Here is a 57,671-nt window from a genome sequence, read left to right on the forward strand (position 1 = left end):
TATCATCTGTTAAAAGGGTACGTGCCATTGAAATATATAGAAATATAAGGAATTTGAAAGATTATATTAAGTCTTTAAAATCTATTTTTCAAATGAGGATACGCCCTAGCCTTTTTATATGCATCTCTACCAGTTTGAAAACTTAGGTGAGGGTAAGCAAGCCCAAACAAGAGAAGCGTTTAGGTGATTCTTTCATTTGACCAATCCAAACTATAGTTTTAGTCCTTATCTTTGATAGGAGTAATAATGAATATCTTAACGTCATAAAAGCCATATAGGCGTGGATATACTTAATCTTCGAGACGATTTTGACTGTAGTCGTGAGTAGAACTGTGAATGCCTTTATCCTCAGATAGTCCCGTAATCACGGTGTCAGTTGCATTATCAAGTTTTCATAAAATTATCCTGCCTTTTATCTCTTTTAAGTAACGTGATGTGAAAAAATTCTAGTAGTAAAAACGAGCTTAAAGATGAAAAAAATCACAAAAAATTCATGTCTTTATTTCTATACTCGTAACCGAATCAAAATAGATCCAAGTTGTACACGTGAGTTGATTGAGTTTGTTGATGCTGTAAGTGTTAAAAAAATCAGCTTTTTACTATTATTTGATTAAAAATGAGGATGGCGTGAATAAATTTGCTGAACAGGATTTATCAAGAATTATCGAAATGGCTTGGGAAGATCGAACCCCATTTGAAGCTATTCATCGTGAATTTGGTTTGAATGAGACTGCAGTGATTCGCTTAATGCGTGAAAATATGAAACCTTCGAGTTTTAAAATGTGGCGTAAAAGGGTAACGGGTCGAAAAACAAAGCATGTGCAGTTGCGTTCACCTGATGTAATTCGGGCTTATTGTTCAAGGCAGTACAAGCGTTTCTAAGTACTTTACTTTGGGCGCTTTTTGGACTCACGTCGGCATCGTTCAGAACAGTATCTGACTTCTTCCCAGCAACGTTGCCATTTCTTACGCCAGTTAAAAGGGCGTAAGCAGTGAATACAGATTTTTTCAGGAAGATGCTGCTTTTTCATGGTTTATAACTCATCAATCCGACTGAGGAGTTGCTGCGCATGAGTGATAATCTGCTGCCGATCTTTAAGTTTATCGAGTTGCCGATAGATCATGCCCATACGTGGATGAGTACGAAATATCGCTTCATGTCGGATCATAAAATACCAGTATAGACTGTTAAATGGACAGCTATCTGGCTCAGTACGAGTTTTGACATTGTAGGTACAGTGCTTGCAGTAATCTGACATTTTATGAATGTAATTGCCCGAAGCGGCGTAGGGTTTGCTGGCCATTAAGCCGCCATCGGCGTGCATCACCATGCCCAGCGTGTTTGGCAGTTCCACCCATTCATAGGCATCGGCATAGACCGCCAGATACCATTCACTGATCTGCTGCGGGTCTACACCACTTAACAGGGCAAAGTTGCCAGTAATCATCAAACGCTGGATATGATGTGCATAGGCATTTTGGAAAGTATTGCGAAAACATTCCGCCATACAGTTCATCTGGGTATGACCAGTCCAGTAAAATTGCGGCAGCGGTGATGAGTGCTGTAGTGCATTGCGATTGGCATATTCCGGCATGTACAGCCAGTAAATGCCTCGTACATATTCGCGCCAACCCAGAATCTGCCGGATAAAACCTTCAACCGCATTTAGTGGCGCATGACCTGTATGGTAGGCAGCTTCTGCTGCATCACAGACTTCTTTGGGCAACAGTAGACCACAGTTCAAATAAGGTGAGAGCAGGCTGTGAAATAGCGTATCCGTCCCTTGCGCCATGGCATCCTGATAATCACCAAAATAAGGCAAATTATGGGCAATAAAATGTTCCAGAACACGCTTGGCATTACTACGCGTGGTGGCCCAACGAAAATTGGCAAGACTTCCTGAATGCTGGCAAAACTCACGTTCAACCAGTGCAAGCACATCTACATCAATCTGATCCCGTTCAAAATTAAGTTGCGGGGGCAAGGGCGGACTGCCCGACCAAGCTTTGCGATTGGCGCTGTCATAGTTCCACTGTTGTCCAATGGGCTGCTGTCCCTGCATCAAATAACCAGTCTGCTTGCGCATTTCTCGGTAAAAATATTCCATACGCAGTGTTTGGTAGCGACTGGCAAAGTGGCGGAACTGCTCCGGACTACAAAAAAAGCGGTCATCATTCAGGCACTGTGCGGGCAGTTGTAGCCGTTGGCTCCAGTGCTGTTCAATCTGCTGTTGTAGGCGGTATTCTCCGCTGTGGGTAACTACCAGTTCTGTTACGGGGAACAGTTGTTGTTGTGACTGCACAAAATCTAGCAGGCTGCGAATAGGACTACCAGATTCAAAAGCATGATAACGTACACGCCAACCATCGGCTTTAAGTGCCTTGGCAAAATGACGCATGGCACTAAAAATCAGCGCAATTTTTTGAGGATGATGGGTGACATAAGTGGCTTCCTCAACCACTTCTGCCATCAGGATTACATCTTGGGTGCGATCCAGTACTTTGAGCGTAGCGAGCTGATGATGAAGCTGGTCTCCCAGAATTAAACCGAAACGCATACCAATCTCAAAGTCTATAAAACATACAACAGTGTAAATGTAGACAACTCAATTTTTTGTGAAAATACAGATCACCCAACAGCGACCGTGTCAGATGCGGATCAGCTATTGCACAGAAATCATCATCACTTGAGCAAAGCTGTATTTATCTATAAAAATTTTAAGCCACTTTACAATATTCGAATTCAATCATTGTCTAATGCATAGTGGGTGTGAAAATTATGTGATTTTAATCAAATAGATACAAATTATTATTGTTGCGATTCAGGCAGCTTACGCCTAGTATTTGAATTGAAGTTACTCCATGTATGCTTCCTTGGTTTTGTCCCATACGCACCTTTGTATGGGATTTTTTTTAATTAGAGGATTGTCATGAGCATGCATTCAACAGCGTATATTTTTAAACAGCAGCAATTACTTGTGGATAATCATTTCCAGTTGCCGCAGGTAGCAAGACTTCAACATGATCTGAACCTATCGGAAAATGGCAAGATCATTGCACGGGATTTGAAAGAGGATGAACCTGTGCCAGAAGGTTATCAGTTGGTTCCGATCAGACAACTGGTACAAGTTTGGAGCAGGCAGCAGTTTGAACAAGCCAGCCGTGCGGTACAGTTACTAGAATGGCGCCGTAATCACCGCTTTTGTAGTAAATGTGGTCATGCCACCCAGCAGCATACCAGTCAGTATGCTATGGTCTGTCCATCGTGTGGTTATAACCAATATCCGCGCGTGAATCCTTGTGTGATTACCATTATTACCCGAGGTACAGATGAAGTTCTGCTGGCGAAAAATGCCCGTAACAAAACCCAAATGTACAGTTTGATTGCTGGATTTGTCGAAGTAGGGGAAACCTTGGAAGAAGCTGTACGCCGTGAGACGCTAGAAGAGGTCGGGCTTCAGATTAAAAATATTCAATATCTGGCCAGTCAGCCGTGGCCATTTCCCAGCAATCTGATGATGGCCTTCAAGGCGGAATATCACGCAGGGGATATTCGGATTCAGGAAAATGAACTCAGTGATGCGCAGTTTTTTAAGTTTGATCAATTGCCCGAAATTCCGTTCAAGGGCAGTATCGCCTATGCCATGATTAACCATGTGATGCATGGAACACCTGTGGCAGATGATACCCAAGCGTGGCTTTGAAATTTTAAAAGAGAAATGTTTGAATGATGATTTCTTGCTGAAATAAGAGCGGAAATCTAGGTCATCTAGAAAAGTAACTCTCTCAGCACTTGCCACGGACTCTGCCCGTCTTCACCCTATATGCTGAAATAAAGAGCTTGGCAATGATGGTGCTGCATGGTTTTTTAGTGCGGTGTCATCGGCTCGATCATTTGACTGTGGTGTATTTTAAAGACCACTATAAACAGATGCCGTCCTGAATAGCCTGGGAATAATTTAGATAATCTTGAAAATTTTTCCACTTGAAGTACTTTGGAAAAACATATCAAAGCTAGGTCGAATATCTTCACCATCCACGGTTATATATTTGACATGGGAGCAAGACTGGCTAGCACCAAAATGGTGATCAACTGTGGCTTGAATAGAATATTTGATACCGAATTGATCTTTTATATTTAGATTTTGTTTAAGCATTTATATATACCTTGAATAATAGCGCGAAAGAGAAACGATTACATGGCTTAATCATTCAGAAGTTTTTTATTTAAATCACTTTATGATTTAACTTAAATAATTGATTCATGGAAATATAAAATGTACGGCCATCTAAATTTAAATCTACTTCAACGCCAGATTCTAGAAGCACTTTTTTACCAACTTCAATCGCTTTAAACCCTTCACGTGTATTTTGCATTTTATTTAAGGGGATTAACGAGACAATAATTTCAGTACCATTTGTAGATTTTGCCACTAATTCATTAATTTTTAACAATGTGTATCCTGTTTTTATGATTTTTTCGAAGAATATGATCAACAACTTTTGAATTAAAAAAGTACAGCGTCGTACTTTTTTAATTCATATAATTACTTAGATCGCAGTAATATTAACTGCGTTTGGGCCTTTTTGACCTTGAGCGATGCTGAATTGAACTTGTTGACCTTCAAATAAGGTTTTAAAACCTGAACTTGCAATTTCACTGAAGTGGGCAAAAACGTCTGGGCCTGATTCTTGTTGAATAAAACCAAAACCTTTAGTTTCATTGAACCACTTAACCGTACCTTTAACAATATTTGAGTTTGACATAATAAATCCTACTGATTTTTTAATAATTTTAGTCATTTTATTGACTGCTTATAACTTGGAAAATAATAAAGAATGAGACTTAAAATCTAAAAAAACGAAGGATTATGAATAAAACGACGATACTTAACAGAGATTCAATGAAACAAGACTTTTTTTCTAGTTAAGTTCACTATACATTAAAAATAAAATTAATCAAGTTTTTTTATATGTATATTTAATTATCTTATAAAAGGCATCAGAATCGGGAAGGAGTCTGTTGATCTGGTTGACTTTTTTTTAACAAGTTCATCCATAGCACTGATACATTTAAACAGAAAAAAACAATTTACTGCTTTAAAATCGGATCTAAGAAAAAATGATTTTACCCATCTTCTCTGGCTATAGAATTAAAATTGCGCTAGTACTTATTCTGTATTTAATCTTCACACTTTGTTCACATCTACTTGGGTTATCTTAAGCGTGCATTAAAACAAGGCTTAAAAATGAAAACGCTATTCAAGTCACTTTTTGCCGCTATAGCGCTGGTCACCATCAGCTTAAGTGTAACCACTCGAGCAGAAACTGTTACGCCTCAGGCGGTAAATCAGGTGGATATTCAGAAGTATGCCGGTAAATGGTATGAAATTGCACATTTACCGATGTATTTTCAGCGTAAATGCGTATCGAATATCACGGCACAATATAGCGTCAATGCCGATCAAACGATCGGGGTATTGAATAGCTGCCGAATTGCCAATGGTGAGATGATTAGCTCTGAAGGTGTTGTCTATTCGCAAAATCAGGGCAACAGCAAACTGAAGGTCAGCTTTTTGCCTACAGGTTTAAGATGGATTCCGTTGACCAAAGGTGATTACTGGGTATTACGAGTAGACCCAGAATATAAAGTGGCATTGGTTGGAGGACCGAGTAACAAATATCTGTGGATTTTATCGCGTGAACCACAATTGGATGAAGCGACTTATCAGTCCTATTTAGATACAGCGAAACACTATGGTTATGACGTTACAAAACTAATTAAATTGCCGCATTAATCTGCTACCCCTTTGCCGAACTGATAAATCTCTCTACAGTTCGGCTTTTTTTCTTTACTTCACATAAAATTCATATCTAACTGATTAGACTCATCAAATAGAATAAAGACAGTCGCTTAAAATTAGGATAAGTCCATGTTGAAAAGTCTGATACGATGGATAGATAGCTGGTCTACAACTGCACAGCCTGAAATATTGAATGCTGAAAATAGCAAGATTCAGTGGTTGAGAATTTTGCCGTTTATTCTATTGCATCTGGCTTGTCTGGCCGTGTTTTGGGTAGGTGTGTCATGGTTTGCACTTGGCTTTATGCTGATGTTCTACCTGATTCGCATGTTCTCTATTACGGCTTTTTTTCATCGTTATCTGTCGCATAAAACTTTTCAAACCTCGCGCCCAGTGCAGTTCCTGTTTGTATTACTGGGCACCATGAGTGCACAGCGTGGCCCCTTGTGGTGGGCAGCCCATCATCGTTATCACCACCGCTATACAGATTCTTCACAAGACCCACATTCATCTACCTACGGTTTTTGGTATAGCCATGTGGGCTGGTTTCTGAATGAATATAACTTTGCCACACGTAAAGAAGTCATCAAGGACTGGTTGAAATATCCGGAATTAATCTGGCTCGACCGGTTTAGTCTAATGGTGGTGCTGCTGACCGCGGGTGGAATTTATGTGCTAGGAGAGTGGCTGGCCATCACTTGGCCACAACTCGGCACTTCTGGCTTGCAATTACTGGTCTGGGGATTTGTGGTCTCTACCGTGCTACTGATCCATGCGACCTTATGTATCAATTCACTGGCACATCACTACGGCAGCCGTGATTTTGACACGGATGATCAAAGCCGTAACAATTTATTCTTGTCTATCATTACCTTGGGCGAAGGCTGGCACAATAATCACCATTATTATGCAGGCAGTACCCGACAGGGCTTTTACTGGTGGCAGATTGATGTGACCTATTACCTCCTAAAAATTATGTCTTGGCTCGGGATAGTCTGGGACTTAAAGCCAATTCCAGCGCGGGTCTATGACGTCAGTAAAATTGCACAAGCTCGAAAACAGAGAAAAGCAGCCAAAACAGGCGCTCCTACTATTCATTCGAAGGAATCACCATGAAAATTGCGATTATTGGTTCAGGTATTTCCGGTTTGTATGCGGCTTGGAAATTAAGTAAAGTGCATGACGTTACCGTATTTGAAAAGAATAACTACTTTGGCGGTCATACCGATACCCATCAGTTGAATATAGATGGCGAACAGGTCGCGGTGGACAGTGGCTTTATTGTATTTAATGAGCATAACTATCCACTGTTCTGTGCAATGCTCAAAGAACTCGGGATTCAATCGCAAAGCAGTGACATGGGCTTTTCGGTGAACAATCAGGTCACAGGTTTACAGTACAATCCTTCAAAAAAATTCTCGCTCTTGTTTAGACCGCAAAACTTCTTTAATGCCGATTTTCGTGTGATGTTGTCGGATCTGTTCCGTTTCTATGCTGCGAATAAAGAGATTGAGGTTGAACAGATTGATGCACAGCTCAGTATTGATGAGTATCTGAATCAGCATGACTATTCCGAAGCCTTTCGTCAGGAACATCTCTATCCGATGTGCGGGGCACTGTGGTCTTGTCCAGTAGAGCAAGCCGGACAGATTCCGTATAAATTTGTAGTAAGCTTTTTTCAGCACCATCGCATGTTACAGCTCAAAGACCGGCCTTCGTGGCTTACGGTCAAGGGTGGATCAGCGCGTTATGTTCGTGCCATTCAGGCCCAATCGAATATGACTTTCCGTAAGACGGGTGTTCTCCATGTCTCCCGGAGTGCTAATGATGTAGTGATTGAAACTGTACAGGGCAGTGAACGTTTTGACTGGGTAATCTTTGCCAGCCATGCTGATGACAGCTTGAATTTACTCAAAGACCCGTCAGCGCAAGAGTTGGACGTACTGGGCAAGTTTCGTTATCAAGATAACCGTATGGTGGTGCATTCCGATACCCATATCATGCCCAAATCCAGACGCCAGTGGGCCAGTTGGCATGTACATGTGACCCCCAGTCGTGCAGCCGAATTAACGCCATTCCAGCATAGTGGCATGCATTACGGTTTCAGTTACTGGATGAACCAGTTGCAAAATCTGAACTGTAAAACCCAAATCTTTGCCACACTCAATCCTAACTTTAACCTCAATCCAGAAAAAATATGGGTGGAACGGTATTACCGTCATCCAGTATTTGATGCTGCTGCGATTGAAGCACAACAACGTTGGGCCGAAGTCAATGGTCAGAACCGGACATCATATTGTGGTGCCTACTGGGGCTGGGGTTTTCATGAAGATGGCGCGCGTAGTGCTTCATGGGTCGTAAATCAGTTGCTGCAACAGACTGAGCAGGCGGCTTAGGAGTACAGAATGCAAATGTATCCACTGGCTATCGCCTCTGCCGAAATTCGCCATCGCCGCTATTTGCCCAAATCGCATGCTTTTGAGGCAGAGCTTAGCTATTTATGGTTTGATCCAGATCAACTGGCAACTTTTACCCAAAAATCTTGGTTTTGGTCCTCTAGCCGCTGGAATTTCCTGACCTTGGATGAGCGTGATTTTCTGAACATGGAATGTGGCTCGATTCGGCAGAAGGTTGCACGTTTGCTGATCAAGCATGAAAACTATCTGTTATCGCATGCCGCATCTATCCGTGTACTGGCTTTGCCGCGCACACTGGGTTTTCGTTTTAATTCTGTGGTGTTTTATCTGATCTTTGATGCGACCGATCAACTGATTTTTGTGCTGAGTGAAATCACCAATACGCCGTGGAATGAACGTCAGGTGTACATTCACGATTGTCGGCACAATGCCACTGAACATGCGCCTTACCAGAGCCACCAGTTTGACTTTAAAAAGGCCTTTCATGTGTCGCCATTTATGCCGATGTCACTGGATTACCGTTGGCGTTTTAGCTTTTCAGAACAGCAAAATGTGATTCATATGCAGTTGTTTGAACAAGAAATATTGCAATTTGATGCCACTATGAAATTTAAGCTGCAAGCCATCACACTTCCTTCACAGCAACATCGATATGCTGTATTAAAAGTTCTTGAGCCCTTTAGGATGGTGAGCGGGATTTATCTACATGCTTTGCGCTTATGGAAAAAGAAAATTCCGTTTTATCGGCATCCTAAAAAAGAAAAAGGAAAGACATGACTATGAAAACACTGTTAATGGGAGAGCATACCGAACTGCCGATAGTCCTACGCCATATGCTGAAATTGCGTCATGGTCAGTTGATATTTAAAGGTATCTGGAACGGTCTGGTCGGGGAAAACTACAGCGACTTGCATGCAGTAATTCAAGTTCACGACCAACGCCTTATCGATTTGCTGTTCCGTAATGGTGTACTGGGGGCAGCAGAAGGCTTTATTCGTGGTTACTGGAGCAGTGAAGATCTGGTCAATGTAATTCGTATTCTAGCGCGTAATCGTGATGTGCTTGATCGGATGAATCAAAATGTAGTGGCAAAAGCCAGCCAGTTGGTACTCAAGGCTTGGTATAAATCTCGCAAGAATTCGATTGATGGTAGTCGTCAGAATATTGCTGAGCATTATGACTTGAGCAATGATTTTTTTAAATTGTTCTTAGATTCCAGCATGATGTATTCCAGTGCGGTGTTTAAAGAACCCTGTATGAGCTTGGAACAAGCTTCAGATTATAAAAAAGAACTGATCTGCCAGAAACTTCAATTGCAACCGATGGACCATTTGGTCGAAATTGGCAGCGGCTGGGGAGGCTTTGCCATTTATGCGGCTCAGCATTATGGCTGTAAGGTGACCACCATTACCATTTCCAAAGCTCAGTACGATGAAGCAATCGCCCGAGTTGCTGAAGCAGGGCTGTCTCATCGAGTGTCTGTACAGCTTCAGGACTACCGTTTACTCGAGGGTAAATACGACAAATTGGTGTCCATTGAAATGATTGAAGCAGTCGGTGAGCAATATTTACCGACTTATTTCCGAAAATGCCGCGAGCTCCTCAAGCCGAATGGTCTCGCCTTGATACAGGCGATTACGATTGAAGATGCACGCTATGTTAAAGCTTTAAATACGGTGGATTACATTAAGCGTTATATTTTCCCTGGTAGTTTTATTCCATGTATCAGTGTGATGACGCAAACGGCTTCGGAGCAAAAACTTCGTCTCAAACATCTGGAAGATATTGGTCAAAGCTACGCACAAACCCTGAAGTGTTGGCGCCAGCGTTTTCTGGAGCAGCGTGATCAAGTGCTGCAACTTGATTTTGATGAGCGGTTTATCCGCATGTGGGATTTTTATCTGTGTTATTGCGAAGGCGGCTTCCGCGAAGGAGTGATCAGTGATGTTCATTTGCTGTTTGAAGCCAGTGCTTACTAAGCAGAAATAAAACCGGAGGGCGAGATGCTGCTAGATTTATTTTTGCTCAATGTCTTCATCATGCTCTGTAGCTGGGTGTTGGTGACCTATAACCGCAGAGCAGGGTTGGTCGATGTCGCTTGGAGTTTCAGTATTGCCCTCAATGTGATTATTGCCGCTTGGGCGATTGACAGTGCGCCGCTGTTGGTTCGGTTATTTCTGGGACTGGCGAGTGGAATCTGGTTCTCACGGCTGACTTGGCATCTGTTACGGCGCTATGCCAATGAAACCCAAGAAGACACGCGTTATGCCAACATGCGCCGAGCGATGGGGGATTATCAGCATCTTGGTTTTCTGGTGTTTTTTATATTTCAGGCAGGTTTGGCGCTACTGTTTTCTTACCCAATGCTGAAGCTGTTGAGTCTTCAGACCCAGCAGTGGAATGACTGGACTTTGGTCACTGTGATTGTGGCAGGTATGATCATGCTATCGGCTTTGATAGGTGAAAGCACTGCCGATCAGCAACTTTACCATTTTAAGCTAGATCCACAGAATCAAGGTAAAACCATGGATCAGGGTTTGTGGAAATACTCGCGCCATCCGAATTATTTTTTTGAATGGTTGCATTGGTTTGCCTATCCAGTGCTCGGTCTGGCAGCAGGATGCTATGAATTATGGATTTATCCGCTGCTGATGTGGCTATTCCTGTACTACCTTACGGGTATTCCATTTAGTGAAAAACAGGCGCTCGCCCACCGTGGTGACAACTATAAAGACTATCAACGACGAACTTCAATGTTTATTCCGTGGCCACCCAAAGAGTAGGTAAATACATGGACTTTATGATTCAAAAATCCTTAGAACTGATCGAAAATGGCAAGGTGCCAGACCCCGTGATTCGTGCTGGTATTAAAATCTTGAGCAAAAAACGTTTGGCACAAGAAGGTCGGTTTGACCCCGCATTGGCAGCGCAGCGCTATATGGATGTGCTGACCATGCTGAAAAACAGCGAAATTGCCATTGAGACAGACAAAGCCAATGAGCAGCACTATGAACTGCCGACCGAATTTTTTCAGGCAGTACTCGGTAAGCGGCTGAAATATAGCGCGAGTCTCTTTGAACATGCCGATACGACGCTAGATCAAGCTGAAGAAGCTGCTCTTGCCTGCTATTGCCAGCGAGCACAACTGAAAGACGGGCAGGATATTTTGGAAATTGGCTGTGGCTGGGGTTCTTTAAGTCTGTATATGGCCGAGCATTATCCAACGGCCCGTATTACGGTCGTGTCAAATTCTTCAACGCAGCGTCAATATATTCAGGAACAAGCCCGTTTAAAAAAACTAGATAACCTTAATGTGATCACTTGTGATGTCAATGTGTTGCAACTTGAACCTGAATCTTTCGACCGTGTGGTTTCGGTGGAGATGTTTGAGCATGTACGCAACTATCAAAAACTGTTTGAAAATATCAGTATTTGGCTCAAACCAGATGGCTTATTGTGGTGTCATATTTTCTGCCATCGTTTCTTGCATTATCCGTTTGAAGTCAAAAATGAGTTTGACTGGATGTCGCAATATTTCTTCAGTGGTGGTTTGATGCCGGCAGCCTCAACTTTCCTACATTTTCAGCAGCATTTGCAGCTAGAACAGCACTGGCAATGGGCGGGTACGCAGTATGAACGTACCGCAAATGCTTGGCTAGAAAATATGGATGGTAAACAGGCCGAGCTAAAGCCCTTGTTTGAACAAACCTATGGCGCGGATGCCGCAATCTGGTGGCAACGCTGGCGGATTTTCTTTATGGCCTGTGCCGAGCTGTTTGGTTATGATCATGGACGCGAGTGGGTCATTGGCCACTTTCTGTTGAAGAAGAAAGCCGTATAATTGAACAGTGGGATGGACCAGCGGGGAATGCATCAATGTTAAAGCTGTTTAGGGACAAACGTGATCATCCTCTGGGTGAGGTGTTTAACCGCTACTACTGGCTGCAAATCGGATTCATTGCCCTGTCTGTGGTGATTGGGATTGGCTTCAGTGCCTGGGTGATTAAAGGTTCTTTGCTCAGAACGGCGCTAGAACAAGAAATGTCACACTACTGGCAGCGACTGGAACGTAATCCTGCCGCAGAATTGCCCGATACCAAAAACCTGTATGGTTACCGCTGGAACACTGTGCCACCCTCCCAATTTAAGAATATTTCGCTTGAGCAAGGGGTGAATCGGCATTTTGTCGATGGTAAGGAACGCATGACCGTGTATGGTGAAAAAGATGGGCAGCATGTCCTGTTGGTCTTTGGCGAAAGTAATGTCAATAAACTGGTCTGGCTGTTTGGTCTGGCACCACTGATGGTCAGCTTGTTTGTGCTTTATAGTGTGCTGTGGTGGTGGAATCGCCGTGCTCGGCGCTATTTTTCTCCAATTACCCGTCTAGCCAATGCACTGGAGCATATTGATTGGGAACATCAAAAAAATCAGGCTTCACCGTTTCATGACATTCGGACTGACTCAAATCTGGAAGCGGAATATCTGAAGCAGGCGCTAGAAAAATATCATCAGGTATTAAGCGATTTTATTCAACGTGAACGTGAGTTTACCAGTGATGTCAGCCATGAGCTGCGTACCCCGCTGACCATTTTAAAAGGCAATGTACAGCTATGTCAGGCACGTTATGGCGATAACAAGTCGTTTACTCGGTTGCATAACACCATTGAAGATATGCAACTGCTGGTTGATACCTTGTTAGCAATCGCACGCAACGCCACCGATACTTTAACCGCTGAACCGACGATGCTTTCAGAATGTCTGGAAAATCTGCTTCAGGATCTGGACAACGTTAGCCATAACAAAGGCATGCAGATTGATTTGCAAAAAGACCTCGATGAACAGCCACGTAAACTTTACCCATCGATGACCAAAATGGTGTTTGGCAATATTTTGCGGAATGCACTGAATTATTCACAAGGCACAGAAATTGATGTCATTCTGCAAAAAAATACAGTATTGATTGCAGATAATGGTGTCGGCATTCCTTTACCGAATAACTCCAAGGTGCAAGAACTGTCGGGGCAGCAATTGCAATTAGAGATCAAAGGTCATGGCATTGGACTGCAATTGGTACAGAAGTTGTGCAAGCAGCTTGGCTGGCGGGTGGAGTTGTTTGATCGGCAGTATTATCTCAATACCCATCAGGATGTTGATCTGGCGATGACGACTGGACTGATTGTCGTCGTGTATTTAAATTAAGGCTGGGTTTCGAAAGCTTAAGCTTCTAAAGTGATCTTTAACCCTACACCAGATATGGTATGAATGAGCTTTTGCTCAAAAGGCTTATCGACCATTTTACGCAAATTATAAATATGACTACGCAGGGCATCGCTTTCAGGCTCTTCATCCCCCCACAGCTCTATCATAATTTCCTGTTTAGTCAGAACTTTAGGCGAATGACGCATCAGTAGCTTGAGCAGTTTGAATTGAATGGGGGGCAGTTCAATGGTTTGTCCTGCACGAGTTAGTTGCTGTGTTGCAGGATCCAGAATCAGATCATGAATTTGCAGACGGCCAGAGGAGACTTCACCCAGTGAACGCTTGATTAAAGCTTTGACTCGAACCACCAGTTCATTAAAGTCAAATGGCTTGACTAGATAATCATCCGTGCCTGAATTGAAACCTTTGAGTTTGTCATTCAGCGTATCGCGTGCGGTGAGCATCAGCACAGGGAGGTCCATACCTTCTTTATTTCGTAGCCATTCACATAGTTCATAACCCGAACCATCAGGCAAGTTAATGTCTAAAAGTAAAATATGATAGCGTTGCTGCTTGAGCAATTGGCGCGCAGCATTTAGGTTTCGAGCATGATCGATCACAAAACCATGCTCTTCTAGAAACTCGCATAAGGTAGATGCCAGTTCATAATGATCTTCAACCATCAAAATAAAATGTTTAGACATAACTGTAGAGACTACTTTATTAATTGCTGTTTTAATTTAGCACTAAATGGCTGAGGACCTAGCCATATATTAAAATATTGCTGGGCCTGCGGGTTTTGGAGTTGTCCCTGCATTTTCTGGTTTAAGTATAGGCTTAATGTGTGTGTGGCATGGATATACTTCAGTTGGTATAGATCTCCTGACTTCACTGGACGATACAAATCGGTGAGTGGAGTGAAAACAGCATGAATTTTTTGATCTTTGATATTACGTTTAAGTAGATGTGTGGCCGCACGTTTGAATGCCCATTCTGGAATATTCTGCGTATAGGTAAAATCCATCTGTATGTTTTGACCTTGCCAAGGCTGATTACAGTTTTGCGCAAAGTAACTGGCCACACCGACCTGTTTTTGTCCCACCATGAGTGGGCCATTACCACATTTATTTAAGCTCTGTGCATGCGCCCACGAACCGAAACTCCCGAACATCAGTACAGTGGTTATGGCTACTTTTTGAAAGGCAGTACCCATGAATAGGTTCCTCCTACATAAGGCAAAGAACGATACAGACCGTTGGCTGGATCCCAGAAATCTTGTTGGAAAATAATCTGATGGTTTGGGTTGACCTTTATTTCACTGATTCCAAATGAATCCATTGTTCGTGTCTTGCCGAACATTTTAAAATCATAAATCATATGCCAATGCACATAGGCAGAGTCTTGATGATATGAAGTATTTAATAAACTGACAGTGACATTACTCACCCGCTGGTTCATACCTTGAAAATGTTCAAGCAGTTTTTTACGCGATGAAAATTGCGACAGAGTGTCGTTAATAAAAAGCTGATCTGCATACAGTGCTCCAGCATTTTCAACGAATTTAGGTGTGCCCAAGGTATTAAATGCCGAAGTGAAGCGGGTGCCGATTTCTAGTGCTTTTGCATTATCTAAGGGTATTCCCTGAATACTCGCTCTGGCATTTGCATAATCAGAGGAATAACGAGGAACACTTTTACATCCTGACAGGAAAAGCACTGGTAAGGATAAGGCAATTGCCATTAACGTTTTGACTTGATTCATGTTCACTGTCCATCTTCACAGTTTATCCTCCCACTTTAGAGAGGCTAAAGTGAACAGAATGTGAAGATAGATGCTAAAGACAGTACATTGAATAGAATTTTGGTGATCAAGGATTAAATTTCACTTTCTCTTTTTTCTTCAGTTATTAGCCAATGAATGATATTCATGACATCAGGATTCTCATTATTTTTTCTGACCATTGCATAAAAATTATAGTCACAATAGATAAAACCAAAAGGGGCAATGACCCTTCCATTTAATATTTCTTTTTCTACTAAAATTTGAGGCGCTATCGCAATTCCTAAGCCTGAAACAGCCGCCTCTATCATTAAATTGAGACGATCAAAATAACGATCATTCGCTTTTGGGGAAAAGTTAATTTTGGACTGATCAAACCATGTATGCCATGCACTTTTATTTGAGTGGGTATGAAGTAATGGATAATTTAAAAGATCATTTTCTGTATGAAGCGGATTTATTTCCCGATTACAAATAGGCCCCATGTTATCGGGAAATAAAAGATATTTATTCAAAAAGTTGGGAAGTATATGATTCTCACTGATGCTATTGATAAATATGTCAACTTTCTCTTTTTCTAACAATTTTAAGTCATTACATGTCATTAATTTGATATGGATATTGGGATAAATGATTTCGAGCTTTTCTAATCGCGGAATCAGCCAATTTGCCATAAAACTATGAGAAGCGCCTATTACAACTTCTACCTCTGACGTTTTATTTGTTAACTCAAAGACGCATTGTTCTAAACGATTAAAAAGATGCGTACAAATTAGAGATAATTCTTCTGCGTCCGTTGTCAGCGAGATGGTAGAGGAATGCCGAATAAACAATTTTTTATCTAACCATTCTTCTAACTGCTTTATTTGATGGCTAATCGCACTATGGGTGACACACAATTCTTCCGCAGCTAAGCTGAAACTTTTATTTCTGGCGACGGCCTCGAATGCTTTTAAAGCATTAAGGGGAGGGAGTGTTCTACGTTTCATGTTGTAAAATTTTCTAACACCATAAACTCAAAATATATCAATTATCAGAAAAATGAAAATATTTTAAGATCAAACAAGTTTTGATACTGCAAGAGATATGAGATGACAAGCCCTTATACAGGTAATGGTCCTGATGCCTTGGGATTTTTTGGTAAATTTGGCGGATGTTACATGCCAGAGAGCTTAATGCCAGCACTTCAAGAATTAGAGCAAGCCTTTAATACTGTTCGGCACAAACCTGAATTTTGGGCTGAATATCAGCAGATTTTAACGGACTTTGTTGGTCGTCCTAGTCCTCTTTTTTATGCAAAAAACCTAACAGCTTATGCAGGCGGCGCTCGAATATATCTCAAGCGAGAAGATTTGAACCATACGGGTGCGCATAAGATCAATAATTGTGTTGGGCAAATCTTATTAGCCAAATTTATGGGCAAAACCAGAATCATTGCAGAAACGGGTGCTGGACAACATGGTGTTGCAACAGCAACGGTTTGCGCACTGTTTAAGATGAAATGTACCATTTTTATGGGAGAAACAGATATTCAGCGCCAACAAATGAATGTTGAACGCATGAAATTACTCGGTGCTGAAGTTAGAAGTGTTCAAAAAGGTCGTGGGACTTTAAAAGATGCCATGAATGAAGCATTACGTGACTGGATTCGTCATGTGGATACAACCTATTACCTGTTGGGTACAGGTGCAGGCCCTCATCCATATCCCACCATGGTCAGAGAATTTCAGAAAATTATTGGTCTAGAAGCCAGAAACCAAATACTCCTCAAAGAAAATAAACTGCCTGATGCCTTAGTTGCTTGTGTCGGTGGGGGATCAAACGCATTAGGGTTGATGCATCCTTTTCTAGAGGACCTGAATGTCAAAATGTTTGGCGTTGAGGCAGGGGGAAAAGGAACACATACTGGTGAACATGCCGCCTCTATTTGCAAAGGTCAAGTTGGTGTGCTGCATGGCAATTTAACCTATTTATTACAAGATTCAGATGGGCAGATTTTAGAAGGGCATTCTATATCAGCCGGATTAGATTATCCTGGTATTGGCCCTGAGCATGGCATTCTGTTTGAAACAGGACGTGTGACATATACGGCTATAACCGATCAAGAAGCTGTAAATGCATTTCAGCTTTTAAGCCAACAGGAGGGCATTATTCCTGCGCTTGAGAGTTCTCATGCCATTGCGTATGCGATTCAACTTGCTCAAGAAATGCAGCCAGAACAGATCATTATTGTTAATTTAAGTGGCAGAGGCGACAAAGACTTAAACACGGTCAAAAAATATCTTGCAGGAGCTACAGCATGAACCGTCTAGATCAAAAATTAGAGCAATTGAAACTGGAAAATCGAAGCGGTCTGGTCTGTTATTTTACTGCTGGAGATCCTAATTTCGCAGAAAGTTGTCATCTGTTGAGCCAATTAGGTCAAGCTGGAGCTGACATTATTGAAGTTGGCATTCCATTTTCAGATCCAGTGGCAGATGGAGAGATCATTCAGGCAGCGCATCTTAGGGCTTTAGGTGCAGGTCAAACGGTAAAACAGACCATTGAGTTGGTAAAAGCAATCAGGCTGCATGATGACAAGACACCAATAATTTTCATGACTTATTTAAATCCGATTATGCAATATGGTTTTGAAAAACTTGTCGCCGAAACAGAAAATCTTATAGATGGAATATTGATTTTAGATGCTCCATATGGATATCGAGAAAACTTTGAAGTGCAGTTAAATGAAAAAAATATGCATTTAATTGCAATGACAGCGCCGACTACCCCAGTTGAAAGGTTAGAGCAAATTTCAGCGCGTGCGACAGGTTTTTTATATCATGTTGCAGAAAATGGTTTAACAGGGGGGGATTTCAATCTGCCTAATCTTGAGAAAAAGATTGCTGAAATTAAGCCTATTTTTAATATTCCTGTTGCAATTGGCTTTGGGATCAAAAATGAAAGCCACGTTAAAGCACTAGCCAATAAAGTAGATCTTATTGTTATCGGTTCAGCGCTTGTCGATACTTTTTTTAATAAGGGGGTGAATGCGACTTTAGAAAAAGTCACAGTTTTTTCACAGATACTGAGACAAAATAAAGAATAGTCAGGCACCTTTCATAAATCTTCTTTAAAACCATAATTGAATATAAAACAATATTTTATCTTGGCCTTCTCCCGTAAGGGAGATGGAACTTTTTATGTGGATTTTTTCTGAAAGTGATCACTTTTTAGAAATCACTCTTATCATACAGATGTGACATGCGTTTTTGCTTTGTTTCTAGATAATTCTTATTAAAGCTATTTAAGCCAACTTTTAAAGGAATACGTTCAACAACATTAATTCCCAAATCAGTTAAAGATTTAATTTTAAGCGGATTATTTGTAATGAGTTTTACATTCTTTATTTTTAAATAATCGAGCATAATGGTACACATATCATACTTGCGAGCATCCGCTGGCAGGTTTAATAATAAATTAGCATCAAGGGTATCATGTCCTTGGTCTTGAAGTGCGTAGGCTCGAATTTTATTGGTTAGTCCTATGCCACGGCCTTCTTGGCGTAAGTATAAAATGACACCTTGACCTGCATCATGAATCATTTTCATGGTTGAGTGTAATTGTGGACCACAATCACATTTGAGTGATCCAAAAGCATCTCCTGTTAAGCATTCTGAATGTATTCTGACCAGTACAGGTTGATGTGGAGCAGCATTCATCCCTTTAGCAAGAGCGATATGTTCTTCACCAGTACTTTGGTCTTGAAATGCTATAATTTCAAAATCGCCAAATGCAGTAGGTAACTTTGATTTGGAAACAAATTCTATAGCCACTGGACTATCCACCTATATCTTGATAATAGATAAAATACGCTGAATTAAACTTTCAATTTAATAATATTCATTAGACAGTGAATTTTATGTGAAACAGCTTTGTGGAATGCACCTATTCTTTTCGTATTGCGCTAATCATAATTCTCATATACATAAGCCTAAACAGTGAACATGCGTACACCGATGAGTCTACTTAAATTCAAGCATTTATCCATTTTGCTATATTAAATTGCTTTGATATCAATTTCCGCATTAAGAAAAAGAAACTGAAGTGCTGAATTTGATTCAGAATTTTGTCAAAGACATTTAAATCACGCAGGGATTGATTGTGCTTAATTTAGGTTGAACGGAATGTGGAAACACGCCTTCGGCATATGTGCAGGAGGCGTGTTTCTAGACTTTTGGCGTTAATTTTCAGAAAAAACTTAATTCGCTATGGTTGCTTTGGCTAAATAATTGGCCATCTCTTCTTGGGGTACCATGCCACCACCCGTGCCCCAAACAATATGATGGGCATTCTGTAATTGTTGCGCCGTGAAATGATGCATTGCCGCATATTCAGAATGTTTGCAAATGAGTACAGGTCCCAACATGCCTGCCAAAGCTGAAGGTTCGAGTTGCAGTGCTTCGGTTTGATTGAGCATCCCGAGCAATTGATACAGGGTTTGATCGTCCAAGGTATAAAGACCGTCCAATAAATGTTGCATGGCGCGACCGACAAAACCAGAAGCACGACCAACAGCGAGTCCATCTGCATCGGTGATGTTGTCGATCCCAATTTCTTGTACCGAAATTTGATCATGCAAGCCCGTGGCAATGCCCAATAACATGCAGGGAGAATGTGTTGGTTCGGCAAAAAAGCAATGAACATGATCACCAAATGCCATTTTTAAACCAAAAGCTACACCACCAGGACCACCACCGACACCACAAGGTAAGTAGACAAATAAAGGGTGTTCTTGATCGACTTGAATATCACGTTGTTGTAATTGCTGCTTTAAGCGTTCCCCTGCAACGGCATAACCTAAAAACAGGTTTTTAGAGTTCTCATCATCTATAAAATAGCAGTTTGGATTTATCCGTGCTGCTTTGCGTCCTGCTTCGACCGCAACCCCATAATCTTCTGCGTATTCAATTACCGTGACGCCATGTGCACGCAATTTATCTTTTTTCCATTGCCGAGCATCTGCCGACATATGCACAGTCACATTAAAACCCAATTGTGCACTGATGATGCCAATCGATAGCCCTAAATTTCCTGTTGACCCGACCGCAATACTGTACTGACTGAAAAACTTTTTAAATTCAGAGGCGTTTAATTTGGCATAGTCATCTTGAAGGGTGAGTAAGCCTGCATCCAGTGCTAACTTTTCAGCAAAATAGAGCACTTCATAAATACCTCCACGAGCTTTAATAGAACCAGAAATGGGTAAATGGCTGTCTTTTTTAAGCCACAGCGTTCCCTCAATTTTTTGTCTGTATTGTGCTTCTAATTGTTGTTGCATCTTTGGAATTGATACCAGTTCAGATTCAATAATGCCATGACTTAGCGCCGTTTCTGGAAATGCCGTCATTAGATAGGGCGCAAAGCGAGCTAAACGGTCACGTGCATCATGAATATCTGCCTGATTAAGTCCAACATAAGGCAATCCTTCTTCTAGTGTTGTGAAATCAGGATTAAACCAAATGGTTTCTTTCAGTTCGATCAATGTTTTAACGATGGGGTATTGTTGAGTGAGTTGCTGGATCTGTTGAGGATTCATGTGATGGCTCATATAGGTTTTGCAGGCTAAAAACAGAAATATTTAGTGGCAAGACAACGACTGTGAGCTTATTTCAATGCATTTACGATACTGGGTCAAATGATGATATTTGATTTATGCGTGAAAATAATTCATCTGTAATGCGCCTTAGTGCTGAATAAAACATGTTTAGATGAATTGATTTTAAGTCAAAGCGTATGCTTAATTTCAATATCAAGATGAGAGCCATGAATAGAGATCAAACAAATGAGTATGTCCTATAACAACCTAACAGGCTTTCAGTTATCCAAACTTTATACTTTTGAAGTTGCTGCAAGACACGAATCATTTGCTATGGCAGCCGCTGAGTTATGTTTGACACCGAGTGCTGTCAGCCATCAAATCAATCTGCTTGAAAAAGAACTCAATATTCAATTATTTGAACGCTTACATCGTAAGGTGGTCTTGAGTCATGCAGGGCACAGATTACTGGCGGCTTTACAATTATCTTTTGATCATTTAAGTACTGAAATAAAAGCAATTCAAAATCAGGCTTTGGTGGGTTCTCTTACCATTTATGCACGGCCTTCTATTACCCAATGTTGGCTGATTCCTAAATTGCAGGATTTTATTCAGCAATATCCATTAATTGAACTGTCAATTTTAACAGGCAATGAGATGGTGAATTTTCAACGCACAGGCATTGATGTAGCCCTGTATTTTGGCCATCAACCATCCCAACATTTGCATTATGATTACTTGATGGATGAACAAATTGTTCCTGTATGTAGCCCGCAATATGCTGAAAAGATGAATTTAATTGGGAAATTACAACAGTTACAGCATTGTACGTTATTGCATGATAGCCAAGCATGGAACAATGAGACTGGTATGGATGAATGGCAGAGCTGGGCGACTCATTTTTCTGTGGAATTGGGTTTATCGAAGGGGATGCTGTTTGACCGTTCGGATTTGGCATTACTTGCCGCAAAACAACATTTGGGCATTTGTCTGGGGCGAAAAAGATTAGTGCAACAAGACCTTGAAAGTAGGGCATTGATCATGCCATTTTCTGAAATGTTTTTAGCTTGTGAGCAGCATTACTACACCATTTCTGGAAAAAATCCACGATTACCGAAAGTTGATGCTTTTATTCGATGGTTAAAAGTTCAAACCTAATTTTTGAATAACTGAATGTGGTTGAAGTGGAATAATGATATAAACATAAAAAGCCTGAATTAGATTGAATATTCTGTTCATCAGTAGGTTGTAAAATATCTTAGGGATTGGAGAGGTTTAAGAAAAAAGTTAAATATATATTTTTGATTTTTATTTATATTCAATATTTTTTCAGTTAAATGTTTAGCACATTTTCATTCACGAAATCATGCACCTATAGCGTAAATAATGCTGCATAATTTTCTTTCCATATTGTCAATTTATGTCATAAAGTGCCATAAAATTCAGCTTAGCGCTGGTCAAAAATGCTAAATTTTTATACTATACGGCAAACTTTATAATTACGACATTCACTTTATATTTATTAAAACATTATGTTGAATCATATTTATGCTGCTTTAGAACAGCTGGGATTCACTACACAAAAACGTGTATTGCATATCCAGTTTGCCAATGTGTTGCTGAATCAGCAGGTCTATTTACAGCGAATAGACGGGACGCATGGCTTAAATCAAGGCTTAACCGCCAGTTTAATTTGCTTGTCGACACATGCATTTATTCCGCTAAAACAGTTTATTGGCTGTCAGGTTGCTATCGACCAAGTGACTGACTCAGGACAACTGAGCCGTATCACAGGCATCATCACCCAAGCTCAAGCTGGAGCAAGCGATGGTGCACTGACCTTGTATCGCCTCACACTTGAAGACCCGACCACATTATGGAAACAACGCCGTAACAGTCGTGTGTTTATGAATAAAAGTGTGGTAGATGTGGTCAACATACTGTTCCAAGAGTGGCAACAAAAAAGTCCGCTATTTGCGGCAAGCCTGAGCCTTGATTTAGCAGGGCTGAGTCGAGAGTACGATGTTCGACCTTTCATCATGCAAAGCAATGAAAGTGATTATGATTTTTTAACGCGTCTACTCAGAAGTGAAGGGATTAATTGGCTGATTGATGAAGCACAAACACTACTTGCCCAAATTCACCAACCTATTCAAGCACAAAAGCTACGCTTAATTGATGATAACCAGCACTACCAAGCCCTGCCACGACGTCTTATCCGCTTTCATCAGAGCAGTGCTGTTCAAGCTGTAGATAGCATTACCCATTGGCAGGCACAACGCCAGTTACAGCCCACAGCAGTGCATGTTCAGCGCTGGCAAGCTGATGCACTGACACAGGATGATGGTGCAGGCAGCGTGCAAAGCAAACATCAGCAGAGTGAGCAATATGATGTTGCGAGTTTAGGGCTAGAGCAAGCATGGCATTTTTCACCCGCATGGATGCAAGACCTGAATGGGGAGGATGGTGCAACAGCATCGGGCAATCCGCAACTGGAACAATTTAACCAACAGCTATCGGACTATTACAATGCACAAGCCAAGCATTTCTGTGCACAGTCTACGGTGCGAGATGCTCATGTGGGTTACTGGTTTGAACTGCAAGATCATCCTGAAATTAATCAACACAGCGGTGCAGACAAAGAATTTCTCATTACCGAAAAAACCTTTTATAGCCAAAATAACCTACCTAAAGATTTAAACCAACAACTAGAGCAACTTCTCCAACACAGTCATTGGCAATTCACGTCTACACTGAGCAGCATTGCAAGTGAACAACGCCAAGGCAATCTGCTGAGCTTACAACGTCGACATATTAAAACTGTACCCGCTTATCATCCCGAGCAGCATCGCCCACCTGCACACCCGCAACGTGCTCAGGTGGTTGGAGCGAATGGTGAGGAAATCCATGTCGATGAATGGGGACGCATCAAAGTCCGCTTCTTATTCACAAGAAATGAAGATCATACACATGATGGCGGTGCGGGCAGCAATGATAACGATACGGACTCTGCTTGGGTGGATGTATTGACCCCATGGGCAGGTGAAGGCTACGGGGCACGTTTCTTGCCGCGTATAGGGGAAATTGTAGTCATTGACTTCTTTCAAGGAGACATAGATCGTCCTTTTGTGGTGGGACGTCTTCATGAAGCACAGCGTTCTCCTACAAAATTCGATAATGCAGGACAACTGCCTGATACCAAAAAACTGGCAGGCATTAAATCTAAAGAATATCAGGGAGAGGGCTTTAACCAATTACGCTTTGACGATACGACTGGACAAATTAGTGCACAGTTACAAAGTAGCCATGCGGCCAGTCAACTCAACTTAGGTAAACTGAGTCATCCCAAAGCCACCGAAGAAAGTGAAGACCGTGGAGAAGGCTTTGAACTCCGTACTGACCAATGGGGAGCAGTACGTGCAGGAGAAGGATTACTTCTTTCCACATATAAACAAGATCAGGCTCAGGGCGAACATCTGGATGCACAAGTTGCCAAACAACAATTTGAAAGCAACCAGAATAATGCCAAAGCCCTTAGTGAAGTTGCCAAAAACCAGCAAACTGATGAAATAGAATCGATTGAACAACTCAAAGAATTTGCAGATCAAATCCAAGAACAGATTGCAAAATTTGAAAAGGCGCTATTACTTTTAAACTCGCCAGATGGGATTGGTTTAAGCACCAATGCAGACATTCATGTTTCGGCTGATGGGCAAATTAACCAATTTGCAGGCGACAGCATCAATTTCACTACTCAAAAAAATCTGATTACACATGTCAGTGGTAAAGCCAGTTTATTTGCAGCACAGGGCGGCATTAAGCAAGTCGCTGCCAAAGGTAAGTTTGAAATGCAGGCTCAAAGCGATGCCTTGAGTATTTTAGCCAAACAAAACATTCAGATTGTTTCTACAGAAGACCGCATTGAAATTACCAGTCCTAAAGAGATTGTGATTACCGCAGGCGGTTCGCAACTTAAAATAGATGGTTCGGGTATTTTTCCAACCACCAGTGGCAAGTTTGAGGTGAAGGCGGGACAGCATGTGTTTACATCAGGGGCAAATGTTAATAGCAATGCACCACAGTTGCCAAAGTCGAAATCGCTTAAAGGTGCTTTAGAGTTATTGAGAACTTATGGTGGTGACAATTTCTTTAAACAGAATAGCTATAAGGTCATTGATTCACTTGGTAAGCAGCTTATAGGTAAGCTCGATGCAAATGGTTTTGCTAAAGTAACAGGAATTGCCCCAGGTGCAGCTAAAGTTATTTTTGAGAAAGATGAGACTAGTGCATGGGCACCAAGTAGTGATTTTAAACGTGATTATACTTGGGCAGAACCTGTAGAAAAAGTTGCAGCGTCGTTAAGTAGTGCATTAGGACAGAACATGAAACAACAACTGACCAGCAGTTTACTTTCGATGGATAAAAATAGTCTTAAAAACATAGGAAAAAATACCTTAAATGATTTAGCTGAGCAGACAGTTGGACAAATCAAGGATCAAGTCAGCAATACCGCTTTAAATGCCGTTTCAAAGCAACTGAACGTTAATATTTCTCCAGATCAAATGAAAAGTTTGGTACAGATTGCCATGAATCCGAACCAGTCAGTTGACATGATCAAAGCACAGAGTGTGGGCTTTGTAAAAGATCAAGCGACTACAAAATTGTCGAAGGCTACCAAAATGGATTCGATTCTTCAGCAAGGTATCGTTGATCGTTTTCATAGTAAGAACGATGGTTAGGACAGATTTGAATTAACGCGCAGCAATTTAAAAAATAGATGTATTGAAAAAATAAATTAAGGGTTTGAGATAGATGGCTACGGAAAAAACACAACAGGCAACAGATAAAAAAGCATCGAAGGTTGAACTTGCTATTTTTAATTTAGATAGCGTAAACACGGTGACTGACCTGCAAGTGATTGCCAAGCAAATCCAGCTTTATTTACAGGTATGTGGTAATACCAGTTTAGAACAATTACAAGGTAGCGCGAATACTGCAACGGTAGCCAATATTTTTGCTTTAACAGGTAGTGTACTGGATTTAATTTTATACGCGACAGATAGTAAAACGGAGGAAGCTGCGGTACAACAGGGGGCATTGCTTGCTGCAAATTTAATAGGTCTATTTGCAGAACCAAGCAATGAAGCACATGCGCGGATGGCATTACGTCCGATGTTTGGTCTAATGTCGCAATGTTTATATCCTGAAAATGGAAAAATTAAAGACGCGGATATTAAACGTTTGGGGCTGCATCTGAATGCGATGGTCGCAGGTGATTTAGAGAAATTCTTGCAAGAAACACAAGCCAAATTAACGGCTTTATTATCGCAAGCAACAGTTTTAGGAAGTAGTATTCTTAAAAGCTTGTCAGTACCTACTACACCAATAAGCACAAGTATGACTGCAATCTCAGCAGGTGCGACAGCAGAGAAAAGAGATCCGACATTAAAATTCAGTAATTGGGCTGCGCCTCTTATTGATTTAATTGCTCAGCCAAGTCAGGCGGACTTAACACCTAAGCTTCAGCCAAATATTCAAACACGCTTACAGCAAAAAGCAACACAAGCAATTGCCACATTAAGCCAGACATTGCAGCAACAAGCCAATCCAGGGCAGAAATACAGCTTGGCCTGGTTATTACAACAAACTTTAACTGCGATTCAGGCAAGCGAAAATAAAGGCAATGCCAGTGTGCCGATTAGCCAGACGGGAGAATATGAGCGCCATACCAAAGGTGATACCTTGGAGTTTGTTAGTTTACAGGCCGATGCGTTAAATGCACCGCCTTGTGAGGGTAATGGTTCAGACACTGGCAAGAGTATCAGTTATTCAATTGGCGCAGAGCGGGTTCAGCATGCCGATTTCTATTTACCGAAAATCGGTTTTGTATTTAGTCGTCAATATAACTCGCAAATGGATGAGTTTGATCGAGGGATAATTGGTGCTCGTTGGATGATGCCATTTTCCAATGTGATTCTGCCAAAGCAACAAGGTTATATCTTTATTGATGCGAAAGGGCGTAAACATACATTACCGTCTACGATTTTGCAGCAGGCGTATACTGTTCCTTATGAAGGAATGACGGTGCATCCAATTGAAAATGGTGATTTGCTATTAGATTTTGGTGGTGAATGGAGTTTCCATTTTCATCAATTTAGTCTTGGTCAGCCCTATCATTTAATTCAACAATTCAATGAAATCACCAACGAAAAAATTAGCCTAAGTTATCTTTTGGCAGATGGAGTTGCTTATCTTCAAGCCATGGATTTCCAATTTAAACAGGCACAGCATCAACTAAAATTTGCCTTTAATGAGCAAGTTAAGATTATTGCTGTATTTGTGGATGATCAAATTGAGCCTTGGGCACGCTATCACTATGATGTACAAGGCAACTTGACTACAGCTTTCGATCAAAATGGGCATGTACGTCAATACGAATATAATCAGGTGCATCAGTTAACGCGCTATACTGATCGTACTGGCCGTGGGCAAAATGTTCGTTATGAATCGATTTTGCCAAATGCCAAAGCTATCGAAGAATGGGCGGATGATGGCAGTTTTCATACCAAACTAAAATGGCATCCGCGTTTACGCCAAGTCGCAGTTTACGATGCTTATGATAATCCGACCTATTATTATTTTGATCTGGATGGTTTTACCTATCGTACCCGTTTAGGTGATGGACGAGAGTCTTGGTATTCTCGTGACGGTGAAAAACGCATTACCCGACAAATTGATTTTGAAGGTCGAGAAACTCAACAAGAATATAATGATCAGGGACAACTGGCGAAAATTGTACAGCCGAATGGTGGAGTGATTCGGTTTGCTTATGATAAACAAGGCAATTTAACCGAGACCAAAGATCCAGAAGGCAATATCTGGAAACGTGAATATGATGCACAGGGCAACGTCAGTAAAGAGATTAATCCTTTAGGTCATGTTACCCAATATAAATACAATAACAATAATCAAGTTGTGGAAGTAATTGATGCCAAAGGAGGCATCAAAAAAATCCAGTACAATGATCAAGGACAAATGCTGTCTTATACCGATTGCTCAGGTAAAAGCAGTACATGGGAATATGATGAAGAGAGTGATCTGAGTGCCCAGCAAGCGGCGAATGAGCAGAAAGTTCAATATCTTTATAGCACACGAGGCAAAGACAAAGGTCAGCTTCAAGCTATTGTTTATCCAGATGGATTAAAAGAGCTATTTGAGCATGATCAAGAAGGACGTCTGCTTAAACACACGGACACCAACGGCTTAACCACTCAATATCAATACAATACTGTCGGCTTACTAGAACAGCGGATTGATGCCAATCAGCACCGTGTGGGTTATCAATGGGATAAACAAGGCCGTCTTCAAAAGCTCATCAATCAGAATCAGGCTGAATACCAGTTTGGTTATAACAAATTTGGCCAATTAGTTCGAGAACAAGCATTTGATGGTGAAGAAAAGCACTATAGCTATAGTGAAAATGGTCTATTGTTCCAGATTCGCCAACCCAATATTCTGACTGAATTTAGCTATTATGACGATGGGCAGATTGCTTCTAAAACATATACGCATCTACATACTCATCAAAGCCAGACAGAGTACTTTGAATATAACTTAAATCAACAATTAAGCTCAGCCAGTAATGCAGAAAGTCAGGTTCAATTATATCGTAATCAGCTTGGACAATTGGTGCGTGAACATCAGCATTATAAGATGTTGAATCTAACTGCTGTACTGCGTTATGAATATGATGAATTAGGTAATCTGGTCAAAACTGTTCGTCCAGATGGGCAGGAACAGACGAATCTAAGCTATGGTTCAGGGCACATCTACGGGATTGCTTTTAACCGACAGGATGTTGTTTCTTTCCAGCGTGATGATTTGCATCGTGAAACGGTACGTTTTCTGGCAAATGGTTTGGTGCAAACCAAGCATTATAATGATGTCGGATTACTGATTTCTCAACAGATTGAGCATGAGCAAGAAACCTCAGATTATTTACGTTATCAAGCACATAGACATTATCAATATGATAAAAACTATTTGCTCACCCAAGTTGAAGACAGTCGTTTAGGACAACTCAATTATCAATATGATCCGATTGGACGTTTGATTTCAACCCAGAGTCAGCATAAAAACGAAAGTTTTAAGTTTGATCCAGCCGGAAATCTGGTTGATCCAATGAATCAGACAACACATGTCAAAAATAATTTAATCAAACAGTATCAAGGCAAGCATTATCAATATGATGTACAAGGTAATGTGATTGAAACCACGCAAAATGGCAAAACCTTAAAGCTGACTTGGGATAATCATAATCGTTTGATCCAAAGTAACTTAAATGGGCATGTAACTTACTATGGCTATGATGTCTTTGGACGTCGTTTATATAAGAAATCATCAAACCAAGACTTAACCTTATTTGGTTGGGATGGTGATTTGATGATTTGGGAATCAAGCCAAAATTCGAACAATCCTGAGAAGAGCTATACCAAACATTACGTTTATGAGCCTGATAGCTTTGTGCCGTTAATGCAGGCAGGTTATCAAGGTTTTATTGAACTAATTGAAACCCCCGATTATAGCAAATACCTCAACAAGCCTTATTCTATTTATAAAGACCCGATCTGGAGCACAGATACACGTAAAAACCGTGTGGCTTTAGAGCAAACTGTTTTTTATCATTGTGATCAGGTGGGAACACCACAAACATTGAGTAATACAGCAGGTGAATGTGTTTGGGAAATTACTCAGGATACGTGGGGGACTGCACTCGAGATTCAAATGCTAAATAAAGACAATCCATTTGAACAGAGTAATCTCAGATTCCAAGGCCAGTATTACGATAATGAAACTGGATTGCATTATAACCGTTATCGTTATTATGAGCCGTATAGTGTAAGGTATATAAGTAAAGATCCGATAGGATTAGAGGGTGGAATAAATACATCTGCTTATGTAAATAATCCGAATCAATGGATTGATCCAAACGGATTAAATGGAATGAATTTTGGTGAGATGTTTGGTGTTCCTGCAAGCGCTCAATCAGGTTTGGCGTATCAAGGAAGAAAAAATTTTGATTGTTATGCTGAAACAGGAGAATTATGCAAGTTAAAAACAGCGCCACTTTTTGATTATATAGCATGTAGTGGAGGAGGATTAGGAATAGGAGTTGGATTTGTAAAAAATCAATGGACTGGAGAATATTATATTAGTGGTTCTAAGGATTCACTTTTAATTCCTGTAGCTAAATCTGTTGCTCAAAATAAGCAGTTTAGTGCTAAAGATTTGGCGGGAGCTAGTTGTGTAGGCGGTAATATTCATAATATTCCAAGTTATTCGAAATCAAAGATGACTATGGGTGAAATTACAAATGAATTTGTAAGTGGGGCTTCAGTTTCTGTTGGTGGCGGAGCTTATGGGGCTGTAGCTAATTTAGTCGCTCCATTAGTAAGTAAAAATAGTCCTGTTAGAGGAGCTTGGGCTTCCGAATTAGGTGTTGGCACGCCAGGCTTTAATATTGGTGTAAGTGGCACGGTTAGTGTTGATACAATTTTAGATGCTGTTAAACCTAGTAGTAAAACTAAATAGAGTAGAGTAATTGTAATGGCTATTATAGTGAGAAGTTCCATTTTAAAATTTATATTTTATATTTTAATGATTTTCGGATGTGTTGCCTGTGATTTGGGAAATAAAAATGAAGTTAAAAAAATTAGAAATGATAAGATAATAATAAAGAGATTTGAACGTGATGCTATTTTTGTTTTTGGTGATCGTATCATAGATAAGCATTCATTTTCTTCATATAATGCAGATCGATTAATTTTTCAAATTAAGGGAGGTGATAGTGATATTGATTTTTTAAATAATATTAATAGTAGTCTTAGTGAAAAAGGTTGGTTTTATAAAGAAAAATACAAAGAATCATATATTTATTGTGATAAGGAAATGAATCAATTAGAACTTGTACCACCTGTGAATTTGGATTCATATGGTAGTATTGGTGAAGGGCAGTCCTTAAATCAATTGGTTGGATATTGGAATATAGGTTTTATTCATTCAAGACATAAACGTTATGTTTGTAATATTTCTAGTTAAAATAATTTTATTTTCACTAAAGTAGGGGGCTGGTATTATATAATATTTTTTGCACAAATATTTAAAAATTAAGATTTCCCCTATCTACTCAAGTTGAAGTTTTAACTCTGGTACGAGGTCTGCCTAAATCCGTAAATTTAATAAATACTGCCACAAGGGCATGAATCTTTTCGTTGAGTTTTGGGATCAAACCAAATGGCAATATTTTCACGATTAATGAGAACTCAGTTGATGAAGACCAATTTAGAGTACGGCAAATTTCAGGTGTAGGCTTGTTCATTTGAAAGTTATATTGTGGAATAAGCCTTTAGAGATAGGTTTGTGCAACAAAACCGTTTTGTAATATAAGGTATCCATGATATTGACTTTGTCTTATTGTGGTTAAAAAATAGACTTGATAAGAATGATAATCTTGAGTTTCATTCCATTTTTAAAAGCTATGGCAGGTGTAGTGTAGAACGGAAGTTTTTATTACACACCTAACCTCAAAATCGGAGGATATGCCATGAATTTCCTCAAGTTTTTAATAACTGCTGGATGTATTTCTTTATTGTCGCCCATGACTTTCGCTATGGATGATTACAACGGTTCTAGTATGGACATGGCAACGCATAGCTCGCATTCCGTCGATGATAAAAAAGCGATGATGAGTGCTATGAGTGCAGCACCAATGAATGTCAGTGCAGAAGCGACATTCATGGCAATGGATGCCAATGGAAAAATGCGTGTTTTGCGTAAAGGAAAAAATAACTTTACCTGCATGCCTGATAACCCTGCAACCCCTGGCCCAGATCCCATGTGTATGGACCCCGCTGCATTAGCATGGGCAGAAGCTTGGATTGGTCATAAAAAACCAGTAGAAGGTAAAATTGGTTTTATGTACATGCTTATGGGAGGGACTGACGCGAGCAATGTCGACCCTTATGCCACCAAACCAACCGCAAACAATCATTGGCTGCAAACAGGTCCGCATGTCATGATTGTAGGTGCATCGCAAAGTTTTTATGATATGTATCCGAAAAGCGCACAGCCTGATACCACAGTTCCTTATGTTATGTGGTCAGGAACCCCTTATCAACATCTCATGATTCCTGTGAAATAAGCGGATATAGCACTTATTTTTATCTCTTAAAATTGAAAAAGCCATGCCATTATCATGGCTTTTTCATGCTGAACACATAAGTACTATTCATTCAGTTACATTTTCTGGATTAAATGTCCAACATTTAGCTGTCTAAGTGGGGCTTAAGTTTGAGGATGTTTTAAATTAAGCCGCGCAACTCATTTGCCGTATGTCTCAACAACGGTAAAACTTGCTGAATTAAATACTCTTCACTGGTACGGTTGCTTTGCGACATACAATTAATGGCAGCAATGGTCTGACCTTGTGCATTTAACACGGGTACAGCAAGTGCAATAATCCCCAACTCATGTTCTTCTTTAGACAGGCAATAATCCGATAAAGCCACTTTCTCGAGTTCGGCATAGAATTGATTTTTATCGGTAATGGTGAGGGGGGTTAAACGTTTTAGTCCATATTTATTTACCCAAGCGTGTTGTGCTTCTGTAGATAAAGCCGCCAATAAAACTTTACCTGTCGAAGTCGCATGTGCAGGCAGGCGATTGCCTAAATGCATACCATAAGGATTGACGCGAAACTGGTCTTGTTGTGGTAGATAGCTTCGGGCAATAGGCACGACTTCATGTTCATCTAGAACCACCATGGAAAAGGTCAAGGACGTTTGCGCGCAGAGTAAATTCAGTAAAGATTGTGCTACTTTAGGCAGATGAGCCGAGCTTAAATACGCACTGGAAAAACGTAAGACTCGTGGGGTTAACCAAAAATAATGTTCATCACTCTCTAGATAACCTAAAAATTTTAAAGTTTTTAAATGGCGTCGTGTAGCAGTCCGGCTGATGCCAGTGCGCTCAGCCACTTGGGTCACGTTCAGGCGCTGCCGATCGACCCCGAACGCTTCTAAAATATGTAAGCCTTTGGCCAATCCTGCAATGTAGTCCGCCTGCGGAATGACTTCTTGGGACAGCGGATGCAACATATGATCTTGTTCAGTTTTCATGCTGCTTTTTCCAAATATTGATATGGTTTTGTCCGATAGACGGACAACTCTAATGATATACGGTCAATTTCAATATGGCGATATAGCTCAAAAAAACATCCCAGCGTAATCTGAAACAAGGAAAGAACAAGGATGAACAGCATGGAAATTGTAAAAACCAAAGTGGCAATTATTGGTTCAGGTCCCGCAGGGTTACTACTCGGGCAGTTGCTCTATAAAGCAGGAATTGATCACATTATTATTGAACAGCGTAGCGCTGACTATGTGTCATCGCGTATCCGTGCAGGAATTTTGGAACAGGTTTCGGTGGACTTGTTGACAGAAGCAGGTGTCGATCAAAATCTTAAAGCGCATGGTTTGCCACACTCAGGTATTGAAATTCTGACTCAAGGACAAAAGCATCGATTGGATTTAGCTGCACTGACAGGCGGTAAGCAAGTGACCGTGTATGGTCAGACCGAAGTCACTAAAGACTTAATGCATGCTCGTGAGCAAGCAGGTTTGAGCTCATATTATGAAGCACACAATGTGCAGATTGATGATTTTTATACGCAGCCGAAAGTGACTTTTGAATATCAAAACCAGTCGTATCAAATTGAGTGTGATTTTATTGCAGGTTGTGATGGTTTTCATGGCGTGTGCCGTGCCAGTGTGCCTGAAGATAAAATTAAAACCTTTGAAAAAGTCTATCCTTTTGGCTGGTTAGGCGTATTGGCAGATGTACCCCCAGTCGCAGATGAACTGATTTATGTGCAGTCAGAGCGTGGTTTTGCTTTGTGCAGTATGCGTTCAGAAACCCGTAGCCGTTACTATTTACAGGTTCCATTGACCGATCATGTTGATAATTGGTCAGATGAACAGTTTTGGGATGAATTGAAAAATCGTCTAGACCCTGAAAGTCGAGAAAAATTAATCACAGGTCCATCGATTGAGAAAAGCATTGCACCACTGCGTAGCTTCGTAACTGAACCGATGCGTTTTGGCAAACTGTTTTTGGCAGGCGATGCCGCACATATTGTGCCTCCGACAGGCGCGAAAGGTTTGAATTTGGCGGCTTCAGACATTGCCTATTTATCTAGTGCCTTGATTGAGTATTATCAAAATGGCTCAGAGCAAGGTATTGATGAATATTCGGAAAAATGTTTGCAGCGTGTATGGAAAGCGGAACGCTTTTCTTGGTGGATGACCCATTTATTGCATCGTTTTGAAACCGAAAGCGAGTTTGATCATAAGATTAAACAGGCTGAATTAAGCTATATCCTCGGTTCATTGGCTGGGCAAACCACACTGGCCGAAAACTATGTCGGTTTACCCTATGAAATTAAGTATTTAAGTGAATTTCAGCAAGCCAGTTAAACCGTTTTTCTATTCTTAGATTCTAAAAAGAGAGCACAATGCTCTCTTTTTTATTTTTACACAATGGCATTGAGTTTAACCATCCTGAGGGTGTAGTGGGGTTGTAAGCGTTAGTTGGTAAAATGCGGCATCTAACCAACGCCCAAATTTAAACCCTGCCTGTTGAATCGTACCTGAATGGGTAAAACCGAGCTTTTGGTGTAATCGAATGCTGGCAGCATTCTCGGCATCGATACAGCCCACCATGACGTGCAATTGTTGCTGTTGTGCTTTTTCAATGAGTGTCTGCATCAGGATTTTACTCAGCCCACAACCACGATGCTCATGGTGAATGTACACACTGTGCTCAACCGTATATTTATAGGCAGGAAAGGCTCTAAAGCTTCCCCATGTCGCAAAGCCGAGTAATTTCCCAGTTGGGTTGATAATGCCGAATACAGGAAAATGCTGCTCTCGTTTGCTAGCAAACCAGATTTGCATACTTTGCAGTGTGCGTGGCTGATAGTCATATAGGGCAGTGGAATTTAGTATCGCCTCATTCAGAATCTCTAAAATAGCAACTGCATGCTCGGTTTCATTACATTCAATCAGTTTAAACTCGGTTAAAGAGGCTTCACTTTGTGACATCACAGGTTCCAAGCAGGTGTAAGGCGCATATTGTATGGGATTTTTCTATCTTCAATCGCTAAAACTTAACGATAAGGTTCTGCATTTAGATTGCTAAAAATAATCGGATGTTCTAAATGAATGGTAAGGTCAATCGCCCTGATTGAGTTGATCAGGTTGCGCTCCCAATTGAATATCAAGTTTCCCATCAATGACTCAAATTTGTTGTTGAATGGTGACATCACGTTGAAGTAGATCATAGGTGATACGCCTCTGTGCGGAAAAAGCACTTCAACCAGTTGTGTTGATGATGTCCAACCCTGTGATGTTAAACTACTGCGAATATAAGCTGACTCTGGATCTTGCCAAACGGTTTAGTATATGAGAAGTAGTTTCATCTATTCGATTTATTGCATGCATAATGATGCCAAATAAATATTCTGCAATTCGCAGCGTTAAGATCGTGAATTGATTTATATCAAACATTTTCAGTGCAAAACATAAAAAAGCGAAAGGAGAACCTTTCGCTAGCATGGATTGCTCGAGGTGAAGTGATTATGCATGTTCAGCTTCTTTTTCCACTTGAATACTGTCACGATAATATTGGCAGCCTTTGTATAGTAAGAATGTACCAAGTACGCCTGCTACAGCATTCACAATCGAAATTGAATTGCCTACCATCACAGTATTTTGGAAATATTTGTCTGTAATTAAAGCAACTGCGGTGGTGCCAATGCCTAAAGCAATTAAATTAGAAACCAGCAGAAATTTGGCAGACACTTGAGCACGTAATTGGTTTGGCGTGAGCATTTGGGTGGCTGCCGCTGACGCTGGAATTGGAAAAGTCGAGAAGAACATCGCAACAAAAATCAGGGCAAATGAGAGGTACATATTATCCACTTGGGTGAATAAAACACTTGGAATAATCAGGGCTGCACAGCCGATCATACCGCTACGAATCGCTGCATCGCTATAACCACGTTTAGAGAACCAGTCGATGAGCCAACCGCAGAATAATGCACCAGAAGTATTGGCAATCAAAATAATCGTGCCAAGGATATAACCTGTTTGGCTGGCATCTAAACCGTGATTACGCATATAGAAGGCTGGTGCCCAACCAAGTAATGCGTACAGCATCATGGTGTAAAAAGAGAAGCCGATAAAATGACAGAAGAAAGTCTTTTTATGGGTTTTAATAAAGGCAATCGAATTTTTGAAAGAAGCTTTTAGCACTTGACCATCTTGACCAATTTTCAAACCCTTACGCTCAGGCTCACGTACCGTCAAAATCATCAATAAAGCCAATAATACCCCAGGCAAACCAACAATCATAAAGGTCAGTTGCCAAGTTTTAATTTCACCAATCAAGGGTAGTGTCACCAAGTTTACATTCTTGAGTAAACCAATCACATAACCCCCAATCAGGAAGGCAAGCCCCGAACCGATGAATGCGCCAATTGCATAAAGACCTAAGGCACGCCCCAGTTTTTCCTTTGGAAATAAGTCGGCAACAATGGAATAGAAGGCAGGAGAAAGTGCTGCTTCACCCGCGCCCACACCAAGGCGTGACAAGAACATTTGCAGAAAATTCTTGCTTAGACCGCAAGCCGCCGTAGCAAAACTCCAAAAGGCAATCCCAATCGCAATAATTTTAATCCGTGATTTTTTGTCGGCAAGGGCTGCAATCGGTACACCCATAACAGCATAGAACAATGAAAAAGCCAGACCTTGCAATAAGCTGAATTGGGTATCGCTCAGCATCAGGTCATGTTTAATTGGTTCAATCATCAAGGATAAAATTTGACGATCTACAAAGGAAAGAATGTAGGCCACCATACAAATGACCACCACATACCAATGGTAGGCGCTACTAGGAGTTTGCACCGTTTCATCATGCGTAGGTGAATGTTCTGGAACTGGGTTGTGTTCAAAATTTTGTGCTTCTGGTTGAATCGTCCTTTCAACCAGTTCTATATCGATGGATTTATCGTTCATCATGCAACTTCCTGTGCTGACTGTTTGAGGTTATTTGATACTTCTATATTTATTTTTGTTTTTATTATGTATCGTCTTATTTTTAATCTACGGCTTAAATCAGGTGGGGTCAATCACTTTGTGATAAAAAGATACATTTATTTTTTATTATAAAAAAAAGAGAATCATATGATTCTCTTTTGTTATACGTCAGACTTAGGCCACCCGTTCAACCAAGGTCAAAATGTCATAGGTTGCCACCAATTCATTACGTTGGTTTTTGACTTTAATGTCCCAAACCACCACACCATGCGGTTTTTGCTCTGGATCGCGTAGTGGTTTTGGGGTTTTTTGCTTACAGGTCAATTCGACTTGAATGGTATCGCCGATTTTCACTGGCTCGACAAAACGTAGGTTATCCATACCATAATTGGCAATGACTGGACCTGCTGCGGCATCTACAAACAGACCTGCTGCTGCGGACACAATGAAGTAGCCATGTGCCACGCGATCACCAAACAAGGAGTCCGCAGCAGCAATCTTATCCATGTGTGCATAGAAGTGGTCGCCACTTAGGCAGGCAAAATTCACAATGTCTGCTTCGGTCACGGTACGACGTGCCGTGAGTAAACGTTCACCCACGCGGAGTTCATCAAAGTCTTTTTTGAACGGATGTACGCGGTCTTCAAACACTTGTGCACCTGCTGTCCAGCTATGACCGACTTGAGTCATGGCATTTGGTGAACCTTGCAAAGCGGTACGTTGCATATAATGTTTTACGGCACGTAAACCACCGAGTTCTTCACCGCCACCCGCACGTCCCGGGCCGCCATGCACCAAGTATGGAAGTGGCGAACCATGTCCTGTACTTTCTTTCGCGCTCTCCGCATCCAGAATGTGTACACGACCATGCCATGGGGCAATTTTGGTAATTAAAGCTTCAATATTTTCATCAACATTACGCACCACGGAAGCCACCAAGCTGCCTTCACCACGCGCCACCAAATCTGCCAATTCGGCTAGATTTTGGTAGGGCATGAGGGTTGAAACTGGACCAAACGCTTCTACTTCATGAATATATTGGGCTTGAGTCGGTTGTTCACACAGCAATAAAGTTGGTGGGTAAAATGCACCTTTTTCAGGATTTTTAGCTTGTATCTCGAAGTCTTGGCGTAAGTGGCTACCCAATACCACTTTGGCATCTTGGCTCAGTTGTTCCACTTTTTCAGCGACACTGAACTTTTGTTTCACACTCGCCAAAGCGCCCATAGTCACGCCCTCAATTTCAGGGTCGCCCACCACGACTTTTTGTAGCTTAGCCACTAAACGCGTTTGTACAGTTTCGAGCAAAGCTGCGGGAACAAAGGCTCGACGGATCGCCGTACATTTTTGTCCTGCTTTGGTGGTCATTTCACGGAACACTTCACGCACAAATAAATCAATGGTTTCGTCGTTGGCGTGTTCAGTCAAAATCGCACTGTTAACCGAATCCGCTTCCATACAGAATGGAATTGAGTATTGGTTTAAGTGTGGATTTGCACGCAGGCTTTGACCTGTTGCTGCTGAACCTGTAAATGTAACGGTATCTTGCGGATTTAACAGTTCAATTAAATCATAAATTTGACCACAGATGAGTTGCAGTGAACCTGCGGGTAGGAAGCCACTTGCCAAGATGTCTTTGACCACCGCATGGGTAAGTTCAGCACCTTCGGTTGCAGGTTTCACAATACATGGCACACCCGCTAAAAGCGTTGGGGCAATTTTTTCTAACATACCCCAGATTGGAAAGTTGAAGGCATCAATATGTAATGCCACACCCGCTTTAGAGGTCAGAATATGTTTAGCACCAAAATTACCGTGTTTAGACAATGGAATCCATGCATCTTCAACCAGTGCCGTTTCATCACTCAGTTCACGACGTACAAGGCTCGAGTAGGCAAATAAAGTTCCAATGCCGCCTTCGACATCAATCCACGCATCTTTACGGGTACAACCTGTTGCCTTAGCCAGTTCGTAATAGTGTTCTTTACGCTCTAATAAATATTGAGCGACTTGCTTTAAGGCATTGGCACGTTGATGGAACGTCCATGTGGCAATTTCTGCCCCTTGCTTTTTTGCATAATTCACAATGGCTTTGGTGTTAATGCCATGGCTACTCACTTGATAAATCGCTTCGCCTGTAATGGCATGATAAACCGTACGTAATTCCGCCTGAGAAGAATATTCCTGTCCATATACCAAAGAACTTAAGGTTTTAAGGGGCTGGGCATGGTGCGCTTCAGTTGTATCGTGTTGCTCCATTGAGTTGTTGTCTAACTCTAGCATGGTAAAACTCCTTTTATGATACGTTTTTAACTGTATTTTAGTTTTGATGTTTCATAATTTGGTATTAAAACGTCTGAAAGTCAATCGTAATTCGTATGTAAAAAAATCAAACTAAAATTTAATTTTAACTAAATTTATTAAAAACAATACCTTAAATGCAAGTGTAAAATTTAATTAAATGATACCTTAAAATTGATATTGATTTTATTTATGTATCGTTTTAATTTAGCTGTAACGACACTTGGGATAAGTGAGGGAAAAATGAATAACCAACAACAAGCTTTTGATCAGCGCATTGAAAAGGACATTTCAATTGAGCCAAAGGATTGGATGCCAGATGCCTACCGCAAAACTTTAATTCGCCAAATTGGTCAACATGGACACTCTGAAGTGGTTGGCATGTTGCCAGAAGGCAACTGGATTACGCGTGCACCAACCTTAAAACGTAAAGCAGTGTTATTGGCAAAAGTACAAGATGAAGCAGGACATGCGTTGTACCTCTACAGTGCCGCTGAAACTTTAGGTGCCGACCGTGATGACATGATGGATAAGCTCATTGCAGGACGTATGAAATATTCATCAATTTTTAACTATCCAACACTCACTTGGGCAGATGTAGCTGCGATTGGCTGGTTGGTGGATGGCGCTGCAATTGTGAATCAGGTTGCACTTTGCCGTACGTCATATGGTCCTTATGCGCGTGCCATGGTGCGTATTTGTAAAGAAGAAAGTTTCCACCAGCGCCAAGGCTTTGAAGCCATGATGCAATTGGCAAACGGTACTGAAGAACAGAAGCAAATGGCACAAGATGCCGTGAATCGTTTCTGGTGGCCAGCGCTTATGATGTTCGGTCCAAGTGATGATAATTCTCCAAACAGTGCGCAAAGCATGCAGTGGAAAATCAAACTCTTTAGTAACGATGCTTTACGTCAAAAATTTGTCGATAACACTGTGCCTCAAGTCTTGCAACTAGGCCTAACTGTTCCAGATCCAGACTTAAAATTCAATGAAGACACAGGTCATTACGAATTTGGCGAAGTGAATTGGAATGAATTTTTTGACGTGATTGCGGGCAAAGGTCCATGTAACCACGAACGTATTGAAGCGCGTCGTAAAGCATGGGAAGGCGGTGCATGGGTACGTGAATCTGCCGCAGTGTATGCCAAGAAACAGCAAGAACAGCAACAAGCACAGAAAGTTGCTTAAAACAGATCAGAGATGAAGGGAAATAAGGTCATGGATAACAAAAATAACTGGTCACTTTACGAAGTGTTTATCCGTAGTAAACAAGGTTTAAGTCATCGCCACGTTGGCAGTATTCGTGCATCAGATGATGAAGTGGCACTGCAAAATGCACGTGATGTCTATACACGTCGCAATGAAGGCATCAGTATTTGGGTGATTAAATCTGAACTGATTAGATCTTCTCAACCCGATGAAAAACCAGAATTTTTCGATCCCTCTTTAGATAAGGTTTATCGCCATCCTACGTTTTACAACATTCCAGATGGCATTGAGCACATGTAAGGGAAGGAAGAAAAACCATGAGTAAGCAAGTTTTAGCAGAATTTCTGTTACATGTGGGCGATAGCCAGTTGATCCTGTCACACCGTTTGGCTGAATGGTGTGGACATGCGCCAGAGTTAGAACTCGATATTGCTTTGGCCAATATTGGTCTGGATTTGTTAGGTCAGGCACGCACAGCCTTAAGCCTTGCTGGTCAGATTGAAGGTTTAGGTCGTGATGAAGACCAACTGGCGTATTTCAGAACAGAACGTGAATACCGTAATTTATTGTTGGCTGAACAACCAAATGGTGATTTTGCTCAAACCATGGTGCGTCAATGGTTGATGGATCATTACCACGCATTGTTGTTGGCAGCATTAACCAACAGCAGCCACGCCGATGTTTCTGCGTTTGCGCTCAAATCTTTAAAAGAAGTGAAATATCACTTACGTTTCTCGACCACATGGATGGAGCGTTTGAGTTTGGGCACTGCCGAAGCGCATGAAAAAACTCAAAATGGTTTAAACCAGTTATGGCGTTTTACTCAAGAACTGTTCCAGCTTAGCGCTGATGAAATGCAGTTGGTCGATGCAGGTTTAATTCCAAATCTTGAAATTTTAAAAGATCAATGGCTTGAGACTGTGCAATCTGAACTTGCCCGTATGCAACTCAGTCTTCCAGAAACAGGTGCCTACCGCAGTGGTGCAAAACAAGGACTGCACACGGAACACTTAGGTTACATTCTGGCAGAAATGCAATATCTGCAACGTTCATATCCAAATATGGCTTGGTAACACGAAATCACAGGGAGTGAGTCGTATGAATTTAATTCGACATGTCGCAGATGAATGCTGGAGTGTTTTGGCTGAGGTCTCTGATCCTGAAATTCCAGTCTTGTCGGTACTCGACTTAGGCATGATTCGTGGTGTTGAACTCAACGCGCAGAATGAAATTGTCGTGCGACTCACACCCACCTATAGCGGTTGCCCTGCAACTGATGTCTTAACGGCAGATATTACCCAAGCTTTTGCCGCCAAAGGTTTGACCCCAGTAAAAGTGGTGGTGGATCTTTCCGAAGTGTGGACCACGGATTGGATGAGTGAAGCAGGCAAAGAAAAATTGCAGCAATATGGAATTGCGCCACCGCAGGGAAATGCTCACAGTTGTGGTACGCATGTCGCTTTGACCGATGGCATTCAATGTCCGCGTTGCCACAGTCAGCACACCAAATTATTAAGTGAATTTAGTTCGACAGCATGTAAAGCCTTATATCGTTGCCAAGACTGCTTAGAACCTTTCGATTATTTCAAGTGCATTTAATTTAAGACATTTGCAAAGAACCCATGTCTCACACACATTGAAAAATCGAAAAGAAAGAGGGAATTTTAGATGAGCCAATTTGTACCATTAACGATTAAATCCATTCAGCCACAAACTGAACAGGCAATTTGCATTGCATTTGATTTGGCACCTGAGCAGTTCGCTGCATTTAAATATCAACCAGGACAACACTTAACCATTCGTCATGTCACTGATGAAGGCGAATTGCGCCGTTGCTACTCCATTTGTAGCGATGTCGCAGAAGACATGAGTATTGCGATCAAGAAAATTGATCAAGGGCAATTTTCAACTTGGGCCAATGATCATCTTAAAGCAGGTGATGTGCTTGAAGTGATGCCACCGCAAGGCGTGTTCTTCCAAAAAGCCGCCAAAGTGGGCGGTCAAAATTACCTTGGTTTTGCTGCGGGCAGTGGCATTACCCCAATCTTGTCGATTGTGAAATCGGTCTTAAACCGCCAAGCAGATGCGCAGTTTACTTTGGTCTATGGCAACCGTTCTTGGAAACAAACCATGTTTGCAGAACAAATCATGGATTTAAAAGACCGTTTTAAAGAGCGTTTACAACTGATCAATATCTTTTCTCGTGAAATGAATGACAGTGAAATTTTTAATGGTCGTATCGATGCAGAAAAATTACAGCAACTGTTCAAAGCTCAATTGATTAATGCAGATACAGATCATTGCTTTGCCTGCGGTCCAGAAGAAATGATGACAGCCGTAGAAACAGTACTGCCAACATTCGGTATTGAGCGCAGCAAAATTCACACCGAACGCTTTAACACAGGCACTGCGCCACGCGCAACGGCACAGCAAATCGAAAGCCGTAACGAAGAAAAGGTCAACATTATTCTGGATGGTCGTGAACTGATTATTGAAGTGTCTAAACAGGATGACAGCATTTTAGATGCAGCACTGCGTGCAGGTGCAGACTTACCGTATGCCTGTAAAGGTGGTGTCTGTGCAACCTGTAAATGTAAGGTACTCGAAGGTCAGGTCGAAATGGCGATCAACTATAGCCTTGAACAAGATGAAGTTGAGAAAGGTTATGTATTGAGCTGTCAGGCATTGCCAACGTCAGCCAATGTTCGTTTGAGCTTTGACGAATAAGCCTGAATCTAGGAGCGGTAAGATGGAATACATTAAAACCAGTTCTCCAAAATCAGGCGTAATCCTGATTGAACTGAACCGACCTGAAAAACGTAATGCCTTAAACAATGCCACCTTGCAAGAAATTGCCGACTGCCTACAACAGCTAGAAGCAGATTCATCGGTCAAAGTGGTGGTGATTACAGGTAATTCACAATGTTTTGCCGCAGGTGCAGACCTGAATGAATTGTCTAAGCTAGATGTGGTCAGTATTCAGCAAGACCTGCGCCCACAATTGTGGAAGCGTATTGATGAGTTTTCTAAACCCTTGATTATGGCGATCAATGGCTATGCCTTTGGTGCAGGTTTTGAACTGGCACTGCATGGTGACATCGTGCTTGCGGGTGAAAATGCACAATTTGCTTTGCCTGAAATTGGACTCGGCATGTTGCCAGGCGCAGGCGGTACGCAGCGTTTAGCTCGTTTAGTCGGGCAGCAACTCACCATGCGTTGGGCGATGACGGGTGAAATGATTTCTGCGCAAACCGCGCTGCAACATGGCATTACTAGCCAGGTGTGTCCAGTCGGTTTAACCGTGCAATATGCCGTTGAATTGGCAGAGAAAATTGCCAAACAGGCACCATTAGCCATCCGCGTGATTAAGCAATCTTTGAAATCGATTCATGAAGTGACCTTAAGCCAAGGCTTAAAGCTAGAACGTCAGCATTTTGTTTGGTTGGCAGCAACGCAAGATCGTCAAGAAGGCATCAATGCATTTTTAGAGAAAAGAAAACCAGAATTTAGAGGTGTGTAATGGAATACCAAACCGTAATTGTTGAAGAAAAAAATGCAGTGGGCTATCTCACGTTTAACCGTCCACAACAACTCAATAGCTTTAATGAAACCATGCACAAAGAAGTCTCGAGCGTACTCAAAGCATGGTCTAAAGACAGCAATATTCGTGCAGTGGTAATTTCGGCGGAAGGTCGTGGTTTCTGCGCAGGTCAGGACTTAAACGACCGTGTGGTTGACCCAAATGCAGACGCACCCGATCTAGGGTTATCAATTGAAAAATATTACAACCCGTTGATCAAACTGATTACTGAAATGCCTAAACCTGTGATCTGTGCTGTGAATGGTGTTGCAGCAGGCGCGGGTGCCAACATTGCTTTGGCTTGTGACTTGGTGATTGCTGCAAAATCAGCATCATTTATCCAAGCTTTCTGCCGCTTAGGTTTGGTGCCAGATTCTGGTGGCACATGGTTCCTGCCACGTTTGGTGGGTCGTGCACAGGCAATGGGCTTAGCGATGTTGGGCGATAAAATTCCAGCAGAGCAAGCAGTGCAATTGGGCATGATTTGGCAAGTGGTTGAAGATGATGCCCTGAAAGCAGAATCACAAAAACTGGCTGAACATTTAGCGAAACAACCGACTTATGGTTTATCCCTGATTAAGAAAGCCATTCATGCGGCTGCACATAATAATTTAGATGATCAGTTGATACTAGAACGTGATTTACAGCGTTTGGCTGGTCGTTCAAGTGATTACCGTGAAGGCGTACAAGCCTTTATGCAAAAGCGTACTCCAGAATATAAAGGTTGCTAAAACATGGATAAGATCAATTTACAGCAAGCGCCTATCGCTGTAATTGGTGCGGGTACCATGGGAATTGGTATCGCCCAATTGGCTGCGATGCATGGACATCCAACCTTTGTGTATGACGTAGACGCGACAAAAACTGAAGCTGCATTACAGCAACTTGCTACGCAACTCACGAAACGTGTGCAAGCAGGAAAAATGACGCAGGAACTGTATGACAGCACCTTTGCCAATTTAAGCATTGCACAGGAATTGTCACAGTTAGCATCCACACAACTGATTATTGAAGCGATTGTGGAAAAGAAAGAAGTAAAGCAAAGCTTATTTCAACAGTTGGCTGAAGTGTGCTCTAAAGAGACGATTTTTGCATCGAATACCTCTTCAATTTCGATTACAGCCATTGCTGCTGCAATTCCACATCCAGAGCGTGTGGTGGGCTTACATTTCTTTAACCCTGCACCTGTGATGAAACTGGTGGAAATTATCCGCGGCTTAAAAAGTTCAGTAGCAATTGCAGATGCTCTGTTGGAATTGATGAAGTCATGGAAAAAAGTGCCCGTCTTGGCAAAATCAACCCCAGGTTTTATTGTGAATCGTGTGGCGCGTCCATATTATGCGGAAGCCTTCCGTGCGTTACAGGAAAATGTCATACGCCCTGAACAGTTAGATTTTATTCTGCGTGAATGTGGTCGCTTTGCCATGGGTCCTTGTGAATTGACTGATTTAATTGGTCAGGATGTTAATTTCTCGGTCACACAAAGTGTCTATCAAGAATTCTTTTATGAGCCGCGTTATCGTCCATCGCTCATTCAAAAAGAATTGGTCGATGCAGGTTGTTTGGGTCGTAAAACCCAACAAGGTTTTTACGATTATACGCAAGCAACGCCAAGCCCACAGTTTGAATTGCCAGTGCGTTATGCCAAATCGGTTGAGAAATTGGCGGTCACGGTCAAAGGTGATTGGAAACATTCTTCAGGCTTGATTCAGCGTTTGGCACATGCCTCGCACCTTGAAGTGAAGTTTCAAGAAGGCGTGCAGGATGAAATCCTAGTCGGTGAAGTTTCAATCCGTCTTTCATTGGGCGAGTCGGTTGATCTGGATTATCCAGATCAGAAAGTTGTGTTGATGGATTGGCATGCAGATTGGGCGCAAGCCAAGGCGATTCCTGTTGTAGCTTCAGTGGCATGTTCGGAAGTTGATCAGTCTGTTGTTGATATTTTGTTCATTGGTATGAATGTGATACCACTTTGGACACAGGATCATGCAGGGCTTTATGTGTTACGAACTATTTCAATGTTGGTGAATGAAGCCTGTGAAGCGGTTTTACATGGTATTGCATCTGAACAAGATATTGATTCTGCAATGAAATATGGTGTGAACTATCCACAAGGTCCATTCCAGTGGGCGGAAAAAATAGGATACAACACTATTTTAAAAATTCTTAAAAATCTGTATCGTGTTTATGGTGAAGAACGCTACAGACCAAGTATATATTTAGCGAAGAAAACTGCACGAGGACAGGTGCAAAACAGCCCGCAATCACAACAATTTCTTATTGCAGGCTAAAGGAAGAAGACAAATGGAACAAGTTTATATTTTAGATGGTATTCGTACACCGATTGGTCGCTATGCTGGTGGTTTAAGCGGTATTCGTGCCGATGATTTGGCCGCCTTGCCGATTCAGTATTTGAAAAATCAACATCCGCATTTGCCTTGGAATGAATTGGATGAGGTGATTTTAGGTTGTGCCAACCAAGCCGGTGAAGACAACCGTAATGTCGCGCGTATGGCAGCCTTATTGGCAGGTTTACCCGATTCAGTTCCAGCCATTACCGTGAACCGTTTATGCGCCTCTGGTTTAGATGCAGTAGGACTGGCGGCACGTGCCATTAAATCGGGAGAAGTGCAGTTTGTATTGGCAGGCGGCGTGGAGTCGATGAGCCGCGCACCATTTGTACAATCTAAAGCGACGACGGCATTTAGCCGTACCCCTGAAATCTTCGATACCACCATTGGCTGGCGTTTTGTCAATCCAAAATTCAAAGCGAACTTTGGTGTCGATAGCATGCCTGAAACGGCTGAACATGTGGCTGAAAAGTATCAAATTAGCCGTGATGATCAAGACTTATTTGCTTATCGCAGTCAGCAAAAAACCGCAGTGGCGCAGCAAAATGGTATTTTGGCAGAAGAAATCTTGCCAGTGACCATTCAAGACCGTAAGAAAAACAGCATCACCATTGATACCGATGAGCACCCACGTGCGGAGACTACAGTTGAGACCTTGGCAGCTTTAAAAGCCCCTTTCCGTAAAGAAGGTGGTTCGGTGACTGCGGGCAATGCTTCAGGTGTCAATGATGGTGCTGCATGTATATTGCTGGGCAGCCCAGAGTTTGCAAGCAAGTATGGTTTAAAGCCATTGGCGAAAGTGATGGCAATTGCGCAAGCTGGCGTTGAAGCCAAATATATGGGGATTGGTCCTGTGCCTGCGGTACAAAAAGTGTTGAAACAAACAGGTTTAACCCTCGATCAAATGGATGTGATTGAACTGAATGAAGCCTTTGCAGCGCAGTCGCTTGCCGTGATGCGTGAACTCGGTTTGCAAGATGATGATCAGCGTGTCAACCCAAATGGCGGTGCAATTGCACTGGGTCATCCATTGGGGATGAGCGGAACACGTTTGGTAATTACTGCGATGAAAGAACTCAAGCGCCGTAATGGAAAATATGCGCTGTGTACGATGTGTGTAGGCGTAGGACAGGGTGTCGCACTGATTATAGAAAATGTGGATTAAGGACATTATCCCAAAATGAATTAACCCGCAGTCAGGAAGATTGCTTAAGGAATTAAAAATATGAATAACAATGCAATGGAAAAAATCGAAACGGTATCAGTGGATGAATTACGTAGTGTGCAATTGGAGCGCATGAAAAAGACACTGCAACACGCCTATCAAAATAGCCCAGTCTATAAAAAGAAATTTGATGAAGCAGGGGTACATCCTGATGATTTCAAATCTTTAGAAGACTTAGCAAAATTTCCATTTACCACCAAAAAAGATTTACGTGATAACTATCCATTTGGCATGTTTGCTGTGCCGCAGGAACAAATTATCCGTATTCATGCATCATCGGGTACCACAGGTCAGCCGACTGTGGTGGGTTATACCCAAAATGATATTAATGTTTGGTCAGATGTCGTTGCACGTTCATTACGTGCAGCGGGATTGTCAAATAAAGACATTATTCAAGTGTCTTATGGCTACGGCCTGTTTACAGGCGGTCTAGGTGCGCATTATGGCGTAGAACGTTTGGGCGCAACCGTGATTCCTATGTCTGGTGGTCAAACAGAGCGCCAAGCCCAGCTCATTCAGGATTTTAAACCGACGGCATTGATGGTGACACCATCTTATTGCTTAAACATTATTGAAGCGCTAGAAAAGAAATTTGGTAGCGCAAAAGACTGTTCAATCAAAACAGGCATCTTTGGTGCTGAACCTTGGACCAATGAAATGCGCCGTGAGATTGAAGATCGTCTAGGCATTGATGCCTTGGACATTTATGGCTTATCGGAGGTGATGGGACCAGGCGTTGCAATGGAATGTTTAGAAAGCAAAGATGGTCCAACCATTTGGGAAGATCATTTCTATCCAGAAATCATTCACCCTGAAACAGGCGAAGTATTGCCAGATGGTGAATTGGGCGAGTTAGTGTTCACGACCATTACCAAAGAAGGGATGCCCGTGATTCGTTACCGTACCCGTGACTTGACCCGTTTATTGCCGGGTACGGCACGCACCATGCGCCGTATGGATAAAATTGTCGGTCGTAGTGACGACATGATGATTATTCGTGGGGTAAATGTGTTCCCATCGCAAATTGAAGAGCAGATTTTACATATTCCACAATTGGTACCGAACTACCAAATTCAAATTTGCAAAAAAGGACACTTGGATACTTTGCATATTCGTGCTGAAATGCGTAGAGATGTGAGTGAAACATTGACGCCGCAAATAGCTGCTTTATTGAAAGCCCAAATTAAAACCATGGTCGGTATTTCAGTCATGGTTGAAATTTTACCGGAAGGCAGCCTGCCACGTTCTGAGGGGAAAGCGCAACGCGTCTTTGATATTCGAAAATCGGCATAAGTTTTAGTTGAATGATAGATCACATGATTTATCATTTTGGTCTGACAAGGTAATAGTTGAACGAAATGAATCTAAAATTAAAACAAGTTATTGATGATTTCATTAGCAACGAAGCACTGAGCGGTACCTCGCTAATTATGACCATCTTTGGTGATTGTATTTTTCACCGTGGTGGCATTATTAGTCTGGCCAGCTTAATTCAGTTAATGGATGTGTTTGGTTTTAACGAGCGTTCAGTTCGTACAGCCGTATTTCGCCTTGTCCAAAATGGTTGGCTGATTTCCGAGAAAATCGGACGTACCAGTTACTACCGTGTCACGGAAAGCAGTCGCCAACGCTTTATTATGGCAGACCAGAAAATTTATAGTTTCACCCAACAAGAGTGGGACCAAAAATGGGATCTGGTCTTACTCAGTTCTGTTGAGCTGGAAAATAAAGTCACTTTGAAAAAAGAGTTGGAATGGCTCGGTTTTGCCAATATCGCCACCAATGTTATGGCGTATCCAGGCTGTGATCATCTGAAATTACAAAATTTGTTGCTTAGTTTAAAGATGACCGACCAAGTGGTGATCTTTAAAGCTGAAGCTTTACAGTTGTGGCAAGAATCTTATCCAACTGTGAAGCGCATGGTCGAAATCAATTGGCCTGTACAAGAGCTACATCAGCGTTATGAAAAGTTCATCAGTGATTTCAGAGAATTCTTTAATTTGGTCGAAAGCGAAGATGAACTCGATCCGATGCAAGCGTTTCAGATTCGAATTTTATTGATTCATCAATATCGTCGAATTTTATTGAAAGATCCAAATTTACCCTTTGAATTATTGCCATCGAACTGGTTGTCGCTGAATTCACGTAATTTAAGCAGTAATCTCTATCAAACCGTGGTGCTGGCAGGGGATGAATTCTTCCTCGACATCGCACGGACGTCAGAAGGTTCAATGCCACCTGCACATCCACAATTCTATAAGCGTTTTGGTGGCTTAAAGCAGGAAGAGCCGAGTTATTAAGCTCATAAAAATAGCCCTACAGTTTAAGGAAGAAACTATGCCGTGTTATGCCATCGATGGCGTCATTCCAGTGGTTAGCCCAAAAGCTTATGTGCATCCCACAGCAGTTTTAATTGGGGATGTAATTGTTGAAGAAGGGGCTTATATTGGTCCTTTTGCTGCATTGCGCGCAGACTTTGGCGGCATTCATATTCATAAAAATGCCAATGTACAGGATTCCTGCATTATTCATGGTTTTCCGAACAATGTCACTGTGGTCGAAGAGTTTGGTCATATTGGACATGGCGCAATTTTGCATGGTTGCCGTATTGCTAAAAATGTCTTAATTGGCATGAACAGCGTAATTTTGGATGAAGCTATTATTGGTGAAAATACCATTGTCGGTGCCAATAGTACGGTGAAAGCCAAAGCTGAAATTCCAGCAAATTCCTTGGTGGTCGGCAGTCCTGCACGCGTGATTCGTAGTTTGGATGAAAAAGAAATTGCGTGGAAATTTAAGGGTACTCAGCAATATATGGATTTAACCCTACGCTGTTTAAACAGTCTACAAGAGGTTGAACCCTTAACGGAAAACTCAGCAACGCGTTTAACGCATACACATTTTAATACTGACCATGTAATTAAGAGCAAAGCAGTTTAAAGCTGAGACTTCGGAATATATGGCTTCATATGGAGCCATAAAATTGTTTAATTATCTATTTTTCCAAATTGTTATATTTAATATTCTTCAGCACTTCAAATTCTAGATCGCGAAAATCATCCTGTTTTGTGTTTGGGGTAAGACAACTTTTCGCATCGATTTTATGTGTAAAAAAGTTGAATGGATACAGTCTTTAAACATTGTCAGTAAGGCATTTTAGAGCTGGTTACAGGAATTTGTTTTATAAAATAAAATGTTCCAGTATGATGAATCTTCCAACAATAAAATATTGAATATCAATTGGAACTTTATAATGAAAGGTACATTAGTAGATTTTAATTTCCAGATTAATGAAGGCGTGATTCAAGGGGACGATGGAAAGCGCTATAGCTTTTTTGGTTCGGAATGGAAAGACCAGACTTCACCCGCACGTGGTCAAAATGTCGATTTTGCTGTGAATGATTTAAATCAGGCTGTCAGTATTTATGTGCAGGCATTTGCACGTCAGCCTGTTTTTAAAAAAACAAATAATCAGCATACAGAACAATTGCAAGCCGAAGAGAATTTTGGTTTATTCGATTGGACGATGAAATGTTTAAAGAATTATGCCAATTTTTCAGGGCGCGCACGTCGTAAAGAATATTGGTACTTTTATCTTTTCCAAATTTTAATTGGACTGCTGATTGGTTTGAGTCTGGGGATTATGGGCATGAGTGACAATGGAATAGATGCTATCTCAGGCTTACTTTCACTGTTTTTTTTATTACCAACACTTGCAGTCGGAGTACGTCGCTTACATGATGTAAACCGTTCGGGGTGGTGGATGCTTTTGATGTTTACGATTATTGGGCTTATTCCATTGCTGATTTGGACTGTAATGGAAACCAAGCCTGAATCGAACCAGTGGGGAGAGCCTGCGAAGTAAATATATGCATTAAGACTTGATCTGACAGTGACTATTTTTTAGTGTTGCTGTCAGGTGGGTTTGAGTTAGATCAAACGGAAGCAACTAGACGATTTTCATTTTTTGTGGAAGTAAATGAAAACAAATATGTTTGATTGGATGATATTTATTATATTGTCTTTTTGAACAGAATATATTTATAGAGTTCTATTTTTAAGCCATCTATGTTGTCATTGTAGAGTGCATGAAGTTCCAATACGTTTTTCGTTGTTGTTGGGCGAACATATACAATTCCAAAATTTTTATAACTATTGGTATAGTTTTCTATAGTAGTTAATGTTTCTTGGTCTTTGTTTTCAAAAGCGATTAAATCTAATTTTTTAATGATTTCTATATTTAAGTCCTTAAAAGTTTCAAATCGAGTCTTATCGAAATCATTTGGTACAAGAGGTTCTTGATTTTCAACAGCCATTTTAAGCATATCTTCAAGTACAACATTCTTTTGATTGTGTATGCTCTTTATTAAATGAAATGCTTCTTTTGCTTCATTTGAAATAACCTCACTACCTTTTTGTTTTTTCCAATTTATAAATATTATGAGAGCAACTAAAGCACCGAAAAAAGTAGCTATCGTATTTAATTGATCAATTTGCATTTGAGACTACCTTGTAAAATAAAATTTAGATGATCTTTACTTTTGACTGGGCAAAAGTAACAAAACCCTTTTGTTCGTTAAAGGGCACATCCATGCGCCCTTAACGAACGGGCGACATCCATGTCGCAGGTCATGTGATTGGATTAATACTAAATTTTAAGATTTCGTACGACGTTCGAGTCTTCTTCTATTTGTTTCATTAATTTATTCAGGTAACGTATAAATTGCAGTTATATACTAGAAAGTGTTTCATAATTATTGGTTTATATCGCTTTTAATTGTGAAAATCATACACGTAATTATGAATTAATCTAGCAGCACGTTAGATTAGAGAGGGCGACATGGATGTCGCCGTTAGCTTGTGATACATGGACGTATTATCAAGCTAACAAAAGATTTTTGTTACTTTTGATCTTTCAAAAGTAAGGCAATGCCTACGCAATGAAAATTGAGTTTAGATTGTAAAGTGGGGGTAGTGATTCAATAAATCCTCTCCCTAACCCTCTCCTTTAAAAAAGGAGAGGGAACTAAAAACCAATAAAAAAAGCCCCTACAATGTAGAGGCTTTTTTATTTAAGACTTAAACCTTAAGACACTTTATCACCTGGTTTAGCGCCAGATTCAGGTGAAATCACCCAAACACCTTCGCCATTACCTGCTGCAAGTACCATACCGTTAGAAATACCAAAACGCATCTTACGCGGTGCAAGGTTAGCCACCATCACTACCAATTTACCTTTTAAGTCTTCTGGTTGGTAGAACTCACGAATACCACTAAACACGTTACGTGGTTCAGCTTCACCTACATTTAAAGTCAATTGAAGAAGTTTGTCCGAACCTTCAACCGTTGCAGCTTCTAAAACTTCAGCGACACGCAGGTCAACTTTCATAAAGTCTTCGATACCAATAATCTCAGCTTCACCTACTTTAGGCTCAGGCTTTTTCTCGGCTTTCTTTTCTTTTTTCTTTTCCACTTTTGGTGCTTCTGCCGCCGCAGCCAAAGAGTCTTTAGATGCATCGACCATTGCAGCAACTGCTTTCGGGTCTACACGTTGCATTAAAGGTTGGAATAATGCAATTTCATGATCAACCAATGCAGTTTGAGCAGAAGCAAAGTCAAAGTTATCTAACTTCAAGAAGTCTTGAACTTGAGCTGCTAAAGTCGGAAGGACTGGGGCTAAATACACCGCCAATTGACGGAATAGGTTAATTCCCACTGAACAAACATCGTGTACTTGTTGCTCTTCGCCTTCAACTTTCGCTAAAGCCCAAGGTTTTTTCTCATCAATATATTGGTTGGCTTTATCTGCAAGCGCCATGATTTCACGAATCGCAGCAGAGAACTCACGTGACTCGTATTGAGCGGCAATTGAAGCACCTGCATCAATAAAGCTTTGTACCAATTCAGGCTCTGCACAAGTTGCTGATAATTTATTATCAAACTTAGTGTTGATGAATTTTGCACAACGGCTGGCAATGTTGACCACTTTACCAACTAGATCTGAGTTTACTTTCTGAACGAAATCATCCAAGTTCAAATCAGAGTCTTCAACTTTGTCTGAAAGTTTAGACGCGAAGTAGTAACGTAAATATTCAGGGTTTAAATGCTCTAAATACGTTTCAGCTTTGATGAATGTCCCGCGAGACTTCGACATCTTCTGACCATTTACAGTCAAGAAACCATTGACGAATAAACCTGATGGCGTACGGTAGTTTGCACCTTCTAGCATTGCAGGCCAGAACAGCGCGTGGAAGTAAACGATGTCTTTACCAATGAAGTGATAGACTTCTTTGTCAGAGTCTTTCTTCCAAAAGTCATCAAAACTTAAATCAGGACGTTTAGCTTTAATGTAGTTTTCAAAACTCGACATATAACCAATCGGTGCGTCTACCCAAACATAGAAATACTTGTTTGGTGCATCTGGAATTTCAAAACCGAAATACGGTGCATCACGTGAAATATCCCAATCCGATAAGCCCGCTTCAAACCATTCATCCAGTTTGTTGGCAATTGAAACAGGGAGGCGACCTTGATCACGCGTCCACTTTTGCAAATATTCTGAGAAATTTGGCAGTTTAAAGAAGTAGTGATCTGAAGATTTCTCAACAGGCGTTGCACCACTCAAAGTCGATTTCGGGTTTAAAAGTTCAGTTGCATTGTAAGTCGTACCGCAGACTTCGCAAGCATCACCATATTGATCTTCCGACTTACATTTCGGGCACGTGCCTTTAATGAAACGATCCGATAAGAACATGCCTTTTTCAGGGTCAAAAAGCTGGTTGACAGGACGGATTGCAATATTGCCTGCTTCACGGTTTTTCACATAAATTTCAGAGGCACGAGAGCGGTTTTCATCACTATGGGTGGAATCATAATGGTCGAAATGCACGCCAAAGCCATCAAAGTCACGGATGTGTTCTTTTTGCACATTGGCAATTTGTTGTTCTGGAGAAATGCCATTGGCTTCGGCACGTAGCATAATGGCTGTACCATGAGCATCATCCGCACATACATAAGTCACATCGTGTCCCATTGCACGCATGGCACGAACCCAGATATCTGCTTGGATATAACCGAGTAGGTGACCCATATGGATCGGACCATTGGCGTATGGAAGGGCGTTAGTGACTAAAATATTGCGCACGGATATGACTCTCTCATTCGTATATTATGCAAGGTGCATGATTTTACCTGAGATAAGCAAAAGTTGCATAATGCTTTCGGGGAATTCTTTAAAAATGCTTGTCAGTGCATAATCCATCGATATAAATTTGTTAAGCTTTTTTATATATCAATGAAAATAAGAACGGATTCAAGAATGCTGAGAATTTTAAAATACGCTTTGATATTTCTGATTTCTATCGTGTCCTCTTTTGCATTGCTGGTTGTAGGGATAACTATGTACCTTTATATAATTGGTTATTTCAAATTTGTTGAGGAACAATATCAAGAGAAATGGGATCGTTCTGTGCATATTGATCGGCAATATTTTCCAAATTTATCTGAACCTATCTTTTATTTTACGCGTCGTGATGGGGGGACTCAGGTGCTTGGGTAATGGTATATCCACTTGATACGAAGACCAAACAAGCATTTTTAAAGCAATGGCAGGCCAGTGAAGCGAAAACAAGTCAAAGTATTGAATGCATAAAACCCACCATTAAAAAGCGGTGGCGTACAAGACATTCAAATATTCATTATGTTCAGCCTTCAGAGATGTATAGAGATCATCGTGATTTCAAAAACCATGACTCGTTTATTGTGTTCGGTTCAGAAAAGCAGATTAAAACAGTTGAACAGGGTTGTATGGAAACAGCATTCAAAGTCATTCCTAAGCAGGAAAAGGACAGCTATTACCAATATTGGGCAATCGCTGAGCAACAAAATCTACTATTTAGCGTGAATGAGCTGAAATGAAGGTGATCGAGAAGCAGTTATTTATTTAAATCGTTAAAACATATGACTTAAGCCTATAGATCAGGACAGAATCGTGGATAATAGTGCTATTGCATCCACTTAAATGAGTCAGCCGTCCATGATCGATGATGATTTTGATTTCGACCAACCCGTCACACGCATTAAGCAAAATGCAGATAATCAAAAACAATTGGGCAGCCATATCCTAAAAACTGCTGAGCAATATCTTGCTTCAATGGGTAGCCGACCTCATGCACAATTGCTCGAGTCGCTCCGTCAGCTCGAGTTGGAAGATCCGTACTTTGCAATAATGGCCGATCAGCTTGAGTATGAAAGTGATGAACCAATCGCCAATGATGTGCTCAATCTGTTGTATTTCTGGCAAATGGCCAATGAAAAAGAAGCGGATATTACTGAGTTTCAATTGCCCCATTTAATCCAAACGGATTATTTCCAAGCAGCTTTACTTGAAGCGTATGATGCGATGGATTTGGGCGCATTCCAAGCCCAACGCCGCAGTGTGATTGAAGAAACCTTAAAACTGTATCAACAGCAGTGTTATGCAGGTTGTATTACGGTTCTTTATGGTCAAATTGAAGGGATTTTGACGGATACACTGATTGAACATAGATATTTACAGCAAAATCAAACCAAGTTTGTCGATGTGTATAAAATCGTACCGGGTTTGAAAGGTCATGAGGTCAAAAGCTTATGGCATAAAGTCAAAATTGCCAGTGAAATCAATCCGTATTTCTTGAGCCTTGAAGCATTGAAAATGGATGCAAGTTCAAGTGTCACCGCCAGCCGTCATAATATGGTACACGGTGCGGACGTGACCCATTTCACTCAAGCACGCAGTTTCATTCTGTTTATTTGGCTGTTTGCAGTTATTAGCTTTATCAGTACCGTAAAGCGTTAGTCTCTTCCGTTGAGTGGTACAGGATGGTGTTTAAATTGCTGCATCCTGTACAGCTATTGTTTCAATATGCTGTTTTGTATTCTATTCAATTCAGATCACGGTATAACTATAGACGGGTGCTATAACAGAAAAGGGTGTAACAATGACCGATGAAAATAAAATTGATGAATTAAAAGACAAAGCTGTGGAACTTGGTGATGATTTAAAACAAGTCGCAAAAGATGCTCAAACTGAAGGCGAAAATGCGATTGATGAATTAAAGAGTTCTGCTGTCGAAGTCAAACAAGCTGCGGAACAGAAGCTTGATGAAGTGAAAGAAAAGCTAGATGAACAGCAAGCTGCGGATGAAGATGCAGGGTTTGATAGCACCATTGAAGATGCCAAAGCCAAATGGGCTGACGTGCAGCATCAGGCGCAAGAAAAGTACGAGCATTTAAAAGCAGAAGCGAGTCATTTACTTGATGAAGCTAAGGTGAAATCAGCAGAGCTGAAACAGGAAGCTTCGGTCAAATTTGACGAATTAAAAGTTCAGGCAACTGAAAAATTTGATGAACTGAAAAAAGCCGCGACTGACAAGCTCAACAAATTTAAAAAAGATGATCATGATCAAACTTAATTTTAAATTATCTTGATCAGGTTAAATTTGTAAGCACTTAACATGGATGTTGGGTGGCTTTTAAGGTTTTAAGGTTTTAAGGATTCAAGTTGACCCATTCGATTTGACGAATTCGGTCATTCACTACAGTAATGGTATAGCGTTTACCTTCTATTTCGTAAACATAGTGCATTGCAGTGTAGTTTCTTTGATTTTCGCTGATTGTTGAACTGCTCATGCCCTCGGGGGACTGTCCCATATGCGTTGCTAATTTTTGATAACTGTCGCCAACGTGTAGCACTACGCCTGATGAGGTTCGTAGACTGTTGAGTTGTTGTGTAGCCGCCCAAATGCTTGAGGATATGCTGAAATATACGAAACTTAACACTAAAACATGCCGTATTTTCATGGCAATCTCCTGTTTTTATCTCAGATATGTTGGTTGCCTCGGTATTTTGAATAATGTGCTGTGAAGCTCAAATGAGTTAAAGCCTGTATTTTTAAATTTAATGCCTATTTATTTACAAAACAGCATGGAAATTGTTAATTGTTTAGCTTTTTAAAGGGTGTGGAAATCCTCATTTTCCAGTGATGAAAATAAAGTCAGATGATATCTGACTGAAACACTCGGTTTTTTCTGGTT

53 protein-coding genes are annotated in these 57,671 nt (G+C 41.1%); 35 read left to right on the forward strand and 18 right to left on the reverse strand.

From position 1 onward, the window contains the following. Positions 1–627 precede the first annotated feature (627 nt). Positions 628–882, forward strand: coding sequence for a TIGR03643 family protein (locus DCO44_RS06380; RefSeq protein ID WP_116760374.1), 255 nt, complete (start codon positions 628–630; stop codon positions 880–882). Positions 883–887: 5 nt separating this feature from the next. Here the strand turns inward: DCO44_RS06380 and DCO44_RS06385 are convergent, their stop codons facing one another. Beyond that, on the reverse strand, positions 888–1,031 hold the full coding sequence (locus DCO44_RS06385) for a DUF2256 domain-containing protein (RefSeq protein WP_116760176.1): 144 nt from the start codon (positions 1,029–1,031) through the stop codon (positions 888–890). A gap of 3 nt (positions 1,032–1,034) precedes the next feature. Continuing rightward, positions 1,035–2,558: a cryptochrome/photolyase family protein gene (locus tag DCO44_RS06390; protein WP_116760178.1), complete on the reverse strand. Its 1,524-nt coding sequence runs from the start codon at positions 2,556–2,558 to the stop codon at positions 1,035–1,037. Between the two features lie 372 nt (positions 2,559–2,930). Between DCO44_RS06390 and nudC the strand changes: the two genes are divergently transcribed. Next, on the forward strand, positions 2,931–3,704 hold the full coding sequence (gene nudC / locus DCO44_RS06395; RefSeq protein WP_116760180.1) for an NAD(+) diphosphatase: 774 nt from the start codon (positions 2,931–2,933) through the stop codon (positions 3,702–3,704). Between the two features lie 255 nt (positions 3,705–3,959). Here nudC and DCO44_RS06400 read toward each other — a convergent pair whose 3' ends face one another. From DCO44_RS06400 to DCO44_RS06410, 3 genes are all read right to left on the reverse strand, one after another. Then, positions 3,960–4,157: a hypothetical protein gene (locus tag DCO44_RS06400; protein ID WP_116760182.1), complete on the reverse strand. Its 198-nt coding sequence runs from the start codon at positions 4,155–4,157 to the stop codon at positions 3,960–3,962. A 70-nt stretch (positions 4,158–4,227) separates the two neighbouring features. Continuing rightward, positions 4,228–4,455, reverse strand: coding sequence for a hypothetical protein (locus DCO44_RS06405; RefSeq protein ID WP_116760184.1), 228 nt, complete (start codon positions 4,453–4,455; stop codon positions 4,228–4,230). Between the two features lie 96 nt (positions 4,456–4,551). Further along, positions 4,552–4,767: a cold-shock protein gene (locus DCO44_RS06410; protein ID WP_116760186.1), complete on the reverse strand. Its 216-nt coding sequence runs from the start codon at positions 4,765–4,767 to the stop codon at positions 4,552–4,554. A gap of 482 nt (positions 4,768–5,249) precedes the next feature. On the opposite strand from DCO44_RS06410, the gene DCO44_RS06415 reads away from it, so the two are divergent. From DCO44_RS06415 to DCO44_RS06450, 8 genes are all read left to right on the forward strand, one after another. Then, complete coding sequence (locus DCO44_RS06415) at positions 5,250–5,798, forward strand: lipocalin family protein (RefSeq protein ID WP_116760376.1); 549 nt, start codon at positions 5,250–5,252, stop codon at positions 5,796–5,798. Positions 5,799–5,933: 135 nt separating this feature from the next. Continuing rightward, on the forward strand, positions 5,934–6,920 hold the full coding sequence (locus DCO44_RS06420) for an acyl-CoA desaturase (RefSeq protein ID WP_116760188.1): 987 nt from the start codon (positions 5,934–5,936) through the stop codon (positions 6,918–6,920). Then, complete coding sequence (locus DCO44_RS06425) at positions 6,917–8,200, forward strand: NAD(P)/FAD-dependent oxidoreductase (protein WP_116760190.1); 1,284 nt, start codon at positions 6,917–6,919, stop codon at positions 8,198–8,200. Before DCO44_RS06420 ends, DCO44_RS06425 begins: the two co-directional genes overlap by 4 nt. Before the next feature lie 9 nt (positions 8,201–8,209). Then, on the forward strand, positions 8,210–8,998 hold the full coding sequence (locus DCO44_RS06430) for a DUF1365 domain-containing protein (protein ID WP_116760192.1): 789 nt from the start codon (positions 8,210–8,212) through the stop codon (positions 8,996–8,998). Next, positions 8,995–10,200 carry an SAM-dependent methyltransferase gene (locus DCO44_RS06435; protein WP_116760194.1) on the forward strand — a complete coding sequence of 402 codons (1,206 nt, stop codon included), beginning with the start codon at positions 8,995–8,997 and terminating at the stop codon, positions 10,198–10,200. Before DCO44_RS06430 ends, DCO44_RS06435 begins: the two co-directional genes overlap by 4 nt. 24 nt (positions 10,201–10,224) lie before the next feature. Continuing rightward, positions 10,225–11,004 carry a DUF1295 domain-containing protein gene (locus DCO44_RS06440; RefSeq protein ID WP_116760197.1) on the forward strand — a complete coding sequence of 260 codons (780 nt, stop codon included), beginning with the start codon at positions 10,225–10,227 and terminating at the stop codon, positions 11,002–11,004. Positions 11,005–11,012: 8 nt separating this feature from the next. Further along, the gene (locus DCO44_RS06445) at positions 11,013–12,062 is read left to right on the forward strand and encodes an SAM-dependent methyltransferase (protein WP_116760199.1); all 1,050 of its coding nucleotides are present in this window, start codon (positions 11,013–11,015) and stop codon (positions 12,060–12,062) included. A gap of 35 nt (positions 12,063–12,097) precedes the next feature. Beyond that, positions 12,098–13,420, forward strand: coding sequence for a sensor histidine kinase (locus tag DCO44_RS06450; RefSeq protein WP_116760201.1), 1,323 nt, complete (start codon positions 12,098–12,100; stop codon positions 13,418–13,420). A gap of 17 nt (positions 13,421–13,437) precedes the next feature. Here the strand turns inward: DCO44_RS06450 and DCO44_RS06455 are convergent, their stop codons facing one another. The 4 genes from DCO44_RS06455 to DCO44_RS06470 form a co-directional block, all read right to left on the reverse strand. Beyond that, a complete protein-coding gene (locus tag DCO44_RS06455) occupies positions 13,438–14,124 on the reverse strand; it encodes a response regulator transcription factor (protein WP_116760203.1) in 687 nt (228 codons plus the stop codon). 11 nt (positions 14,125–14,135) lie between these two features. Beyond that, positions 14,136–14,633: a chalcone isomerase family protein gene (locus DCO44_RS06460; RefSeq protein WP_116760205.1), complete on the reverse strand. Its 498-nt coding sequence runs from the start codon at positions 14,631–14,633 to the stop codon at positions 14,136–14,138. Beyond that, positions 14,609–15,181: a nuclear transport factor 2 family protein gene (locus DCO44_RS06465; protein ID WP_116760207.1), complete on the reverse strand. Its 573-nt coding sequence runs from the start codon at positions 15,179–15,181 to the stop codon at positions 14,609–14,611. The genes DCO44_RS06460 and DCO44_RS06465 overlap by 25 nt, the downstream gene beginning before the upstream one ends. 113 nt (positions 15,182–15,294) lie before the next feature. After that, a complete protein-coding gene (locus DCO44_RS06470; RefSeq protein WP_116760209.1) occupies positions 15,295–16,188 on the reverse strand; it encodes a LysR family transcriptional regulator in 894 nt (297 codons plus the stop codon). Positions 16,189–16,290: 102 nt separating this feature from the next. Between DCO44_RS06470 and trpB the strand changes: the two genes are divergently transcribed. Both trpB and trpA read left to right on the forward strand, forming a co-directional pair. Next, positions 16,291–17,502 carry a tryptophan synthase subunit beta gene (gene trpB / locus DCO44_RS06475; RefSeq protein WP_116760211.1) on the forward strand — a complete coding sequence of 404 codons (1,212 nt, stop codon included), beginning with the start codon at positions 16,291–16,293 and terminating at the stop codon, positions 17,500–17,502. Beyond that, positions 17,499–18,287, forward strand: a complete 789-nt coding sequence (gene trpA / locus DCO44_RS06480; RefSeq protein ID WP_116760213.1) for a tryptophan synthase subunit alpha — start codon at positions 17,499–17,501, stop codon at positions 18,285–18,287. Before trpB ends, trpA begins: the two co-directional genes overlap by 4 nt. Positions 18,288–18,411: 124 nt before the next feature. Here trpA and ribA read toward each other — a convergent pair whose 3' ends face one another. Then, complete coding sequence (gene ribA / locus DCO44_RS06485) at positions 18,412–19,014, reverse strand: GTP cyclohydrolase II (protein WP_116760215.1); 603 nt, start codon at positions 19,012–19,014, stop codon at positions 18,412–18,414. Between the two features lie 425 nt (positions 19,015–19,439). Then, on the reverse strand, positions 19,440–20,777 hold the full coding sequence (locus tag DCO44_RS06490) for a D-serine ammonia-lyase (protein ID WP_116760218.1): 1,338 nt from the start codon (positions 20,775–20,777) through the stop codon (positions 19,440–19,442). A 246-nt stretch (positions 20,778–21,023) separates the two neighbouring features. Between DCO44_RS06490 and dsdC the strand changes: the two genes are divergently transcribed. The 5 genes from dsdC (at position 21,024) to DCO44_RS06520 (ending at position 31,977) form a co-directional block, all read left to right on the forward strand. Next, the gene (gene dsdC / locus DCO44_RS06495) at positions 21,024–21,935 is read left to right on the forward strand and encodes a DNA-binding transcriptional regulator DsdC (protein ID WP_116760221.1); all 912 of its coding nucleotides are present in this window, start codon (positions 21,024–21,026) and stop codon (positions 21,933–21,935) included. A gap of 374 nt (positions 21,936–22,309) precedes the next feature. Next, positions 22,310–25,516, forward strand: coding sequence for a type VI secretion system Vgr family protein (locus DCO44_RS06500; protein WP_116760223.1), 3,207 nt, complete (start codon positions 22,310–22,312; stop codon positions 25,514–25,516). Between the two features lie 73 nt (positions 25,517–25,589). Further along, positions 25,590–30,368, forward strand: coding sequence for an RHS repeat-associated core domain-containing protein (locus DCO44_RS06505; protein ID WP_116760225.1), 4,779 nt, complete (start codon positions 25,590–25,592; stop codon positions 30,366–30,368). Between the two features lie 15 nt (positions 30,369–30,383). Continuing rightward, the gene (locus DCO44_RS06510; protein ID WP_228157521.1) at positions 30,384–30,875 is read left to right on the forward strand and encodes a hypothetical protein; all 492 of its coding nucleotides are present in this window, start codon (positions 30,384–30,386) and stop codon (positions 30,873–30,875) included. 505 nt (positions 30,876–31,380) lie between these two features. Then, the gene (locus DCO44_RS06520) at positions 31,381–31,977 is read left to right on the forward strand and encodes a hypothetical protein (protein WP_116760229.1); all 597 of its coding nucleotides are present in this window, start codon (positions 31,381–31,383) and stop codon (positions 31,975–31,977) included. A gap of 160 nt (positions 31,978–32,137) precedes the next feature. On the opposite strand, the gene DCO44_RS06525 is transcribed toward DCO44_RS06520, so the two are convergent. Then, positions 32,138–32,953 (reverse strand): IclR family transcriptional regulator, encoded by an 816-nt coding sequence (locus DCO44_RS06525; protein WP_116760231.1) that lies wholly within the window; start codon positions 32,951–32,953, stop codon positions 32,138–32,140. Positions 32,954–33,094: 141 nt separating this feature from the next. Here DCO44_RS06525 and pobA point away from each other — a divergent pair, with 141 nt between their 5' ends. Beyond that, positions 33,095–34,309, forward strand: coding sequence for a 4-hydroxybenzoate 3-monooxygenase (pobA, locus tag DCO44_RS06530; protein WP_116760233.1), 1,215 nt, complete (start codon positions 33,095–33,097; stop codon positions 34,307–34,309). 75 nt (positions 34,310–34,384) lie between these two features. Here pobA and DCO44_RS06535 read toward each other — a convergent pair whose 3' ends face one another. The 3 genes from DCO44_RS06535 to paaZ form a co-directional block, all read right to left on the reverse strand. Then, positions 34,385–34,936 (reverse strand): GNAT family N-acetyltransferase, encoded by a 552-nt coding sequence (locus DCO44_RS06535; protein ID WP_116760235.1) that lies wholly within the window; start codon positions 34,934–34,936, stop codon positions 34,385–34,387. Between the two features lie 534 nt (positions 34,937–35,470). Then, a complete protein-coding gene (locus tag DCO44_RS06540) occupies positions 35,471–36,913 on the reverse strand; it encodes a spinster family MFS transporter (protein ID WP_116760237.1) in 1,443 nt (480 codons plus the stop codon). 192 nt (positions 36,914–37,105) lie between these two features. Beyond that, on the reverse strand, positions 37,106–39,190 hold the full coding sequence (gene paaZ, locus DCO44_RS06545; RefSeq protein ID WP_228157523.1) for a phenylacetic acid degradation bifunctional protein PaaZ: 2,085 nt from the start codon (positions 39,188–39,190) through the stop codon (positions 37,106–37,108). Positions 39,191–39,475: 285 nt separating this feature from the next. Between paaZ and paaA the strand changes: the two genes are divergently transcribed. The 13 genes from paaA to DCO44_RS06610 all read left to right on the forward strand — a co-directional run bounded on the left by paaA (position 39,476) and on the right by DCO44_RS06610 (position 51,462). Beyond that, complete coding sequence (paaA, locus tag DCO44_RS06550) at positions 39,476–40,420, forward strand: 1,2-phenylacetyl-CoA epoxidase subunit PaaA (RefSeq protein ID WP_116760380.1); 945 nt, start codon at positions 39,476–39,478, stop codon at positions 40,418–40,420. Positions 40,421–40,450: 30 nt separating this feature from the next. Then, entirely contained in the window at positions 40,451–40,741 is a 291-nt protein-coding gene (paaB, locus tag DCO44_RS06555) for a 1,2-phenylacetyl-CoA epoxidase subunit PaaB (RefSeq protein ID WP_116760241.1), read from the forward strand. 17 nt (positions 40,742–40,758) lie between these two features. Next, positions 40,759–41,514: a 1,2-phenylacetyl-CoA epoxidase subunit PaaC gene (gene paaC, locus DCO44_RS06560; RefSeq protein ID WP_116760243.1), complete on the forward strand. Its 756-nt coding sequence runs from the start codon at positions 40,759–40,761 to the stop codon at positions 41,512–41,514. A gap of 25 nt (positions 41,515–41,539) precedes the next feature. Further along, positions 41,540–42,040 carry a 1,2-phenylacetyl-CoA epoxidase subunit PaaD gene (gene paaD, locus DCO44_RS06565; RefSeq protein WP_116760245.1) on the forward strand — a complete coding sequence of 167 codons (501 nt, stop codon included), beginning with the start codon at positions 41,540–41,542 and terminating at the stop codon, positions 42,038–42,040. Between the two features lie 69 nt (positions 42,041–42,109). Then, on the forward strand, positions 42,110–43,168 hold the full coding sequence (gene paaE, locus DCO44_RS06570; RefSeq protein WP_116760246.1) for a 1,2-phenylacetyl-CoA epoxidase subunit PaaE: 1,059 nt from the start codon (positions 42,110–42,112) through the stop codon (positions 43,166–43,168). A 22-nt stretch (positions 43,169–43,190) separates the two neighbouring features. After that, entirely contained in the window at positions 43,191–43,961 is a 771-nt protein-coding gene (locus tag DCO44_RS06575; protein ID WP_116760248.1) for an enoyl-CoA hydratase-related protein, read from the forward strand. Further along, positions 43,961–44,752 carry a 2-(1,2-epoxy-1,2-dihydrophenyl)acetyl-CoA isomerase PaaG gene (gene paaG, locus DCO44_RS06580; RefSeq protein WP_116760250.1) on the forward strand — a complete coding sequence of 264 codons (792 nt, stop codon included), beginning with the start codon at positions 43,961–43,963 and terminating at the stop codon, positions 44,750–44,752. The genes DCO44_RS06575 and paaG overlap by 1 nt, the downstream gene beginning before the upstream one ends. Positions 44,753–44,755: 3 nt before the next feature. Then, positions 44,756–46,312, forward strand: a complete 1,557-nt coding sequence (locus DCO44_RS06585; RefSeq protein WP_116760252.1) for a 3-hydroxyacyl-CoA dehydrogenase — start codon at positions 44,756–44,758, stop codon at positions 46,310–46,312. A 13-nt stretch (positions 46,313–46,325) separates the two neighbouring features. Next, complete coding sequence (pcaF, locus tag DCO44_RS06590; protein ID WP_116760255.1) at positions 46,326–47,537, forward strand: 3-oxoadipyl-CoA thiolase; 1,212 nt, start codon at positions 46,326–46,328, stop codon at positions 47,535–47,537. 60 nt (positions 47,538–47,597) lie between these two features. Beyond that, positions 47,598–48,890: a phenylacetate--CoA ligase PaaK gene (paaK, locus tag DCO44_RS06595; protein WP_116760257.1), complete on the forward strand. Its 1,293-nt coding sequence runs from the start codon at positions 47,598–47,600 to the stop codon at positions 48,888–48,890. A gap of 65 nt (positions 48,891–48,955) precedes the next feature. Beyond that, positions 48,956–49,897, forward strand: a complete 942-nt coding sequence (locus tag DCO44_RS06600) for a PaaX family transcriptional regulator C-terminal domain-containing protein (protein ID WP_016167088.1) — start codon at positions 48,956–48,958, stop codon at positions 49,895–49,897. Between the two features lie 37 nt (positions 49,898–49,934). Then, complete coding sequence (locus DCO44_RS06605; protein ID WP_116760259.1) at positions 49,935–50,537, forward strand: gamma carbonic anhydrase family protein; 603 nt, start codon at positions 49,935–49,937, stop codon at positions 50,535–50,537. Positions 50,538–50,850: 313 nt separating this feature from the next. Beyond that, the gene (locus tag DCO44_RS06610) at positions 50,851–51,462 is read left to right on the forward strand and encodes a DUF805 domain-containing protein (RefSeq protein WP_116760261.1); all 612 of its coding nucleotides are present in this window, start codon (positions 50,851–50,853) and stop codon (positions 51,460–51,462) included. A 148-nt stretch (positions 51,463–51,610) separates the two neighbouring features. Here the strand turns inward: DCO44_RS06610 and DCO44_RS16825 are convergent, their stop codons facing one another. Together DCO44_RS16825 and metG are read right to left on the reverse strand one after the other, a co-directional pair. Continuing rightward, positions 51,611–52,096, reverse strand: a complete 486-nt coding sequence (locus DCO44_RS16825) for a hypothetical protein (protein WP_228157522.1) — start codon at positions 52,094–52,096, stop codon at positions 51,611–51,613. Positions 52,097–52,683: 587 nt separating this feature from the next. Further along, positions 52,684–54,741, reverse strand: coding sequence for a methionine--tRNA ligase (metG, locus tag DCO44_RS06620; protein ID WP_116760263.1), 2,058 nt, complete (start codon positions 54,739–54,741; stop codon positions 52,684–52,686). A 255-nt stretch (positions 54,742–54,996) separates the two neighbouring features. On the opposite strand from metG, the gene DCO44_RS16600 reads away from it, so the two are divergent. From DCO44_RS16600 to DCO44_RS06640, 4 genes are all read left to right on the forward strand, one after another. After that, the gene (locus DCO44_RS16600) at positions 54,997–55,155 is read left to right on the forward strand and encodes a hypothetical protein (protein WP_165815691.1); all 159 of its coding nucleotides are present in this window, start codon (positions 54,997–54,999) and stop codon (positions 55,153–55,155) included. Then, a complete protein-coding gene (locus tag DCO44_RS06630) occupies positions 55,155–55,514 on the forward strand; it encodes a hypothetical protein (RefSeq protein WP_116760267.1) in 360 nt (119 codons plus the stop codon). Before DCO44_RS16600 ends, DCO44_RS06630 begins: the two co-directional genes overlap by 1 nt. Positions 55,515–55,632: 118 nt before the next feature. Next, a complete protein-coding gene (locus DCO44_RS06635; RefSeq protein WP_116760269.1) occupies positions 55,633–56,433 on the forward strand; it encodes a hypothetical protein in 801 nt (266 codons plus the stop codon). A 142-nt stretch (positions 56,434–56,575) separates the two neighbouring features. After that, complete coding sequence (locus DCO44_RS06640) at positions 56,576–57,049, forward strand: hypothetical protein (protein WP_116760271.1); 474 nt, start codon at positions 56,576–56,578, stop codon at positions 57,047–57,049. Between the two features lie 76 nt (positions 57,050–57,125). Here the strand turns inward: DCO44_RS06640 and DCO44_RS06645 are convergent, their stop codons facing one another. Further along, the gene (locus DCO44_RS06645; RefSeq protein WP_116760273.1) at positions 57,126–57,437 is read right to left on the reverse strand and encodes a hypothetical protein; all 312 of its coding nucleotides are present in this window, start codon (positions 57,435–57,437) and stop codon (positions 57,126–57,128) included. Positions 57,438–57,671 lie beyond the last annotated feature (234 nt).

This window comes from Acinetobacter sp. AM (assembly GCF_003105055.1).
Lineage (GTDB): Bacteria > Pseudomonadota > Gammaproteobacteria > Pseudomonadales > Moraxellaceae > Acinetobacter > Acinetobacter tibetensis.

Bases quoted from the DNA above. Each gene is read 5' to 3' on its own strand.
- DCO44_RS06385 (WP_116760176.1), bottom strand. From the start codon at position 1,031: ATGAAAAAGCAGCATCTTCCTGAAAAAATCTGTATTCACTGCTTACGC.
- DCO44_RS06390 (WP_116760178.1), bottom strand. From the start codon at position 2,558: ATGCGTTTCGGTTTAATTCTGGGAGACCAGCTTCATCATCAGCTCGCT.
- nudC (WP_116760180.1), top strand. From the start codon at position 2,931: ATGAGCATGCATTCAACAGCGTATATTTTTAAACAGCAGCAATTACTT.
- DCO44_RS06400 (WP_116760182.1), bottom strand. From the start codon at position 4,157: ATGCTTAAACAAAATCTAAATATAAAAGATCAATTCGGTATCAAATAT.
- DCO44_RS06410 (WP_116760186.1), bottom strand. From the start codon at position 4,767: ATGTCAAACTCAAATATTGTTAAAGGTACGGTTAAGTGGTTCAATGAA.
- DCO44_RS06415 (WP_116760376.1), top strand. From the start codon at position 5,250: ATGAAAACGCTATTCAAGTCACTTTTTGCCGCTATAGCGCTGGTCACC.
- DCO44_RS06420 (WP_116760188.1), top strand. From the start codon at position 5,934: ATGTTGAAAAGTCTGATACGATGGATAGATAGCTGGTCTACAACTGCA.
- DCO44_RS06425 (WP_116760190.1), top strand. From the start codon at position 6,917: ATGAAAATTGCGATTATTGGTTCAGGTATTTCCGGTTTGTATGCGGCT.
- DCO44_RS06430 (WP_116760192.1), top strand. From the start codon at position 8,210: ATGCAAATGTATCCACTGGCTATCGCCTCTGCCGAAATTCGCCATCGC.
- DCO44_RS06435 (WP_116760194.1), top strand. From the start codon at position 8,995: ATGACTATGAAAACACTGTTAATGGGAGAGCATACCGAACTGCCGATA.
- DCO44_RS06440 (WP_116760197.1), top strand. From the start codon at position 10,225: ATGCTGCTAGATTTATTTTTGCTCAATGTCTTCATCATGCTCTGTAGC.
- DCO44_RS06445 (WP_116760199.1), top strand. From the start codon at position 11,013: ATGGACTTTATGATTCAAAAATCCTTAGAACTGATCGAAAATGGCAAG.
- DCO44_RS06450 (WP_116760201.1), top strand. From the start codon at position 12,098: ATGTTAAAGCTGTTTAGGGACAAACGTGATCATCCTCTGGGTGAGGTG.
- DCO44_RS06455 (WP_116760203.1), bottom strand. From the start codon at position 14,124: ATGTCTAAACATTTTATTTTGATGGTTGAAGATCATTATGAACTGGCA.
- DCO44_RS06460 (WP_116760205.1), bottom strand. From the start codon at position 14,633: ATGGGTACTGCCTTTCAAAAAGTAGCCATAACCACTGTACTGATGTTC.
- DCO44_RS06465 (WP_116760207.1), bottom strand. From the start codon at position 15,181: ATGAATCAAGTCAAAACGTTAATGGCAATTGCCTTATCCTTACCAGTG.
- DCO44_RS06470 (WP_116760209.1), bottom strand. From the start codon at position 16,188: ATGAAACGTAGAACACTCCCTCCCCTTAATGCTTTAAAAGCATTCGAG.
- trpB (WP_116760211.1), top strand. From the start codon at position 16,291: ATGACAAGCCCTTATACAGGTAATGGTCCTGATGCCTTGGGATTTTTT.
- trpA (WP_116760213.1), top strand. From the start codon at position 17,499: ATGAACCGTCTAGATCAAAAATTAGAGCAATTGAAACTGGAAAATCGA.
- DCO44_RS06490 (WP_116760218.1), bottom strand. From the start codon at position 20,777: ATGAATCCTCAACAGATCCAGCAACTCACTCAACAATACCCCATCGTT.
- dsdC (WP_116760221.1), top strand. From the start codon at position 21,024: ATGAGTATGTCCTATAACAACCTAACAGGCTTTCAGTTATCCAAACTT.
- DCO44_RS06500 (WP_116760223.1), top strand. From the start codon at position 22,310: ATGTTGAATCATATTTATGCTGCTTTAGAACAGCTGGGATTCACTACA.
- DCO44_RS06505 (WP_116760225.1), top strand. From the start codon at position 25,590: ATGGCTACGGAAAAAACACAACAGGCAACAGATAAAAAAGCATCGAAG.
- DCO44_RS06510 (WP_228157521.1), top strand. From the start codon at position 30,384: ATGGCTATTATAGTGAGAAGTTCCATTTTAAAATTTATATTTTATATT.
- DCO44_RS06520 (WP_116760229.1), top strand. From the start codon at position 31,381: ATGAATTTCCTCAAGTTTTTAATAACTGCTGGATGTATTTCTTTATTG.
- DCO44_RS06525 (WP_116760231.1), bottom strand. From the start codon at position 32,953: ATGAAAACTGAACAAGATCATATGTTGCATCCGCTGTCCCAAGAAGTC.
- pobA (WP_116760233.1), top strand. From the start codon at position 33,095: ATGGAAATTGTAAAAACCAAAGTGGCAATTATTGGTTCAGGTCCCGCA.
- DCO44_RS06535 (WP_116760235.1), bottom strand. From the start codon at position 34,936: ATGTCACAAAGTGAAGCCTCTTTAACCGAGTTTAAACTGATTGAATGT.
- DCO44_RS06540 (WP_116760237.1), bottom strand. From the start codon at position 36,913: ATGATGAACGATAAATCCATCGATATAGAACTGGTTGAAAGGACGATT.
- paaZ (WP_228157523.1), bottom strand. From the start codon at position 39,190: ATGGAGCAACACGATACAACTGAAGCGCACCATGCCCAGCCCCTTAAA.
- paaA (WP_116760380.1), top strand. From the start codon at position 39,476: ATGAATAACCAACAACAAGCTTTTGATCAGCGCATTGAAAAGGACATT.
- paaB (WP_116760241.1), top strand. From the start codon at position 40,451: ATGGATAACAAAAATAACTGGTCACTTTACGAAGTGTTTATCCGTAGT.
- paaC (WP_116760243.1), top strand. From the start codon at position 40,759: ATGAGTAAGCAAGTTTTAGCAGAATTTCTGTTACATGTGGGCGATAGC.
- paaD (WP_116760245.1), top strand. From the start codon at position 41,540: ATGAATTTAATTCGACATGTCGCAGATGAATGCTGGAGTGTTTTGGCT.
- paaE (WP_116760246.1), top strand. From the start codon at position 42,110: ATGAGCCAATTTGTACCATTAACGATTAAATCCATTCAGCCACAAACT.
- DCO44_RS06575 (WP_116760248.1), top strand. From the start codon at position 43,191: ATGGAATACATTAAAACCAGTTCTCCAAAATCAGGCGTAATCCTGATT.
- paaG (WP_116760250.1), top strand. From the start codon at position 43,961: ATGGAATACCAAACCGTAATTGTTGAAGAAAAAAATGCAGTGGGCTAT.
- DCO44_RS06585 (WP_116760252.1), top strand. From the start codon at position 44,756: ATGGATAAGATCAATTTACAGCAAGCGCCTATCGCTGTAATTGGTGCG.
- pcaF (WP_116760255.1), top strand. From the start codon at position 46,326: ATGGAACAAGTTTATATTTTAGATGGTATTCGTACACCGATTGGTCGC.
- paaK (WP_116760257.1), top strand. From the start codon at position 47,598: ATGAATAACAATGCAATGGAAAAAATCGAAACGGTATCAGTGGATGAA.
- DCO44_RS06600 (WP_016167088.1), top strand. From the start codon at position 48,956: ATGAATCTAAAATTAAAACAAGTTATTGATGATTTCATTAGCAACGAA.
- DCO44_RS06605 (WP_116760259.1), top strand. From the start codon at position 49,935: ATGCCGTGTTATGCCATCGATGGCGTCATTCCAGTGGTTAGCCCAAAA.
- DCO44_RS06610 (WP_116760261.1), top strand. From the start codon at position 50,851: ATGAAAGGTACATTAGTAGATTTTAATTTCCAGATTAATGAAGGCGTG.
- DCO44_RS16825 (WP_228157522.1), bottom strand. From the start codon at position 52,096: ATGCAAATTGATCAATTAAATACGATAGCTACTTTTTTCGGTGCTTTA.
- DCO44_RS16600 (WP_165815691.1), top strand. From the start codon at position 54,997: ATGTACCTTTATATAATTGGTTATTTCAAATTTGTTGAGGAACAATAT.
- DCO44_RS06630 (WP_116760267.1), top strand. From the start codon at position 55,155: ATGGTATATCCACTTGATACGAAGACCAAACAAGCATTTTTAAAGCAA.
- DCO44_RS06635 (WP_116760269.1), top strand. From the start codon at position 55,633: ATGATCGATGATGATTTTGATTTCGACCAACCCGTCACACGCATTAAG.
- DCO44_RS06640 (WP_116760271.1), top strand. From the start codon at position 56,576: ATGACCGATGAAAATAAAATTGATGAATTAAAAGACAAAGCTGTGGAA.
- DCO44_RS06645 (WP_116760273.1), bottom strand. From the start codon at position 57,437: ATGAAAATACGGCATGTTTTAGTGTTAAGTTTCGTATATTTCAGCATA.